The following is a 57,671-nucleotide window of genomic DNA, read 5'->3' as shown; positions in this document are numbered from 1 at the left end:
AACCGCAATTACTTGGCGGCAGCCAGAGCTTCTTCGCGGACGCTCTGCATGGCGCGGGTCCACGGCAGCAGCTGGTCCAGCATGGGGGCCAGGGTGGAGGCGTTCTGCTCGGTCGGCTTGAACTCGGAGAAGTTCTCGAAGTCGGTGAACAGGGAGAACATGACCTGGTTGCGGACATGGGCCAGCTGCAGCTCGGAGGCGATGTTACGCAGGTGCTCGACGGCGCGGGCGCCGCCCATGGAGCCGTAGGAGACGAAGCCGGCGGCCTTGTTGTTCCACTCGACGGAGAGGAAGTCGATGGCGTTCTTCAGCGAGCCGGTGATGGAGTGGTTGTACTCCGGGGTGACGAAGATGTAGCCGTCAAACTCGGTGATCTTGGCGGACCAGGCCTTGGTGTGCTCGTTGGCGTACTGCTGGAAGCCGGCGGGCATGGCCTCGTCCAGTACGGGCAGATTGTAGTCGGCGATGTCGACCAGCTCGAATTCGGCGTCCGTGCGCTGGGAGGCCTGCTCGAGGACCCACTGGGCCACGGAGAGGTTGTTCCGGCCGGGACGAGTGGTTCCGGTGATAATGGCAATCTTGGTCACGTCTGCACACCTTTCAAGTTTTGTTGACACGTCATGCGACTTGTTGACATATCAAGTAAACGAGGCGAAACTTGAAAAGTCAACTTCATACCGGAAGGAGCAACGGTGAACCTAAATACACGCTGGCTGGATGAGCGCGAGGCCCGCATCTGGCGTGCCTTCCGGGATCTGTCGACCGGGCTCAACTCAGCGATGGACCGCCAACTGGAGCAGGAAACCAATCTCTCCGGCGCCGAATACGCGGTGCTGGCCACGCTCTCCGACGCCGCAGTCCGCAATGAAGCGGCCCAGGATAATGCGGACGACGGCGGCGACCCGGTCCTGCGCGCGCGTGACCTGGCCGTGGAACTCGGGTGGGAGCGGAGCCGCCTCTCCCATCTGCTCAAGCGCATGGAAAACCGCGGGCTTGTGGAGCGGCGCAGCTGCGAATCCGATGCCCGCGGGCTCGACATCGCCATGACCGAGGCCGGCCGCAAGGCGATCGAAGAAGCGGCGCCCGGACATGTGGACTTCGTCCGGGAAAATTTCTTCGACCAGCTCACGGCCGCCGAACAGGACGCGGTGTTCACCGCATCCGTGAAGATCCAGGCCTCGCTGCGCGCTGCCGGCCTCTGGGAAAAGCAGGCCTGCTAGTTACTCGAGGATCTCCGAGGCCGCGAGCCACTCCATCTCCAGCAGCTCCTGCTCCGTCACGATGTCCTGCAGCTTCTTGTTCAGCTCGGCCAGGAGTTCGAAATCCACGTCCGCGGCGGACCCGGCCTCGGTCATCTGGTGCTGGATCTTCTCCGCCTGCTGGCTGAGCTTGGTCAGCTGACGCTCGATCCGGGCCAGGTCCTTCTTCGCGGTGCGCTTCTCAGCCTCGGACGCCCCCGTCCCTCCGGCCGAAGCCGGGGTTTCGCTGCCAGGTCGGGGCGCAGGCCCCCCGGCCTCGCGGCCAACCCCTGACTTCGCGCCCGCGAGCGCCGCCTCCCGCAGTTCCAGGTACTGGTCCACACCGCCGGGCAGCCCGCGCAGCTTGCCGTCGCCCAGCAGTGCCATCTGGTGGTCGGTGACCCGTTCCAGCAGGTAGCGGTCGTGCGAGACCACCACCAAAGTGCCGGGCCAGCCGTCCAGTACGTCCTCCACCGCGGCCAGCGTGTCCGTGTCCAGGTCATTGGTGGGCTCGTCCAGCATCAGCACATTTGGCTCGCCGACCAGCAGTCGCAGCAACTGCAGCCTGCGCCGCTCGCCGCCGGAGAGCTCGCGGACCCGCGTCCACTGCCGCTGGTTGGAGAAGCCAAGCTGTTCCACCAGCTGCCCGGCGGAGAGCTCCCGGCCGCCCACGTTGAAAACACGCTTTTCCTGTTCGATGACCTCGATGACGCGCAGGTCAGCGACGTCGTCGATCTCCTTCACATCCTGGGTCAGGACCGCGGTGACCACCGTCTTGCCCCGCTTCAGGCGGCCGGAGGTCGGCTGGATTTCCCCGTTGAGCAGGCGCAGCAGCGTGGTCTTGCCGGCGCCGTTGACGCCCACGATGCCCAGCCGTTCGCCCGGCGCCAGGCGCAGGGTGATGTTGGTGAACAGTGGGTCCTCGCCGGTGGTTTCGGCATCGGCCAGCCGCCGTGCCTGGTCCGAGGCGGCCCCGACCCGCTCCCCGTCTCCGGACGTGAGGCGCGGCGCCGGCACGTAGGTGACGTTTTCCAGGTCCAGTACGTCCTTGCCCAGCCGCGCCGTGGCCATCTTGTTCAGGGCCAGCGTGTCGCGCGGTTCGGGCACGTCCGCGATCAGCTCGTTCGCCGCCTCGATGCGGAACTTCGGCTTGGCAGTCCGGGCAGGGGCGCCGCGGCGCAGCCAGGCCAGTTCCTTCTTGACCAGCTGCTGCCGCTTCTGCTCCACCACCGCGGCCGTCCGGTCGCGTTCGGCGCGCGCCAGTACGTAAGCCGCGTAGCCGCCGTCGAACGGTTCCACCATCCCATCGTGGACCTCCCAGGTCCGGGTGCAGACCTCGTCCAGGAACCAGCGGTCGTGGGTGACCACCACGAAGGCCGCCTCGGTGGGGCGCCAGCGGGTCTTCAGGTGCCGGGCCAGCCAGGCCACACCCTCCACGTCCAGGTGGTTGGTGGGCTCATCCAGCATGATCACGTCGTGGTCCTCGATCAGCAGCTTGGCCAGCGCCACGCGCCGCTTCTGCCCGCCGGAGAGCGAGGACATCTTCGCGTGCCAGTCGACGTCCTCGACCAGGCCCTCCATGATCTCGCGGATCTTCGGGTTGGAGGCCCATTCATAGTCCGCCCGGTCCCCGACGATCGCCTCCCCCACCGGCAGCTCGCCGGCGAGCACGTCCGACTGGTCCAGGTACCCGACGTTCAGGTCCCGGCGGTGGGTAACGCGGCCGGAATCGGGCGTGGAGCGCTGGGCGAGCAGGCGCATGAGCGTGGATTTGCCGTCGCCGTTGCGGCCCACCATGCCGATCCGGTCCCCCTCTTCGATGCCGAGGGTGACGCCGTCCAGGATGGTGCGGGTGCCGAAGGTAATGCTGATGTTTTCAGCACCGAGCAGGTGTGCCAAGGAAAAACCACTTTCTGTTGCTGTGCCGGGCGGGCAAAGCTATTTTATCTAGGCCGAGACCAGGTCTCCCATGATCCGCGCTCCGTGGACCGGCCCGTGGACCTGGATGGCATTGAAGCCCTCCGCCTCCAGCGCGGCGGCCAGGTCCTCCCCGGCGTCCGCGTCGTGGACCAGGAAGGCGATGGTCGGGCCGGAACCGGAGACCAGCCCGGCCAGCGCGCCGTGGCGCTCACCGGCGTTGAGGATCCCGGCCAGCTCCGGGGCCAGTTCCAGCGCCGCGGGCTGCAGGTCGTTGTGGAGCACATCCGCCAGCCGGCCGACGTCGCCCGAGCGCATGGCCGAAAGGATCGCCGGATCCACCTCGCTGGGTTCCGCCGCGAAAATGCCGTCCCGTTCGCGCTGTTCGTCCAGCTTCCCGTATACCGCCGGCGTCGACAGCCCGTACGGGGAGGTGACCAGGACCCAGTTGATTTCGGTTTTGGAGATCGCCGGGGTGAGCCGGTCCCCCACGCCCAGGCCCACGGCCGTGCCGCCGAGCAGCGAGAACGGCACATCGGCGCCCAGTTCCGCCGCCATCGTGGCAAGCTGATCCCGGGAGAAGCCGCAGTTCCACAGCGCGTCGCAGGCCAGCAGGGCCGCGGCCGCATCCGCCGATCCGCCGCCCATCCCGCCGGCCACGGGCACGCGCTTGGTGATGTCCAGGTTCACGCCGGGGGAGGTTCCGCTCGTGCTCGCCAGCAGCGCGGCGGCGCGGGCGGCCAGGTTGTTGCCGTCCAGCGGAATGTCCGCGAGCGGGACGTTGAGCTGGCCCTGGCCGTGGTTGACGGTGACCGTGATGCCTCCGCCGGCGGTCGCCGTGGCGGTGACCTCTTCATACAGCGAAACCGCCAGGTAGACGCTGGCCACGCTGTGGTAGCCGTCCTCCCGCAACGGTCCCACCCGGAGGGACACATTGATTTTCCCGGGAGCCTTGACCCGGACCGACCGTGGTATGGCAGCGTTCATAACCACAAACCTAAAGGACGGTGGGCCTCGGGACGAATTATCATTGCGCGCCGGCCGTCACGCTAAGCCGTCAGCGGCACCTTGTGTTCGGCGATCCGCGCGAACGCCGCCACGTCCAGCACCTCGCCGCGCGCGCTGGGATCCACATTTGCCGCCAGCAGCGCCTTCTCCGCCTCGGCCGGGCTGCCCGCCCAGCCGGCCAGCGCCGCGCGCAGCGTCTTGCGGCGCTGGGCGAACGCTGCGTCAATGACCCGGAAGACCTCCACGCGGCTGGCCCGGGTGACCGGGGGCTCGCGCCGGGTGAAGGCGACCAGGCCGGAGGCGATCTTCGGGGCCGGCCAGAAGACATTCATGCCGATGGTCCCGGCCTTGCGCATCTGCGTGTACCAGGCAGCCTTCACCGACGGGACCCCGTAGGTCCTGGACCCGGGCCCGGCCGCCAGCCGGTCCGCGACCTCCTCCTGCACCATTACCAGCCCGTGCTGCAGGCTGGGAAAATGCTCCAGCAGGTGCAGGACCACGGGCACCGCGACGTTGTACGGCAGGTTCGCCACCAGAGCTGCGGGCTGGTGGGGCAGCTCGGTCACCTTCATCGCATCGGAAAGTACGACGTCGAGGCTCGCCGCCGCGTCCGGCCGCCACTTGGCCACGGTGTCGGGAAGCCGGCCGGCGAGCACGGCGTCGATTTCAACGGCGACAACCCGCTTGGCGACGTCCAGCAGGCCCAGCGTCAGCGACCCCAGGCCGGGGCCGACCTCCAGCACGGTCTCCTCCGGCTGCACGTGCGCGGCGGCGACGATCCGCCGGATGGTGTTGCCATCAATGACGAAGTTCTGCCCCAGCGTTTTGGTGGGCCGCACGTCCAGCTCCGCGGCCAGCCTGCGGATATCTGCCGCGCCCAGCAGCGGAGCGGTGCGGGCCGGCATGCCCTCGGGGAAATCTGAAGCAGTCACCCGGCAATCCTACCCGCGCCGGAACGCCGAGGACGTGGCGTTGCTCCGGTGAAGTGGTTTCGCAACAGCTTCCGCGGAACAGCGCCACGTCCTCGCGGGCAGAGAGCGCAGAGGGGTGGTCAGACCATGGAGTAGCCGCCGTCGATCAGCAGGTTCTCACCGGTGACCATGGCGGCGTTCTCGCCGGCCAGGTACGCGATCATGGCCGCGACCTCCTCCGGCTGGGCGAAGCGTCCGACCGGAATCTGCGCCTTCATGGCCTCGCCCACCTCGCCGGCCCAGGCCTTCTTGCCCAGTGGGGTCTCCACCACGGTCGGCGACACGGCATTGACCGTGACGCCCTGACGCGCCCACTCCATCGCCAGGACCTTGGTCATGCCAACCACCGCAGCCTTACTGGCACAGTAGGCCACGTGCTTATCCAGAGCGATGACGCTCGCCTGGGAGGCCAGGTTGATGATCCGGCCGTAGCCCTTCTCCGTCATGACGCGTCCGGCAGCCTGCGCCATCTTGAAGCTGGCGGTCAGGTTGATGCTCATGGTCGCGTCCCACATCGCATCGGAAATCTCGAGCGCGGATTCGAGCAGCGCCACGCCGGCGGAGTTGACCAGGATGTCGACCGTGCCCGCGGACTTGACGGCCTCGGCAATCACTTCAGCAGCCGCCGTCGGAGCTGCCAGGTCCTTGACGATGCCGTGGTGGCCGTCGCCCGGGAAGGTGGCAACGGCGTCGGACACGGCTTCACTCAGGTCCACGCCGACGACGCGGGCACCGCGGGCGGCCAGGTATTCCGCCACCGCATTGCCGATGCCGTTGGCGGCGCCGGTGACCACGACCACCCGGCCGGCAAACTCCTGCGATACGAGACCGGCAGCGGTCACGCGGCATCGTCCTCGTAGCTGCAGATCGCCTCGACCTTGGCGGCGGAGGCGCTGGTCTCGTCGAAGGTGTAGGTGAGCCATTCCCTGGCCAGGCGGCGGGCCAGTTCCAGGCCGATCACACGCTGGCCCATGCACAGCACCTGGGCGTTGTTGCTGAGCACCGCGCGCTCCACGGAAAAGGAATCGTGCGCGGTGACGGCGCGGATGCCCTTGACCTTGTTCGCGGAGATGGCGACGCCCAGGCCGGTGCCGCAGATCAGCAGGGCGCGGTCCGCCTTGCCGTCGGCCACCATCCGGGCGGCTTCGACGGCGATGTGCGGGTAGGCGGTGTGGCCGTCGGCGTCCACGCCGACGTCGAAGACCTCGGCGACCAGGCCGTTGGCCTCCAGATCGGCCTTGAGGGCTTCCTTGTATTCGTAGCCGGCGTCATCGCAGCCAACGACGATGCGGAACTTCTCGCTCATGGTGTTTCCTTCCGTAAGGGGTGTTTTCAGCGCTGCAGCTGGGGAACGGTGAATTCAAGCTGGCCCAGCCCGGTGACGATCAGGGCCATCGAAGTGGCGCCGGCATCGGGGGTGCCGACGCTCTTTTCGGCCAGCGGCCGGGCACGGCCCAGCTTCGGGCTCAGCGCGGCAGTGGCCGCGGCCTGCTCCTGGGCCACCGCGGCGGCGGCGCGCCAGGCCTCGCCGAACCGGGTGCCGCCGTCGACGCCGGCACGCAGCGTCTCGACGAACGGCAGCAGGGCATCGACCAGGGTCTTGTCCCCGATCGTGGCCCGGCCCAGATCGACGATCGCGCCGGCGAAGGCCTCGGCGGCGGCCGCATAGTCAGCGTCCGTGTACGCCGTCCGGTCATCGCCCAGGGACTGGCCGGCGCCCTCGAGGGCGGCACCCCACAGCACGCCGGAGGTGCCGCCGGCGTATTCGGCCCAGGCTTGGCCGGCCTTCTGCAGCAGCCAGGCGACGCCTGCTTCGCCGGAGGCGGCAGCCGCCTGCGCGGCCTTCACCGCGGCGTCGATGCCCTTGACCATGCCGCGGCCGTGGTCGCCGTCGCCGGCCACCGCGTCGATTTCGCCCAGCTTCTTCTCATTGGCGTGCAGTGTCCGCGCCATGTCCTCCAGGCCGGCCAGCGCAATCCCGGCCAGCGCCCGGGATGCTTCGGAGGACTCCGGTACCGTCTCCTCCTCGGCGGCGGTGGCGGCGTCGTCCTGCGCGGAGGCGCTGATGGCGGCGAGCGGCGCCCGCTGCTTGCGGTAGGCCGGGGTGTAGGCGTCCGCGGTCCAGTAGGTTTCCAGTTCCTCGTCCAGCCACATCAGCGTCAGCGAGGTGCCGCCCATGTCCAGGCTGGTGACCAGCTCGCCCACCTCGACGTCCACCAGCTCCAGGCCGGCCTCACGCAGCTGCCGGGAAACGATGCCCCAGAGCAGGAACAGTTCCTCATACTTGGTGGTGCCCAGCCCGTTGAGGATCGCGGCCACCCGGTTGCCGGCACCGGCGGGGGCGGAGTCCAGCAGCGACTTCACCAGCGTGCCGGCCAGCTCCTCGGCGGAAGGCAGCGGCTCGTCCCGGATCCCGGGCTCGCCGTGGATGCCCAGGCCCAGGCCCAGGTGCCCCTCCGGAACGGTGAACAGCGGCTGGTCCGCGCCCGGCATGGTGCAGCCGGAGAAGGCCACGCCCAGGGTCCGGGTGGCGGCGTTCGCCGCCCGGCCCGCGCGTTCGACGCCGTCCAGGTCCAGTCCCGCCCCGGCGGCGGCGCCCATGACCTTGAAGACGGCGAAGTCGCCGGCGATGCCGCGGCGCTTCTCCTCCTCCGCGGCGGAGGCGATGTCATCGGTGACCACCACGATCCGGGTGTCGATGCCCTCCTTGCGCAGCCGCTCGGCGGCGATACCGAAGTTCATGTTGTCCCCGGCGTAGTTGCCGAAGCTGAGGATCACGCCCTTGCCCTGGTGGGCGGCCTTGGCCACCGAGTACACCTGGGCGGCCGAGGGCGAGGTGAAGATATTGCCGACCACCGCCCCGGTGGCAAAGCCGGTGCCGACCAGCCCGGCGAAGGCCGGGTAATGGCCGGAGCCGCCGCCGATCACGACGGCGACCTGCGGCTCGCCGGAGCGCAGCGCCACGGCGCCGCCCGGGACGCCGCGCAGCCGGTCGGCGTAAAGGTCCAGGAAGCCGGCGAACTGGTCCTCGGCGAACTCCGCGGGGTCATTGAAGATCTTGGTCATTGCAACTGCTCCAGGGCTGGGATTGAGAAGGGTGTTACTTGGTGGCGGGGGCCGCCGCCGCGGTCTCGGCCGCGGCGTGGGCACCGCGGCCTTGGTCGACGTTCAGGCGGGAGACCATGAGGAACGCCGCGGCGTAGAGGACGACGAAGGCCCAGACGACGCCGGCGTTGCCGCCCCACGGCAGGACGACTGCCACGACCGCGGAGCCGAGGAAGGCCGCGCCGCCGGCAGCGGTGGTGTACATGGCCATGGCCGCACCCTTGTGGTCGGGGGCCAGGGCCGGCATGACAGCGCCCATCGGGACGAAGCCGGCCAGCGAAATGCCGAAGAGCATGCCTGCGGCGCAGGAGAGGGCGAAGCCCCAGTCGGAGCCCGGCTCAACCCAGTGCGGGACGTACCACCAGGCCAGCAGGAACAGGGCGGAGGCGACGACGCCGAACCACTTCACGGTGCGGGTCCAGCCCCACTTGTCGCCGATGGCACCGAAGACCGCGTTGAACGCCACGTTGGAGGCGTAGACCAGCACGGTCATGGTCAGCCACTGGCTCTGGGACCAGCCCAGCTCGCCGGCAATGACCCCGGGCAGGATGATGAACATGCCGAATTCCGGCGCAGTGTTGATGATGCGGACCAAAAAGCCCATCAGGACCTTGCGGTTGGTGCCCAGCAGGCGGACGCCGGAGGTCAGGACGCGGGCGGAGGATTCGCCGGCGGGGACCAGGCGGCCCCGGCCGCGGGGTTCCCTGACGCCGAAGCGGGCGATCAGGAAGCCGGCGGCCACCAGCAGCATGGACGCCCACATGGTGTTGGACTCACCGATATGTCCGCCGCCGAAGGCCGGAATGGCGAATACGGCGAAGAGGGAGCCGAGGGTCGGCAGGCCGCCGGTGAACATCACGTAGAACCAGCCGACGGCGGTGCCGTTGCGCTTGCGGGGCACGACGGCATTGATCCAGACCAGGAACGCGAAGGCGAAGAGCGGGTAGCCGAAGCCGCGCAGGAAGTAGGTGATGAAGACGCCGGGAGTGGAACCGGCCTGCAGTGCCAGGAGGAAGAGCACCTCGAAGACCATCCACACACCGAAGCCCAGCGCCATGACCTTGCGGGGACCCCAGAGATCGGACAGCGCGCCGGAAAGGTAGGAGCCGACCAGCACGGACACGCCGTACATGGTGATGATGTTGGCGACGACGGCGGTGGTGCTGCCCAGCGCCTCGGCCATGTGCGGGGAGATGAAGTTGGACTCGACGCCGTTGCCGGTCATGAAAACGAGGACGCCGAGGAAGCCCCAGCGCAGGGAGTGCGGGATGCCGATGCGGTCCAGCCAGGTTTCCTTGGCTTCGACCTGCCGATCGAGGGTTGCAGTCGTCATTGCTTTAAACGCCTTTGTTCGGTCGTGCAGTATGTGGTGCTGGGAGCTCTGTACCGGTCCTGATAGGTACGGTGCCTGCCGCGGCGGGGCCGCCGTCGACGGCCCCGCCGGAAAGCGGCGCGGTTACGCGCCGGGGAGGATGGAGACCTTCACGGACGCGCCGGCGGTGTCGCCGACCATGTCCAGCGCGGCCTGGAAGTCCTTGAGTTCGAACTGGTTGGTGCAGATCTCGTCCAGCGGCAGGATGCCGGACTCGATCATCTTGATGGCGGCCGGCCAGCAGTGCGGGCCCAGGTGCGCGCCGCGCACGTCCAGTTCCTTGTCGTCGCTGATGATGGACCAGTCGACGGAGACGTCGGAGCCGAAGACGGAGTATTCGACGTAGGTGCCCAGCTTGCGCAGCAGGTTCAGGCCCTGGCCGACGGCCGAGGGGTGGCCGGTGCCTTCGAGGTAGACGTCCGCGCCGTAGCCGTCCGTCATGTCCTTGACGAGCTGGACGGCGTCTTCCCTGCCCACATTGATGACGACGTCGGCACCGCACTTGGCGGCCAGCGCCAGCTTGTCGTCGGACATGTCCAGGGCGACGACCTTCAGGGGGCTCTTCGCCTTGGCGCCGGCGATCATGCCCAGGCCGATCGGTCCGCAGCCGGCGACCACGACGACGTCGTTGAACTGGATGTTGGCGCGCTCCACCGCGTGCAGGGAGCAGGACAGCGGCTCGGCGAACGCGGCATGCTGCGGGGCCAGATCCTTGGAGACCTTGTGCGGGAGGGCCTTCTTGGGCACCACCAGGTACTCGGCCATGGCGCCGTTGTAGTTGCGGAAGCCGAACATGTCATGCGGGCCGCACATCCAGTACTGGCCGCGGATGCAGTAGCGGCACTCGCCGCAGGGGACGATCTGCTCGCAGGCCACGCGGTCGCCGACGGCCACACCGTGGTGCGTGAGGGCTTCCTCGTCCGCCTGAACAATCGTTCCAACGAACTCGTGGCCGGGAGTGACTTCCGCCTGGGCCCAGGCCGGACGGTTCTCGTCGCCCCAGAACTTGGGGGCGCCGTGGTAGCACTTGAGGTCGCTGGCACAGACGCCGACGGCCTCCACCTTCATCAGCATCTCGCCCGGGCCGGGAACCGGCACCGGCACTTCCTCAAGCGTGTAGTTCTCCGGGCCGTGGCAGATCACTGCCTGCATGGTGTCGGGAAGGCCGGCAGCGGTTGCGGCTGCCTCGGCGAGGGTGGAAGACACTGGATCCCTCCTTGGATCATGTGAGCTGAGTCAATGCGTCAAGTGTGCGTGAGGGCGTGAACAAATGTCAAGAACAAAATTTCAAGAGACCGCCAAACGTGAAATTTTGTTCACGAGTGACATGGATCTCCGGTAGACTCGTGCCAGATCCAATGACGCACACATCCCAGAAGGGGGCCGAGCGATGAGCGAAGCAGCACTCTTGACCGCGGGCTCCGCCAGCAAATTTCCGCTCGACACGCTCTATGAAGCGGCCCGGATGTACTACCTGGAGGACGCGAACCAGGTCCAGATTGCCGAGGCCATGAAGGTCTCCCGCCCCACAGTCAGCCGGCTGCTGGCGGAGGCCCGCCGCATCGGCATCGTGCGGATCGAGGTCGTCAACCCGGCACAGGCCGGCTCCGGCACGCTGGCCGCCGAGCTCGCGGCAGCCCTCGGGCTCGAGAAGGTCTACCTGGCCGACGGCGACCAGTCCGGCCGGCTCCGGATGGGCCTAGCGCCGCTGGTCACCGCGGCGCTGAATGACATGCAGCTGGCCCCGGGCGACGTGCTGCTGGCATCCTCCGGCCGCACCATCTACGAACTGAGCCAGGCCTCCCTCCCCCGGCTGTCCGGCGTCGTCATCACGCCGACGGTGGGCGGGCAGACCGAGCCGGAACCCTGGTACCAGACCAACGAAATCGCCCGCGCCATGGCCGAGCGTACGGGAGCCCACCCGGCTTTCCTGTGGACCGAGGCGCTGCCGTCGCAGGAAATGTTCGAGCTGCTGCAGCGCGACCCGGCGTTCCAGCGGATCCGGCGGCTGTGGCAGTCCGCCAAGGGCGCCCTGCTGGGTATTGGCGCTCCCCCGACCACCCGCGGCTCGATCTCCCGCTTTATTCCGACGAACGACGATTCGCTGCTGCGGGCCGTGGGAGATATCTGCCTGAACTTCTTCGACATCGACGGCAAGGACGTCCACTTCCCGGGCAGCGAGCGCATGGTCAACACATCCTTGGAGGTGCTGCAGGCGATTCCGTTCACCGTGGGCGTGGCCGTAGGCACCGAGAAGGCCGGCAGCATCCGCGCCGGCGCCAAGGCCGGTTACTTCCGGCGCCTGGTCACCGATGCGCGCACGGCCTCCGCCGTCCTGGAGCAGGCGCAGGCCTAGCCGCTGAGTCAGCGCCGCTGCTGGAGCCGGGCCAGGGTATGCATGTGCTCCCGGTTGTCCGGGTACAGCTGCGTGTAGGTGTCGTACAGTTCGCCGTAGACTTCCGCCCGGGCAGGGTCGGGTTCGACGACGGCGGCCGTCCGGGTCCAGTCCGTCTCCGGCGGCACGGCTCCGGAACCGATCGCGGCCATCAGGGCATCCCCGTAGCTGGCGCCAATGGTCTGCTCGGGCACAATCTGCTCCCGGCCCAGAATGTCGCTGGCGATCTGGGTCCACAACGTCGCCCGGGTACCCCCGCCGACGGCGACGAGGCGCTGGATCGGTTCCCCCGCCGTCGTCAGGAAGTCCACGATCTGCCGGATGCCGAAGCAGATGCCCTCATAGGTAGCCCTGAAGATATGGGCGCGGTTGTGCCGCAGGCTCAGGCCGGTGACCAGGCCGCGGGCATCGGGGTCGAAAATAGGAGTGCGCTCGCCCGCGAAGTAGGGCAGGACCAGCAGGCCGTCGGAACCGGGCGGCACCTGTTCGGCTTCGGCCAGCAGCTGGCCCAGCGGCACGTCGCCGAAGAGCCGCTGCATCCAGGTCACCAGGCTGCCGGTGGTGGACATACCGGCTGCATAGGTCAGCGAGTCCGGCTCGATCCCGGCGGTGGTCCAGAGTTTGGGGTGGGTGCGGGCCTCGCCGAGCACCTGGACAAAGAACATCGTGGACCCGTACATCAGCATCAGGTCCCCGGGCTGGCGCACCCCGGCGCTGAAGGCCTCCGCCCAGGCGTCCACGGTGCCGGCGCAGACGGGAACACCGGCCGGGATGCCGGTGAATTCCGATGCCGCGGCGGTCACGTGGCCGACCACCTCCGCGGACCAGGCCAGCCGGGGCATCGGCAGGTGCTCCGCGACGGCGGCCCAGCGCTCCGGATTCCACGCCCGGCGGTGCAGGTCGTAGAGCGGGTCGCACTGGCTGGCGGTGTGGTGGTCCAGCACGTACTCGCCGGTGAGCTTGGCGACGATATAGGAGCTGAGGCCGAACCAGTACTTGGCCTTGGCGAAGACCTCCGGTTCGTGGTTCCGGATCCAGCGCAGCTTGGGACCGACGGCTTGGGAGGAGAGGGCCTTGCCGCAGTCCTGGAAGATCTGCTCGGCGCCGAATTCCGCGTTCAGGTCATGGATTTCCCGGCCGGCGCGGGTATCGATCCCGTACAGGATGGCCGGGCGCAGCGGGGTGAAGTCGCCGTCCGTCACCACCAGGGAGGGCCCCATGCCGCTGACGCAGACCCCGGCCAGGCCGTGGGTGCTGTGCCGGGCGAAGAGCTGGCCGCACAGGTCCCGGATCTCGGCCCACCAGGTTCCCTCGGCGTCGAATTCCGCCTGGCCCGGCTGGGGCAGCGAGACCTGGTGGCTCACGGACGCGGTATCGATGATGCGGCCGTCGGCCGTGGTCAGGACTGCCTTGCTGCTGCCGGTCCCGATGTCGATCCCCAGGAACATGCTTTCGCTGCTCACGCTGCTGCCCAGCTGCCGTAGGCCCGCTCCGTGTTCGCCGCCAGCTGCAGGCAGAGCTTCTCCAGGTCCGCGTCCAGCACCTCGGCCATGGCCCGCACCGTGTACGGCACCATGTAGCTGGCGTTGGGCCGGCCGCGGTACGGGTGCGGGGTCAGGAACGGCGAGTCCGTCTCCACCATCACCAGCTCCGGGTGCGCCACCGTCAGCGCCTCGCGCAGGTTGGCCGCGTTCTTGAAGGTCATGGTGCCGGCGAAGGACATGTACCAGCCGTGCTCATTGCAGATCCGGGCCAGCCCGGCGTCGCCGGAGAAGCAGTGGAAGACCACCCGCTCCGGCGCCTCCTCCTCGCCCAGGACACGGACGACGTCGTCATGGGCATCCCGGTCGTGGATCTGCAGGGTCAGGTCCAGCCGCTTGGCAATGTCGATGTGGCGCCGGAACGAGTACTGCTGCTGCCCCACCCCGTCGGGCCCGGTGCGGAAATAGTCCAGCCCGGTCTCACCGACGGCGCGCACCCGGGGGTGTGCGGCGAGCGCCTCGATCTCGGCCAGCGCATCCTCGAGCGTGCCGTCCGCGGCCAGCGGCGGAGCATCGTTGGGGTGGATGGCGACGGCCCCGAGCAGCCGCGGATCCAGGTCCAGCGCGGCGACGGTGAAGCGGGAGGATTCGACATCGCAGCCCACCTGCACGGCGCCCCTGACCCCCACGGCCTCCGCCGCGTCCAGCGCATCCCTGACCTCGACCTCCACCAGGCCGTCGCGGAAATCCAGGTGCGTGTGGTTGTCCATCACCGGCACCGGCAGCGGCTCCGGAGCGGGCGGGTATTCGAGGTTGCGGCGCCGGCCGCCCTCGTCCTTCTTGCTGCGCTTGGGCTCCGCGCCGGCGGCTGTGCCCTTGCCGTCCGTGGCCGAGCCGTGCTTGCCCGGGGCGCTGTCCGCGGGCCGGTGCGGGTCCGGTACCGGATGCAGATCCGGTCCGCTCCCACGGGACGCGTCCCCCTGGGACGCGCCGCCGGCGGGAGGTACGACGCCGGTGCTGGCGCCGTCGTACGCTTCGCTGCGGTATGCGGGCGGAGTCTGGCCGGCGACGATCGCGTGGTTGCTGCACATGCTTCCAGCCTATGGCGTGCCCGGCGGGCCGGACGAACCGGAGAAATAAATCGCCCAGGCACTGGCGGAACTGTCCGGCATTGGGAAAAGTTGAAGTAGTAACGTACGGGTCACGACCCGCAGCCTGCCGCCGGACATCCCGGCGGAATGTACTGATTGGGAGCGTGCGCATGGAGGCCCAGAACCGGATGGCATTTTCGGCAGTTCCGGCCGTCGAGGACCGTGCCACCGCGCTGGACAGCGTCCCGGGCGAGCTCTCCTTCGACGAATTCCACCGCGCCAGCGCCGCCATCCTGCAGGCCATCAACACCGTGATCGACGGCAAGGCGGACGCCGCCCGGCTGGCGCTGACGGTGCTGCTGGCGCAGGGCCACCTGCTGCTGGAGGACGTGCCTGGCGTCGGCAAGACCATGCTGGCCAAGACGCTGGCGCGCACCATCGCCTGTTCGGTCAGCCGCATCCAGTTCACCCCGGACCTGCTGCCCTCGGACGTCACCGGCGTCTCCATCTACAACCAGGATTCGCACCACTTTGAATTCCGCCGCGGGCCGGTGTTCGCGAACATCGTGATCGGGGACGAGATCAACCGCGCCTCCGCCAAGACCCAGTCCGCGCTGCTGGAGTGCATGGAGGAGCACCAGGTCACGGTGGACGGCGGGACGTACCCGCTGGCGCAGCCGTTCATGGTGGTGGCCACGCAGAATCCGATCGAGATGGAAGGCACCTACCCCTTGCCGGAGGCCCAGCGGGACCGCTTCATGGCCCGGATTTCCATGGGCTACCCGGATGCCCGCTCGGAGATGGACATGCTGGAGTCCCACCAGTCCGTCTCGCCGCTGGACCGGATCCAGGCCGTCGTCGGCGTTGACGAGGTCCGGGCGATGGTGGCCCAGGTGCGGGACGTCTATGTCTCCCCGGCGGTGAAGGAATACATCGTGGCGATCGGCCGTGCCACCCGGGAGCATCCGCACCTGCGGCTGGGCGCCAGCCCGCGCGCAATGCTGCAGCTGCTGCGCGCTGCCAAGGCCTGCGCCGCGCTGGACGGCCGGGACTTCGTGCTGCCGGACGACATTGCCGCCGTCGCCGAGGCCGTGCTGGCGCACCGGCTCATCCTGGACCGCAAGGCCGCGAGCGCGGGCGAGAACCCGTCCAGCGTGGTGGCCAATGTGCTGTCCCAGGTCCCCGTGGGCCGGCAGTAGCGGCCCCCGCCGGAACACCGGAGCCCACAATGTCGCCGCTGGAGAAACTCCCCGCCCGCATCCTCACCGTCCGCGGATGGGCCTTCATCCTGACCGGGGTGCTGGTGCTGTTCCTGGCGCAGGTGCTCGGCCGGCGGGACCTGCTGTACCTGGCGGTGTTCCTGGCCGCGCTGCCGCTGGTCGCCGCGCTGCTGCTGGTCTGGCTCAAGCCCCGCTTCACCGTGACGCGCCGCTTCCGACCGGCGGCCATCGAAACGGGGTCGACGACGACGGTCCGCCTGGCGCTGACCCCGCTGGGCATCTCCCCCGGCCGGGTGACCATGCGCGAGCAGCTGCCGGCCCGCTTCGGTGACGCGCCTGCCTTCCGCTTCCCGTCCAGCCACCCCACTCGCGGCGGCACCAGCGTGTACGAGTACCGGCTCCGGTCCAACCAGCGCGGGCTCTACAGCATCGGGCCTGTCACGGCGGAATTCACCGATCCCTTCGGCCTGGGCCGGCACGAACACGCCCTGGGCCAGCCGGAGCAGCTGGTGGTCACGCCCGCGCCGGTCGAACTGGCGCCGACCACGCTCACCGGTGCGCGCGGCCTGGACGGCACCAGCGCCACCCGCCGCCAGGCCAACCCCAGCGACGACGACGTGACGACCCGCGAGTACCGGCACGGGGATCCGCTGCGCCGCGTGCACTGGGCCGCCACCGCGCGGGTCGGCTCACTCATGGTCCGCCAGGAGGACTCCGTCACCACCCCGCAGGCCACGATCATCATGGACCAGCGCGAACGCAGCTATACCTCCGCCTTCCAGGCCGTCTTCGGCCAGGAGAACGACGACGGCGGCTCGGCCCTGGTCTCGACGCCCGCCTTCGAGTGGGCGGTCACCGCTGCGGTCTCCGCGGCGGCGCACCTGCTGGAGCGCAGCTACGCGCTGCGTTTCCTGGACGAATACGCGGCCCCGGCGCTGCGCCGGTCCGTCTCCGCCCCGTGGCCGGAGGACGAGGAATTCCACGGCCTGACCGGGCTGCAGAGCCTGGCTGAGGGCCTGGCCGCGCTGGAGCTGGCGCCGGACAAGGGAAAACATGCGCCTGCCTCCGCCGCCCGACCGCACCACCACCGGGGCCGACCGGCACACGAGCCGTTCGGAGACAAGATGGTGGACAAGCTGGCGGCGCACAAACTGCGCGGCCCGCTGATCGCCATCCTCGGCGAGCTCTCCCGCGACGAGGCGAAGACGCTGGCCCTGGCCGCCGAATTCGGCTCGCATGCCTTCGCGATGCTGGTGGTGGAGAACCCGCACGAGGCCCGCCCGGTGTTGGACCTCCTCCGCTCCGGCGGCTGGCGGGCGGTGGCCGTGACGCACCGCGAGCCGCTGGCCGCCGCGTGGGCGCTGTTCGACGCGCCGGTCAGCATGAGCTCCTCGACCGCGAAGACCATCCTATGAGCACGGCCCTGTCCCGCCCGTTCCACGGCCACTGGCTGCTGGCGTCCGCTGTGGGCCTGGCCGTTGCCTTCAGCAGCCTGAGCCTCAACGGAGTCCTGGAAGGCTGGGACTGGCTTGCCGACGTCGTACTGACCATTGCTGCGGTGCTGGCGGCGACGTCCGCCGCCCGCTCCCTGCGCGCGCCCGACTGGCTGGTGCCGGTCGCCGGCCTGCTGGCGCTGGCCGGGATCCTGACCTTCCGGTTCTTCCCCGGCGCCAACCTGCTGGGCTTCATCCCCACCAGCGGAACGCTGGACCTGCTGCCGCTGTACCTGGGGACCGCGCGGGACACGGTGGTCAGCCAGGTGGCGCCCGTGCTGCCGAACGCGGGCATCATGCTGGTCATGTGCGCCGGGATCGGGCTCATCACGGTGCTGATGGAGACCATGGTGGCCACCCTGCAGATGCCCGCAAGCGCGGGGCTGGGGCTGATCGCGGTGCTGGTGACGCCGGCGATCGTCAAGCCGCGGAGCATCGGCATCGGCGGTTTCCTCGCCGCCGCCGTGGGCTACCTGCTCATTCTCGGCGTTGCGCAGTGGCTGCAGTCGCGCGGCCCGGCCGGTGGGCCGGCGGACGGCCCGGCGGGTGGGCCGGCGGACGGCCCGGCGGGTGGCTCAGCGGCCGAAACCAGCGCTGCCCGCAGCCGTGCCTCCGCCATCCAGCTGGCGCGCGGACTGGCTGTCGGGGCAGCCGGCCTGGCCGTGGCCCTGCTGGTGCCGCTGGCCGTCCCCGGCTTCAACTCCGGTCTCTTCCCGCAGGGCGCCCGGCTGAATGTCTGGGGTCCGGCCAGCGGTCTGAATCCGGTCATCACCCTCGGCAATGACCTGCGCAGCCCGGGCACCTTCGGCCGGATGACCTATGCCACGGACGCCGACCGTCCCATCTACCTCCGCTCCACCACGCTCGAGGACTTCTCCGGCCGGCGCTGGGACCCGGACCAGCGGCTGGACACCCGGATCCTCGGCCTGGGCCAGCTGGGCGGCGACGCGCTGCGGGATCTGGAACAGGAGGGCACCACCGCGCTGACCCGCATCAGCACGGGCACCTTCACCAGCCCGTGGCTGCCGGCACCGTACGCACCCACCGTGGTGTTCGGCATCGACGGAGCGTGGAGCTGGGACCCCCTGACCCTGAGCATGCTCTCCGCCGACGGCGGCACCACCGCGGACAAGACGTATTTTGTCCGCTCCGTCATGCCGGACCTGACCCGGGAGGAACTGAGCCAGGTCGGCCCGCTCCGCGGCGGCAGCGTCGACGACCGGTTCCTGCTCCTGCCGGACGAGATGCCCAGCCTGGTCGAGGAAACGGCCGAGACCTTGGTCAGCGGCATCGAGAGCCCGTACGAGCAGGCCATGGCCATCCAGAACTACCTGCGCGGCGTGGACTTCAGCTACTCCGAGGAAGCCCCCGTGGACGGCGGGTACGACGGCAGCGGCATCGAGGTGGTGGGCCGGTTCCTCGAGGAGAAATCCGGATACTGCATCCACTATGCGTCCGCGATGGCGGTGCTGGCCCGGATGGCCAATATCCCCAGCCGGATGGCCATCGGCTACGCGCAGGGCCGGTCCACGGGCGGGGTTGTGATCGGTCCGGGCGGCGAGGAGCTGCGCGAGTTCGAGGTGGATTCCCGGGACGCCCATGCCTGGCCCGAACTTTATTTCCAGGGCATCGGCTGGGTGCCGTTCGAGCCCACCCCGTCGCGCGGAGTGGTGCCCGAGTATGCGCTGAATAACCTGTCCGGCGGCCCTAATCCCAATGCGGACGACGGCCCGCTCAACCCGTCCCAGGCCACGGCTGCGCCCACGCCCGGGTCCGCGCCCGGCGCGCACGAGTCCGGTGCAGACGGGACCGCGGAACGTTCGACCGGCCAGTACGCGCTGCTGACCGCCGGTGCCCTGGTGCTGCTGCTGGCGGTGGTCCTGTCGCCGTGGCTGCTCCGCTCCGCACGGGCACGACGGCGGCGGGCGGCTTTGCTGAACGCCGAACCTGCTGCTGCACCGGAGATGGCGCGGACCGCGTGGGGCGAAGCGACGGATCTGACTGCCGACTTCGGCTACCCGGCGGATCCAGCCGAGACCCCGCGGGCCTTCACCCGGCGGCTGCGGGCCGAGGCGCCGCTGGACGGTCCCGGCGGCGAGGCACTCGAACGCCTGCAGACCGCCTTCGAGCGTGCCGAGTACGCGGCACCGGTGACGGTAGGCACCGGTGCCGCCGCCGTCGGGCAGGCCCCGCTTACGCTTGCCGAGGACGGCGCCAACGGCCACCATCCGCCGGGCCGCAGCCTGGCCGCCGACCTTCAGTCGCTGCGGCGGTCCCTTTCTTCGGCAAGTGGCTGGGGCCAGCGGCTGCGCGCAGTCTTCCTGCCGGCGTCGCTCTGGAGCGGCGGCCAGCGACGGCCGGAGTAAACACCGCACGGTATCGTGGTCAGGTGCCCGCAACTCAAACCAAGACCTCAGTTCCGCCCCGCACCCTGTACCGGACCACCGCGCTGGCGGAGGCCATCACCTGGACGCTCCTGCTCATTGGACTGGTCCTGAAGTACGGCACGCAGACCACCGATGTCGGCGTCCGCATCGCCGGCGGGCTGCACGGCTTCGTCTTCCTCTGCTACGTCGTGGCCACCTGCTTCACCTGGATCAACCAGAAATGGCCCGCCCGGACCGGGCTGCTGGCCGTGGTTTCAGCGGTCATCCCCTACGCGACGATTCCCGTGGAGAAGTCGCTGGACCGCAAGGGCCTGCTGGCAGGTCCCTGGCGGCTGGCTGCCGGCGGCGAGCAACCGCGGGGTGTGCTGGAGCGGGCCCAGGCCTGGGTGCTGCGCAATCCCGTGCTGGCCGTCGTGGTTGTGCTGGTCGGCGTCGCGGCCGTCTTTTCGCTACTGCTTTTCCTGGGTCCGCCCGGCACCTGGTTTGCCTAAGACCTGATTCACCTGGAGCTTCCCCGTTTAGCGTCCGCGCCGAGAAACCCTGATCTCCCCGCCCCCCCAAGCACCGGGAACCACACCCAAACGGGACTCCCGCTGTTCCGGCCCCAATGATTCGAGCATGTGTTCTACTCTGCAGCGGCTTACAGAACAACAAGGCCTGGGATAAACCAGAAAAAGCGGCCGGCTCCGACCGAGCGAGCCGTTTCTGTTCAGGTGAGGCCCGGCTGCCCGGGATGGGACGCCGGGAGACTGTGCGTACTACGCCAGGTCTGCGTACGGGTCGGCGATGCCGATGTACTGGGTGTCCAGGTATTCCTCGATGCCCTCGATGCCGCCCTCGCGGCCCAGGCCGGACTGCTTGACGCCGCCGAACGGTGCGGCGGCGTTGGAGATGACGCCGGCGTTCAGGCCCATCATGCCGGACTCGATCCGCTCGCCCATCCGCAGGCCGCGGTTCAGGTCCTTCGTGAAGACGTAGGAGACCAGGCCGTACTCGGTGTTGTTGGCCAGGGCGACGGCCTCGTCCTCGGTCCTGAACGTCGTGATCGGGGCGACCGGGCCGAAGATCTCCTCCTGCAGGATCGGTGAATCCGGGGCCACGTTCCGCAGGACGGTCGGCTGGTAGAAGTAGCCGGGTCCCTCAACGGGTGCGCCGCCGATGACGGCCTCGGCCCCGGCGGAAATGGCGCTGCTGACCAGCGAGTGGACCTTGTCCCGGCTCTTTGCGTCGATCAGCGGGCCCACCTTGGTGGCATCCTCGGTGCCGCGGCCCACGGTCATCTCCCCCATCTTCTCCGCGAACTTCCGGGAGAACTCCGCGGCGATGGATTCGTGCACAATAAAGCGGTTAGCCGCTGTGCAGGCCTCGCCCATATTCCGCAGCTTGGCCGCCATGGCGCCGGCGACGGCGGCATCCAGGTCGGCGTCCTCGAAGACGACGAACGGCGCATTGCCGCCCAGCTCCATCGAGGTCCGCAGCACCATGTCAGCCGAATCCTTGATGAGCTGGCGACCCACCGGCGTCGAACCCGTGAAGGAGAGCTTGCGCAGGCGGGAGTCCTTGATCAGCGGACCGGTAACCTCGCCGGCCGTAGAGGTCTGGACAACGTTGAGCACGCCGGCAGGCAGTCCGGACTCCTCGAGGACCTTCGCGAACAGCAGGGAGGTCAGCGGGGTGAGGTTGGCAGGCTTAAGCACCATGGTGCAGCCGGCGGCGATGGCCGGGGCGATCTTGCGGGTGGCCATGGCCAGCGGGAAGTTCCACGGGGTGATGAGCAGGCAGGGGCCGACCGGCTTCTTGGTCACCAGCAGGCGGGATTTGCCGTCGGGCGCCACTGCGTAGCGGCCGAACGCGCGGACGGCTTCCTCGGAGAACCAGCGCAGGAATTCGGCGCCGTAGGTGACCTCACCGCGCGCTTCGGGCAGCGGCTTGCCCATCTCCAGGGTCATCAGCAGGGCGAAGTCCTCGGCACGGGCGGTGACCGCCTCAAAGGCGCGGCGCAGGATTTCGCCGCGTTCGCGCGGGGGCGTCTTGGCCCAGTCCGCCTGGGCTGCCGCTGCGGCATCCAGGGCGGCCTTGCCGTCCTCCGGCTGCGCGTCGGCGATGGACAGGAGGACTTCGCCGGTGGCCGGGTCCTCGACGTCGAACATCGCGCCGCCGGCGGCCGGGCGCCACTTGCCGCCGATGAACAGTTCTGTGGGTACTGAGGCGAGCAGTTCGCTTACGCGTGCATCGGAAACGGCCATGGGAGCCTCCTGGTTCAGTGGTTTTCGTCAGAGAAATCCGTTCAGGCCTGTCGCCTGACTGCTCCCAACGTAACCCCGGCCATCAGGGGTGTCCATCACGGAATGCACTATAGCCCGGAAGGGTTGCTGTGCTCCTGCACAGGCATTCTCTCCCGGGTGAAACCGGTCTACCGCGCGGCGAGGACGGCCGCGTAGAGTTCGCGCTTGCTGATCCGGGCGTCCTCGGCCACTGTGGCCACCGCGTCCTTGAGCCGGGCACCGTTGGCCACCAGGTCGTTGACCTCCGCCACGTGGTCCTCCGGCTGCTCGGCCGCCGCTTCTTCGGCACCGGCCACGACGACGGCGATCTCCCCGCGGATCTGGGACGTCTCCGCCCATTCGAGCAGCTCGTGCAGGTTTCCGCGCAGCACTTCCTCATGCAGCTTGGTCAGTTCCCGGCAAACAGCCGCGCGCCGGGCCGGGCCGAAACCCTGGTGCAGTGCGCGGAGCATGGCTTCCAGCCGGTGCGGTGCCTCGAAAAACACCATCGTGCGACGTTCGGTGGCCAACTCGTGCAGCCGGGCGGTGCGCTCGCCGGCCTTGCGCGGCAGGAATCCCTCGAAACAGAACCGGTCCGTCGGCAGGCCGGACAGCGCCAGCGCGGTCAGCACCGCGGACGGTCCGGGTACCGCGGTCACAGTCAGCCCGCCCGCGACCGCAGCCTCCACCAGCCGGAAGCCCGGGTCTGAGATTGCGGGCATGCCGGCGTCGGTCACCATCAGCAGCGTCGCGCCGCCGCGCACCAGCTCCAGCAGCTCGGCAGTGCGGCCGGCCTCATTGTGCTCGTGGTAGCTGATGACCCGACCGGGCGCCGTCAGCTGCAGCGCGTTCAGGAGCTTGTGCAGCCGGCGGGTGTCCTCCGCGGCGATGACGTCCGCCGTCGTCAGCAGTTCGATCAGCCGGGCCGATGCGTCTCCGATGTTCCCGATCGGCGTGGCTGCCAGGACAATCTGCCCGCCGCTGGGCACCGGGGCAGGGGAAACCGAGCCGTCGGAGCGTAAGGCCTCCGTGCCTAAGCTGGCAGAGCGCTGCTGATCATCCACCGTTCAAGCCTACTCCGCCGGCCATCTCATGAAGCGAGGGTTCCGTCACTGGCCGCAGGTACCATGGATCGAGTGAGCCGGACTGCCCTTGAACGCCCGTCGGAGCAGCGCCCTGCCGGGCCGCCTCCGACCGGTCCGCGGCGTCCCTATAAATGGCTGCAGTCCCCGCACGAGGCCTTCACCGAGGCCGCCCTCCGCGCCCGCTTGGTCGGGCCGCCGGTGGATCTGAGGCTCTGGGGCTGGCTGCTGCCGCTGCTGACCGCCGTCATCGGCGGCATCGTCCGCTTTGTGAACCTGGACCATCCGCACCAGCTGGTGTTCGACGAAACGTACTACGTCAAGGACGCCTACTCCTACCTGCAGAGCGGCTACGAGCGGCAGTGGCCGGAGAACGCCAACGATTCGTTCAATGCCGGCAATCCAGACATCCTCCTCGACGAGCCCGAATATGTGGTCCATCCGCCGGTGGGCAAGTGGATGATCGCCTTCGGCATGGCCCTGTTCGGCGCGGAGAGCAGCTTCGGCTGGCGCTTCTCCGCCGCCCTGACGGGCACGCTCTCGATCCTGCTGATCGCGCTGATCGCGCAGAAGCTGTTCACGTCGCCGGCCCTGGGCGCCGCTGCCGGGCTGCTCACCGCCGTCGACGGCCACCATCTGGTGCACTCGCGCACCTCGCTGCTGGACATCTTCCTGATGTTCTGGGTGGTGGCCGCCTTCGGTGCGCTGCTGCTGGACCGCGATGACGGACGACGACGGCTGGCGGCACGGCTGGCAGCCCAGGCCGCTGCCAATCCGGCGGCGGGAACGCCGACGCCGCGCCAGCTGAACTTCGGCCCGTGGCTGGGCCTGCGGCCGTGGCGGCTCGTGGCCGGGATCTGCCTGGGCCTGGCGATGGGGACCAAGTGGTCGGCGCTGGCGTTCGTCGCCGTGTTCGGCCTGATGACGGTGCTCTGGGACATGAATGCGCGGCGGATCGCCGGCATCCGCAACTGGGGCTCCGGCGGCATCCTGCTGGACGGTGTGCTGGCCTTCGTGTGGATGGTGCCGGTCGCGGCGGCCACCTACCTGGCCAGCTGGACCGGCTGGCTGCTGTCCAGCGGTGCGTATAACCGGCAGTGGGCCCGGGACAATCCCTCGGACACCTGGGGCTGGCTGCCGGATTCCCTCCGCTCGCTGGCGGACTACCATCTCAGCGCCTACACCTTCCACAGCGGCCTCAGCTCCGAGCACCCGTACAAGTCCAGCCCGTGGACGTGGCTGTTCATGGGCCGGCCCACCTCCTTCTACTACGAGACCCCGGCGCAGGGTTCGCCGGGCTGCGAGGTGGAACGTTGCTCCGCGGCCATCCTTTCGGTGGGCAATCCGCTGATCTGGTGGACTGCCGCCGCGGCACTGCTGGTGCTGCTGTTCTTCTGGCTGGGTCGCCGGGACTGGCGGGCCGGGGCCATCCTGGCCGGGATCGCCGCCGGCTACCTGCCGTGGTTCATGTATCCGGAGCGCACCACGTTCTTCTTCTACGCGATCACCTTCGAGCCCTTCCTGATCCTGGCGCTGACCTACGGACTGGGACTGGTGCTGGGCAGCCGGGAGGATCCGCGATGGCGGCGCAAGCAGGGCATCCTGCTGGTGGGCATCTTCCTGGCGGCGGCGGTGCTGATGGCCGCATTTTTTGCGCCGGTCTGGCTTGGCGAGACGATCAGTTACAACGAATGGCGGCTGCGCATGTGGATGCCCAGCTGGATTTGACCGCGTGGAGCCGGATCGGCACGGGTGGACGCAGCAGGACCGGCCTAGTAAACAGGACGTAGAACACACAGAAAGCGAGGCCGCGGTGCGGGAATCGTCCACGGATCTACTGATAGACCTGCCCTCCGACACGAACGTCACGGACCTGTTGATCGCGCAGTACCGCAAGGACCCCAACCGCCCGCTCTACGCCGTCAAGCAGGACGGCCGCTGGCTGGATATCACCACCCGCAGCGTGCTCGGCTCGGTACGGGAGCTGGCCAAGGGCCTCATGGCGCAGGGCCTCCGGCCCGGGGACACCGTGGCGGTGATGTCCAAGACCCGCTACGAATGGACACTCGCCGACTTCGCCATCTGGTTCGCCGGCGCCGTGACCGTGCCCATCTACGAAACATCCTCCGCCCACCAGGTCGAATGGATCCTGCAGGACTCGGGCGCCCGCGTGGTGCTGGTGGAGGACGAGTCCAAGGCCGCCGTCGTCCGCGCCGGCGCCGCTGCCGCCGGCATCGAGGTGCAGCTCTGGCACATGAGGTACGACGGCGGCGGGCCGGCTTCCGCCGGAACAGCCGGGGACCTCACCGGCGGGAACTTCACCGCTTTGGCGGCCTCCGGCGCAGGAATCGCCGATGACGACCTGGAGACCGCCCGCAATTCCCGCCGCCTGGCCGACGTCGCCTCGCTGGTCTACACCTCCGGCACCACCGGACGGCCCAAGGGCTGTGAGATCACCCACGCGAACTTCGCGCTGGTGGCGGTGAACGTGACGGAGTTCCTCGCCGAGCTGCTGCTGGCCCCCAACGCACGCAGCCTGATGTTCCTGCCGCTGGCGCACGTGCTGGCCCGCGCCGTCCAGGTCATCTGCATGGCCGCCGGCGTCAAGATGGGCCACACCGCCAATGCGGCCGAACTGCTCGAGGACCTCGGCACCTACCAGCCGACCTTCCTGCTGGCCGTTCCGCGCATCTTCGAAAAAATCTTTGCCGGCGCCCAGCAGAAGGCCCAGGCCGGGGGCAAGGCCAAGCTCTTCGACGCCGCCGTGGACACCGCGGTCAGCTACTCCCGGGCGCTGGATGCCCGCAACCGCGGGACCGGACGCGGACCCGGCCCCATCCTGCAGGCCAAGCGGGCGCTGTTCAACAAGCTGCTCTATCCCAAGCTGCGGGCGGTCTTCGGCGGCGAACTGGACTACGCCGTCTCCGGCGCCAGCGGGCTCAGCCCGCACCTGGCGCACTTCTTCCGCGGCGCCGGTATCAACGTCCTGCAGGGCTACGGCCTCACCGAAACCACGGCCCCCGCTTCGGTGGAGACCCCGAACCTGGTCCATGTGGGCAGCGTCGGCATCCCGGTTCCGGGAACCGCCATCCGGATCGAGGACGACGGCGAGGTGCTGATCAAGGGCATCGGCGTGTTCGCCGGCTACCACAACAATCCTCAGGCCAACGAGACTGCCTTCACCGACGGCTTCTTCCACACCGGGGACCTGGGCGAGCTGGACGAGGACGGTTTCCTGACGATCACCGGCCGCAAGAAGGACCTGCTGGTCACGGCCAGCGGCAAGAATGTCGCGCCGGAGCCGCTCGAAGAGAAGGTGCGCGAGCATCCCCTGGTCAGCCAGGCCGTCGTCGTCGGCGAAGGCCGGCCCTTCGTCTCGGCGCTGGTGACGCTGGACAGCGAGGCGCTGGCTTCCTGGGCCTCCGCGCAGCAGCTGCCGGCCCTCAGCCCGTCAGAGGCGTGCACCGACGCCCGGATCCTCGGCGAGCTGCAGCAGGCCATTGACGGGGCGAATGCCACCGTGTCCCGCGCCGAGCAGATCCGCAAATTCGTGGTGCTGGAGCGGGACTTCACGCTCGAGTCCGGCCATATGACTCCGACGCTCAAGCTCAAGCGCAATGTGGTGCTCGAGGATTTCGCCGCCGACGTGGAGAAGCTCTACGTCAAGTAGCGCTCCCGGGCCGCGCGCTGCGCTTCCATCGAACGGCGGCGGCGCTCCCGGGTGGGCCAGGTGAAGACCAGGGTGGTGACGGCTGTCATCAGCACCAGGGCACCGACGGCGATCCCCGCATCCATCCAGAACTGCGGCGGGAAGAGCCGGATCAGCGTGTCGCTGAAGCGGAAGCTCCACGTGCCTTCGGCGAAGAACACATTGTGCAGGGCGGTGAAGAAGACGTCCCAGGCCAGCAGTGCGACGGCGGCCAGGGCACCGATCAGCACGATCGTCGCTACCGACCCGGCGAAGAGCCCGCGCCGGATGCCGCCCTTGTACTTCCGGGCCAGGTAGACCGCCGCGATGATGCTGAAGACCAGCATCACGGTTGCCGCGACGAAGGACAGGGCCAGGACCCATTTCACGTCCTGCATGTGGCTGACCTCGGTGGGCAGGAACAGGTTGTCACCCTCGGCATTGACCACCTCGCCCAGATAGCGGGGCCCGGCCCAGTTCATGATGTAATCCAGGGCGTAGGAACCGTACGTCATCCGGTCGTCGATGCTGAAGCCGTAGGTGTCCACCGGGAAGCCGGGCCGGTGGTACTCGATCCACAGGAACAGCGGCGTGGTCAGCAGCCGGATGGCCCCGGCGACGAGCATGAACGGGAAGAAGACCGCCAGCAGGGTCTGCAGGATACGGCCGGCCAGCGGCTTGGCGCTGACTGCCTCCTCCCGCTCCGCCACCCGGCGGATGACCTCTTCCTCCGGCGGACGGATCGACAGCTCGGTTGTCTGCGGTGCCGGGTCCGCGCCGGCGCCGGCTGCCCGGCGGGGAGACGGGGCCGCGCGATCGGAGTCGGCTGAAGCGTCCGGGGCGGGCACCGCAGCGGAGGCTGCTACCGGCAGGCTCGCCGTCCCGGTTCCCGTTTCGGTTCCGGTCCCGGCTTCGGCGGTGCGGCCGGCCTCGGGTGTGGTGGTGTCCTCGTAACGCTTCAGGTCGGCCGGCATGGTGCCGGCCTTGCGCATGGGCAGGTTGTGCCGCTGGCGGATGGTGGCGGGGACGGCAGGAGCCGTTTCCGTGGCATCCTCCGTGAGGGCAGCCGGTTCCGGGGCAGCCTGTTCCGGTGCAACGTCCTTCGGCGCCTCCGGTCCCGGGACCTGCGGCTTCGCAGCCCTCGGTTCCAGGAACTCGGGCAGCGGGGCCCCGGCTCCGGACGCGCCGGCCCTGTCCTCGGCAAGCGGGAAGACCGCCGTGACCGGGACGTCGGCGGTCTGCGGTGTCACCGCCGCAGCACCTGCCGCAGCCTCCAGCTGCGCAAGCGCCGGATCATCCGCCGCGCCGGCTACCAGCGTCGCAGCGCTGAGCGGAGCGGTCCGGCCCTGGACCGCGGTCCGGTCCCGGTCGTCCGGCGCCGGTTCCGCCTCCTGGCGTCCCGGTACCTGCCTGGGGGCTTCTTCTTCGCGTGCCACTAATGCCTCTTTCGTGACGGTCGGAACGGACGAGTGCGGGCATGGACCGGCCCGCGCCGGTACTGCTTAGTTCGAGATTACCGGCCGGTGCGGGCCGAAACGTGCTGCCACCCCGTCCGGCGCCGCGATGATTCGAAAGACGCACCAACCAGCGGCACGCCGGTCAGGCCGTACGGATCCGGTCCCCGGCATCGGTGACATTCAGATCGCCGCGGTGACCGGCGTCGTACGCTTTTTTGCCCAGCAGCAACGTGTACACCCAGTACGCCGCGAACACCAGGAAACCGATCGCCAGCCGCAGCCACGCCGGCAGCGGACTCGGCGTCACGAACCCCTCCACCAGGCCGGAAACGAACAGCACCAGCACCAGGCCCAGCGCCACGGTCATCAGCGACCGTCCCTCCTCGGCCAGCGCGGTCAGCCGCGGCCGCGGCCCGGGGGCCACCCACGCCCAGAAGATCCGCAGGCCCGCGGCTGCCGCAATGAAGATCGAGGTCAGCTCCATGAACCCGTGCGGCAGGATGTAAATGAAGAACGTGTCCAGCTCGTCGAACGCCGCCATCAGGCCGCCGGCCATACCCACGCCCTGCGCATTCTGGTACAGCACCACCGGGACCCAAAGCCCGGTGATCCCGAACGCCACGCACTGCACGGCGATCCAGGCGTTGTTGGTCCAGACCGCACCGGCGAAGGAGGCGGCCGGGTTCTCCGAGTAATAGTCCACGAAGTCGGCCTCGACATACTGCCGGATCTGGGCATCGCTGCCCATGGCATTGACGACCTCCGGGGTCCCGGCCACCCAGGCGCCGAACAGCCAGGCGACGCCCACGAACAGCACGCCGATGGCCGCGGTCAACCAGCGCAGCCGGTAGAACGCAGCCGGCAGCGAATGGACGAAGAACACCGCAACGTCCTCCATGAAATTGGAGCGGGCGCCGGTGAACTTGGTCCGCGCCCGCGACAGGCGGGTGGACAACGACGCCGACAGGGCGCCTTCCGGAGCAATGGACCGGATCATCGACAGATGGGTGGAAGTCCGCTGGTAAAGGACGAGCAGTTCGTCCGCTTCCTCGCCGCTCAGCATCGGTTTTGCGGCCAGCTGGTCCAGGCGGTCCCAGTCCGCTTTGTGCACGGCGCTGAAGGCATCGATATCCACGCCTCTAGACTAGTTCACATGAGTTCCATCGTGACCGGCGAGGCCGTGGTCCTGGAGTTGCGCCCGGCAAGCTTTGCGGCGCGTGCCGTCAGCTGCATGATCGACGTGGCCGTCCAGATCGTGCTGGTGGTCGGTTTGGTCTGGGCCTTCGCGGCGGCGCTGGGCGAAGCCATCGATCCTGCCGCCGGGCGGGCGCTGCTGATCGCGCTGCTGGTCATGGTCCTGGTGGCGCTGCCGGTGACGGTGGAAACGCTCACCCGGGGCAAGTCGCTGGGCCGGATGGTCATGGGCCTGCGGATCGTGCGCGACGACGGCGGCGCCATCCGATTCCGGCACGCCTTCATCCGCGCGATAGTGGCGGTCCTGGAGATCTACATCCTCGCCGGATCGCTGGCGTTCATGGTCTCGATCTTCAACGAACGGTCCAAGCGGCTGGGCGATATCCTGGCCGGGACCTATTCCATGCGGGAGCGCGTGGTGGCGCAGCCGCCGCTGCTGGTGCAGGCGCCGCCGGCGCTTAAGCCGTGGGTGCAGCTGGCGGACATTGGACGGCTGCCGGATTCACTGGCGCGGCGCATGTCCCAGTACCTGGCGCAGGCGGGCCGGATGACCCCGCAGTCCCGCGCCGCGCTGGGCGCGGAGCTGGCTACCGAAGCGTCGGCCCACGTGGCACCTCCGCCGCCCTACGGGACGACGCCGGACCAGTTCCTGGCGGCTGTGATTGCGGAGCGGCGGGACCGGGAATTCCGCCGCATGACCGCCCAGCGCGAACGCGGCCAGCACATCAGCGAGCGCCTGCACCGCCTGCCGTTCGGGCAGTAGGCGCGCCGCCTGCCGAGGTGCGGACCGGGCTCAGGCCGCGGGCGGAGCGGCGACCTCCGGCCACGGGATGTTCCAGTCGCCGTAGCCGTCCCAGTGCCACGGGTAGTCGTAGCCGGTGTTGAGGACCTGGACCACATCGCCGGGATCGAAGGTGTCCATGAAGTACTTGGCGCCTTCCGGGGACATGCCGATGCAGCCGTGGGAGACGTTGACCTTGCCCAGCAGCGGCTGCGCGGAGGGCAGCGCCTGGTGGACAAACACGCCGCTGCTGGTCAGCCGGCTGGCGTTGGCCGCGTCGAAGGGCTCGTAGTAGGCCGGATCGCCGGGCTTCAGGCCCAGGCTCTCGGCCCGGAACGGAATGCTCTCATGCTGGCTCATGACCACGTGGTAGCCGATGGTGGAGGGCCATTCCTCGTTGCCCAGGGTGACCGGGAAGGTTCGGGTCAGCTGCCCGTCGATGTACACGTTCATGGTCTTGGTGTTGTTGTCCACCACGGCCAGGCGGGTGTTGTGGATGTTGAAGGCCACGGTCTTGTCGAAATTGCCGATCATGCCGTTGCCGAAGTCCACCCCGAAGAGCTTCATGTCCACGGTCACCGTCTGGTTCGGGGTCCAGAAGGCCTCCGGCCGGTAGCGGGCCATGGTGTCGCTGTGCCAGTACCAGGCGCCGGTCTGCCCGGCGGAGGAGGTCACGGTGATGGCCTGTTCGACGGCGGCCTTGTTGACCACCGGCTCGCTGAAGTTCAGCTCGATCGGCTGGCCGGTGCCGACGCTGGCGCCCTCGTTCGGATACATCGCCGCATCCGCTTCGAACGGGGCGGTCACGGTGTGGAAGGTCTGCGTCTTCTGGACATCCTTGCCGATGCTGTTCTCAACGGTGTAGCGGAACGTGTATTCGGTGTTGAAAGCCAGCCGCCCGGTGGCGGTCCAGACCGTGTCCTGCTCGCTGAGCACGCCGGGCACCTCGTCGCCGCCGGCGGTCGGGGCCAGCTGCACGGACTTGAGCGTGCCATTGGTAATCCGGAGGGTGGGAACCGTAATGGGGTTCACTTCGACGGCGCCATCCGTGGGGGTGGCGCCGAACGTGATCTCCTTGGCCACCGGCTCGGATACTGCCGACGACGTCTCAGTAGTGGGCGCCGGGGCGCCGAAATCGGCCCAGCTGGCAGCGGTGACGACGCCGATGCCGCCGCCAAGGACCAGCACGCCAGCGGCCGCCCACGCGGCGATCTTCCAGCCCTTGCGTTTCCCCTTGGACTCCGTCATGTGCTGCAAACCGCGTATCCCCTTGGCGTGTAAAAGTAAAGGCCTTGGACAATTTTAGTCCACGAAGCCCCCTCCCACTGGGAAGCAGAGGGGCGAGTCACGGACTGCCCGGGACGCCGCGGGCGGCGGTCAGCAGTTCAGCAGCAGCGGCTCAGTACCGGTAGTGGTCCGGCTTGTACGGGCCGGCCACCTCCACGTCCAGGTACTCCGCCTGGGACTTGGTCAGCTCGGTCAGCTCCACGCCCAACGCATCCAGGTGCAGGCGGGCGACCTTCTCATCCAGGATCTTCGGCAGCACGTAGACCTGCTTGGCGTATTCCAGGTTGCCCTCGGCGTCCTGCCTGCCGGCCTTGGTGAACAGCTCGATCTGTGCGATGGTCTGGTTGGCGAAGGAGTTGCTCATCACGAAGGACGGGTGGCCGGTGGCGTTGCCCAGGTTCAGCAGGCGGCCCTCGGAGAGGACGATGACGGAGTGCTCGGGCCGGCCTTCCGCCGCCGGGAACACCCATTCGTGCACCTGCGGCTTGATCTCCACCTTCTTCACGCCCGGGACCCGGGCCAGGCCGGCCATGTCGAGTTCGTTGTCGAAGTGGCCGATGTTGCCCACGATTGCCTTGTCCTTCATGGCCTCCATGTGGCGGGCCATGATGACGTCCTTGTTGCCGGTGGTGGTGATGAAGATATCGCCCTGGTCCAGCACGGATTCCAGCTTCGCCACCTGGTAGCCGTCCATGGCCGCCTGCAGCGCGCAGATCGGGTCGATCTCCGTCACGATCACGCGGGAGCCCTGGCCGCGCAGCGCCTCCGCAGCGCCCTTGCCGACGTCGCCGTAACCGCAGACGACGGCGACCTTGCCGCCCATGAGCACGTCCGTCGCCCGGTTGATGCCGTCCGGCAGCGAGTGGCGGATGCCGTACTTGTTGTCGAACTTGGATTTGGTCACCGAGTCGTTGACGTTGATGGCGGGGAAGAGCAAGGTGCCCTGGTCCGCCAGCTGGTACAGGCGGTGCACGCCGGTGGTCGTCTCCTCGGTGACGCCGAGGATGCCGGAGGCAATGTTGGTCCAGCGCTGCGGGTCCTCCGCCAGGCTCCTGCGCAGCAGGTCCAGGATGATGGTGTATTCGTGCGAGTAGTCCGGATCCCCCTCGGCCGGGTTGGCCGGGACGGCGCCGGCGGCTTCGAACTCGACCCCCTTGTGCACCAGCAGGGTGGCATCGCCGCCGTCGTCCAGGATCATGTTCGGGCCGCCGGAGCCGGCCGGCCAGTTCAGGATCTGGAAGGCGGTCCACCAGTACTCGTCGAGCGTCTCGTTCTTCCAGGCGAACACCGGAACACCGGCCGGCTCCTCCGGCGTGCCGCTGCCGACGACGACGGCGGCCGCCGCCTCATCCTGGGTCGAGAAAATGTTGCAGGAGGCCCAGCGGACCTCGGCGCCCAGCGCCACCAGGGTTTCGATCAGCACGGCAGTCTGCACGGTCATGTGCAAAGAGCCGGCGATGCGCGCCCCCTTCAGCGGCTGCGAGGGGCCGAACTCCCGGCGCAGGGACATCAGGCCGGGCATCTCGTGCTCAGCCAGGCGGATCTGGTGCCGGCCCGCCTCGTGGAGGGAAAGATCGGCTACTTTGAAGTCGAAAGTCATCTGGAAAATCCTCTTGGTGGAGCGGCAGGTTACGTGGAAGCGTCAGGAGGCGCCGGCGTCGTTCCCGGCTTCGCCGGCACCCGGGCTGGCCTGCCCCGGAAGCAGCACCGGGATGTCTTCGTCCAATGCGTAGCGCAGCCGGCGCCCGGAGGCATCCTTGCCGACGGACACCAGTTCATCGCCTTCCTGCACCAGCGCTGTGCCGGTGACCGGGCAGCGCAGGACGGCGAGGATTTTGGCGGAGAGCTTAGTCATAGTCAGTAAGCCTATCGCCTACCGCTGTTCGCGCAGCACACGCAAATGGCTGCGGCGCTGGCCGGCGGCGTCGGCCGGCGGCTCGAGCGGTCCCCGGGCGGCACGCGGAGCAGGGCTCTCCTCCGCTTCCGGCTCGACGGCGGCATCCCGGACCGCATCCGCCAGGGCCAGCAGGTCATCCGGACCCGGACCGGCCGGCTGGGCGGGCAGGGCCAGCCGGACCACTTCCCAGCCGCGCGGAACGGTCAGGCGTTCGGCATGCTCGGCGCACAGGTCATAGGAGTGCGGCTCGGCGTACAGCGCAAGCGGACCCAGGACAGCGGTCGAATCCGCATAGACATACGTCAGGGTCGCCACTGCGGAATGTGGACAAGCTGACCGAGAACAATGACGTAGAGATCCCACGAGAGACGACAATACTCCCGTTTGGGCGCCAATTCCTGTAGCCACACGGGGAAGTAAGGAATGAGTAATCCGGACTTGCACCGGCACCCAATAGGTCTAAAGTCGATATATGCAGGACGGATCGTCGCTCTCAATCCGGTTGACCGGACCCGCCGGGCCGGCGCAGGGAGCATCTGGAGAACAGGCATCCGGCACACGCGGAAGCGGATTCTTCCGGCGCCGCAGGAACCGGCACGGCCGCGGCCTGCGCGGTGAACTGATTCCCGTCACACTGCCCGGCTCCCGGACGCGGACCGAACGCTTCGACGACTGGGTGATGGAATCGGCCGACCGCCTTCAGCAGTTCTGGGGCGAGCGGATCGACGCGCTGCAGTTCATGGTGCAGGAGATCCCCGAGGACCTGGAGAAGCTGGTGGCCACCCGGGGCCCCATCCCCTTGGGGTCCTGCGCGCCGGCGGCGGTGGGCCGGCCGGGCACCATCACCGTCTACCGGCATCCGATCGAGATGGCCGCCCGCGGCTACGTACCGGCCAACGAGCTGGTCCATGACGTCATCGTCGAACAGGCCGCCGAGCTGCTGGGCATGTCCCCCGAAGCGGTGGATCCGGGCTACGGCCGCTCGCAGCTGTAGGTCCCAGGCAGGTTCGGTCAGTACCCCAGGTTCACCGGGACGTTCTGCTGGCCGGACCTGCCGGGGGCAAGCGGCACCGAGGAGATCGCGGCCTTGTCGGGCAGCGTCAGCAGCTGGCTGCCGTAGACCGGATCGCCCGAAGCGCTGATCAGGACAGCGGCAAGATCGCCGCCGGCCAGTTCGCGGGGATTCACCGTCACCGTCGTGCCGCCGGCCACGCTGACCAGCTGCTCGGTCCCCATCCGGCCGTCGGTCCCGATCGGCGTGAGCCGCAGTTCCGCCTGTCCCGCCGGCGCCCCGAAGGCCAGGGCTGAATCCACGTCCACGGGGACGGAGGCAATGTGCTGGTTGCCCAGCCGGCTGCCGGCCCCGGCCACGCCCAGGTCCACCGGCTGGCCCGGCGTGATGCCCCGGCTCATCCGCGCTGATGCGACGATGGACACATCGGCGCTGACCTCGACCGTGTACGTACCCTGGGGAAGCGAATCCAGCGGTATCTCGGTCACAGATCCAGCGGCGGCCGTGACGACGCCCCCTCCGGGCAGCTCCACCGGCCCATCGGGGCCGTAGACCCGCACGTCCAGCACGGCGTCGGAAGCCCCCGGAACGGTGACCTCGAGCGCGGGTGAGGCCGCGGCATAGTCGGCCTGCTGGCTGACCGCGCGGGCCTGGTCCGGGTTCTCGGTCAGGATGCCGGTGATGACCTGGTTCGGGGCCGCGGCTCCGCTCGGCTGCAGGAATTCGACGCCCCCGGACGTCAGCCCCCGCAGCACGCTCTGCTGGATCGTGGCGGTGACCAGGCCGCCGCTGCTGCGCACCCGGACGGACAGGGCCTCCTGGTTGGGAGCCAGTCCGCCCAGCACCATGGCCCGGCTCTCCCCCGGGGCCACCAGCAATCCACGGCTGCCCGGCACCTGGAGCTTGCCGTCCTTGGTGAACAGTTCAAGGTCGACGGTGGCCGGCGACTGCGACGGGTTGCTGAGGTTCAGGACGGCCGTCGAGCCGACGGTCGTGGACGCGCCGGACAGCCAAAGATCGTTGCCCGGCGCCTGGCAGTCGGCACCGGCCAGGCCGCGCAGATCGCCGTCGTCTGCGGTGTAGGCCATGACCGCGTTGGCCGCCGCCTGCTGCATGCCCAGCGGCTCGGCCGTCAGCTTCGTCGGAGCGGTGACCGCCTCGCCGCGCACGACGGCGGCCGTCACATTCGTCAGCCCCTCGTTGTTGCTGGCGGCACTGCCGGCGCCCTCGGCCGACTCGGGCGATCCGGCGGCAATGATGCGCTGCGGTGCCGCCTGGCCGAGCACGGTCAGCGCGCTGGCCGGCAGGGTCCCGGCAGGATTGCTGAGCACGACCGCAGAGGCCAGGGTCCTGGCGGTCTTCGATACCGGGCTGAACTGTGGATCGGTTCCCGCCGCGGCGCTCTGCAGCAGCCGGGCAGGTTCCGGACAGATCCCCACGAACTGCCCGGCGGGAACGGCCGCGGACACCGCGGGCAGCGGCTTGGCCGAGCCCGCAGGCTGGGTTGCGGCGGCTGCGGCGACCACCGCCGCCACGGCACCTACCAGTACGACGCCGGTCCCCGCCAGGCGCGCGGTGCTTGCCAGCCGCGCGGTGCGCGCCCCGGTCCTGCCGGGCTTGGCGGACCGGTCCTGCGGAACGTCCTGCTCAGCCATCAGTTGTCCTCCGCTGTGGTAGCCGTGCTGCTGGTCGCCGAAGCCTGCGCCTCCGCCGGCGTCGCGGCGTCAGGCCGGGCAGACTCGGGCCGGGCAGCCTTCTCACCGCCGGCCGCCTTGCCGCGGCCCTTCCGGTCAACGGACCGGCGCCGGGAGGTCCTGGAGCCGACGGCTTTGGGTGCCGCTGCCCTGCGCGTATCCAGGGCGACCATGCGGCGCCGGGCCGGCATCGGGATAGCCAGCAGCAGGGTCAGTCCGATCACCACCAGCTGGACCACCTGGGTCCACGGCTCCCAGGGATTGCGGTAGCCGATCTCCAGCTGCCCGCCCTCCGCGGGCAGCTCGAATGCCTGCATCCAGCCGGAACCCGATTCCGCCGGCGCCAGCGGTTTCCCGTCGAGGGTCGCCTGCCAGTCCAGATCGGCGCGTTCGGCCAGCACGACCATCCGCCCCGGTGCCCCGGCGGGAATCTGCGCGTCGACATCCCGCGGACCGGAAGCGACCGCCGAAGCCGTAACCCCCTCCGGGTCGACGATCCGCACCCGCGCGGTGAGGGCGTTCCGCTCCTCCGTGCCGTCCGCGGCGGTGGGACCCATGACGCGCCACAGCCAGCCGGCGTCGGTCCTGCCGATCGCGGCGAGGCCGGGCACGGAGTCGATCCGGCTGGCCAGCAGCTCGGCTGCGGTGTCCGATTCCTGCAGCACCAGATAGCCGACACCCAGTTCGCCCAGCAGCGGCCGCGGATCCACGCCCGAGCCCGCAGCGACGACGGCGACCGCCTCGCGCGCGGCCGCGGCGGCGCCGTCGTCCTCGCGGATTTCCTCGGCGCCCAGCGGCCCCATGATGGTGCGGGCGGCGTAGATCGTGGACAGCTGGTCCAGGGTGGTTCCGCCGCTGTGCATGACGGCAGCGGCCAGTTCACCGTTGCCGTCCACACGCAGCACCAGCGCCTTGGTGCGTTCGTCGCTGTAGCCCCGGTCCGTAGCGGTGGCCGGCAGCGTCCGCGCGGCGCTGTCGCGCAGCTGCATATCCGCGCCGAGGAGTGTCGGAGCCCCGTCCGCATTCTCCCCAGCCGGGGCTGCCGTGGTACCGGTCAGCTGGGGTGCCAGCCAGAGCGCCAGGTTGGCCACCGGTCCGGCAGCCAGCACGACGGCGGCAAGCACCGCCGCGACCCGGGGGGCCGTCCGCGGCTTCCCGCCGGACGCTGCCTTCGGGTACAGCAGGCGCTCAGCACCCAGCACTGCCGCGATGAGCATCATGAAGACGAAGGCGGACACCAGCGGACCGGTGAACGGCGTGACCAGCGAACCGGCGCCCACCGCGGTGCCGACGAAGGCGGAACCGGCGCTGAGCAGCAGCGCCAGCAGGCCCATGCCCCAGGCGAACCGGACCAGCAGCCACCGCCGGCCGCGCAGGAACAGCGCCGCCACGGCCAGCAACAGTACGGGGCCGCCCCCGATGAGGGCCGCCGCCAGTGGCCACGGGCCCTGGCCCAGGAACGGGGCCGCGGCCAGGGGCGCCGACCACGGGAAGGACACCGGATAGCCGAGGACCTGCTGCCAGAGCTCGGCCGCCTCGAACGGCAGCGGCACGCCCGGATCCGCCGCCAGGGCACGCAGCCGTCCGCCGGTGGAGACCGCGAACGGGATGAACAGCGCGAGGGCAGGCAGCAAGGACCACCATAATGTCTTGGCCCGGCGCCGCAGCACCAGGGTGAGCACCGCGACGGCGACGACGGCCAGCGGGAACAGCGAGGGTGCCGCGGCCACCGTCATGGCCAGCACCAGGCCGGTCGCGGCGGCCGCGGTCCAGGAGGGAACACCGTTGATGCCAGGCTTCAGGACCAGCTGCTCCTCCGCAGCGGGACCGCCGGCGGTACCTATGGCAACGACCCCCGCGGAGCCGGCCTCCGCCGTCGTCATGATGGGACGGGCGCCGATGGCGGCGCCGACGGAACGCAGCAGGCCCAGCACCACCAGGGGCAGCAGGATGTGCACCAGCAGCGCCCCCAGCCTGCCGCTGCCCAGTGCCACCTGCAGGGCCGGGACGGCGGCCCAGAAGATCGCAGCCCAGAACCGCAGCGCGCGGCGGGTGGTCAGGGCGCCGCCGGCAAGCCAGGCGCTCAGCCCGGCCAGCGGCATCGCCAGGAGGATGAGCCACTGCACGGCGGCGGTGCCGTTGCCGAAACCGAACAGGGACAGCAGCCACAGCACATAGCCGAACGGATCGCCGTGGCCGGGGTAGCCGGAGCCAAGGCCGATCCACCAGGACGTTGCGTTGTGCCAGATTTCCGCCGGGCTGGCCGACAGCGGCAGCAGCCCTCCCCCGGCCAGCGCATCGGCGCCCAGGAAGCGGTTCAGCCCCACCAGCGAGACGGCGCCGAGGATCAGGACGGCGGCGATCGCGCCGACACCCACCCAGGCGCGCGGCGGTGCGGCCAGCGACGCGAAGTCGTCGGCCGCGTCACCGGAGGGAATGTAGGCCTGGGCGTCGGCCCCCGTGCCGTCGCCCACCACGTGGTCGGCGCTGGCCTCCAGCACGGACCGGCGGTGGGCCCAAACGTCGCGGCGCCTGGTGCGCAGTGCGTTGACCTTGCCGCGCGCTACCGCACGGGTCCGCTGCGCCTGCCTGCGGGACCGGGCCAGGTCGATGGGGCGCGCGACGGCGGAGACGCTCGCGGCGAGCTGCCCGGCACCGTAGCCGGGGTCCTTGGCCAGCACACCAACGAAGAAGCGGAAGATGCCGCCGAGGACAGCCCCGACGGCAAGGAGCGGTACCTGCCACAGCGGCGCATGCTTGAGCCGCAGGAAGACCTCGGACGCGCGGTAGCCCATCTGCGTCGCCTGCCCGCCGGGGCGGTCGGTGACATGGCGGAGCACCGCGCGCGGCACCACTACAACCCGGTTGCCGGCCAGCCGGTTCCGCCAGCAGAAGTCGACGTCATCGCCGACGCCGGGCAGCGCCGGATCGAAGCCGCCCAGGGCGTCCCAGACATCCCGGCGCACAAGCATGCCGGCGGAATTGACAGCGAACATGTCGTCGCGTCCGTCATGCTGGCCCTGGTCCAGTTCGTCAAAGTCGATCAGCGTGACGCGCTCGGCCCAGCGGCTGATGGACAGGCCGACATCCACGAGCTTGCGCGGCTGGTCCCACTCCACCTGCTTGCAGCCCGCGACGGTCACGGACGGCGCACGTTCGATCGCGAGCAGCAGTTCTTCGAGGGCGTCGGGTGCCGGAGCGGAATCGTCGTGCAGCAGCCAGAGCCATTCGCGGCTGCGGTCGGCCGTTCCGCCGCCCATGTCGGGCATCTGGGCGACGCCGACACTGGCGGAATTGCCCAGCCCGGCGCGGGGCGCAGCACTGACTACGGGACTGCCAGCGGGAAGCTCCAGTTGCAGGATCGACGCCGATTCATCAGTTGACCCGGCGTCGACTCCAATGTGGAAATCAGCGGGCCGCGTCTGGGCGGCCAGCGCCGCGAGTGTTTCGGGTAGATATTTGGCACCGTTGTGGGCGACCACAATGGCGGTGACGCGAACCTGCTGCAGAATCAGACTGCTCGCTTCCTCAGCCGGCGGCGCTCCCGCTCGGAGAGCCCGCCCCAGATGCCGAACCGCTCGTCATTGGCCAGCGCATATTCGAGGCACTGGGACCGGACGTTGCAGGCGGCACAGACCTTCTTGGCGTCCCTGGTGGAACCGCCCTTTTCGGGGAAAAAGGCTTCGGGATCGGTCTGGGCGCAGAGCGCGTCGGCCTGCCAGCCAAGTTCGCCCTCGTCGGCGAAATCCTGCCCAAGGCCCGGAATGCCGATCCAGACGGCCTGGTCCCGGCGCTGCTCCAGCTCGCGCTCACGGCGCAGAGCTGTGGCCGGCTCACCGTTGCCGGGATCGCCGCCATCGGCCAGGTCCTCAACCTTAAGGCTGTCTTCCCGCACCGGAGCCCCGGCCAGCGCTTCATGAGCAGCCAGGAAAGCGGTTGCCTGATCGTCAAGCGACTGCGCAGTGTCCTGGCTGAAGCGCTCGGCTGCATCCGGGTCCGCCGGATCGACGAACCAGTCGGTGGGGACTCCTCGCGCTCCGTAGCGGGCCGATGCCTGCGCAGCGATGATTGAGCGATCCTCAATTCGCTCAGCGTGCCCCATGGATGCCTCCCGGTTGTCGTCCCAGCCTGGACATGGTTGTCCACTGAAGTCGGATGTAAGGTTCTGTACCAGCGGTACTTGTCAAGCGGCAGCCATCCAGCGGCAACGATCAATCAGCTTGGAATTCCGGCTTGGAATTCTGACCTGGTCTCGTTTGTAGTTGCTGGCGGAAGCCGTCACCTAATTACACGCGTGTAATCTGTTGCGAGTCAAACCGGCATGACATCCTAAACAGTCAGTGCTACAAATCCGGGCCGCGCCACGCGGACAATTTGGCCACGATTTCCGGGCGTGCCGCGGTGCCGAAGGGCGCCGCACGACCTGCGCAGGCGTTCCAGGATTCTCAGGAAATTCCCAGAAAGAAGGAAGTCACGCGATGAAGACGCCCACCACGCCAGCGCAGCTCCTCAAGGCACTGCGGTCGGAACGGCCCACGTCCCCCCGCCTGATCTGGTACGGCCCGGACCACGAGCGTGTGGAGCTGTCCGGCCATGTGCTGGACAACTGGGTGGCCAAAACCGCCAATTACATGGTCGAGGAACTTGACGCCGAAGCCGGCAGCCGGGTGCGGCTCGACCTGCCGCCGCACTGGCGGACCCTGGTGTGGGCGCTGGCCACGTGGCAGACCGGCGGGACGCTGGTGGTGACCAGTGGCGCCGTCGGCGCGGACATCACGGCCACAGCGGCCCCGGAAGCTGCTCCGCCCGCCGGCGGGCTTATTGTGGCGGTGGCCCTGGGCGCGCTGGCGCTGCGGTGGACCGGGGACCTGCCCGCGGGCGTGCTGGACTACGCAGCGGAGGTTAGGGCCTTTGGTGATTATTACGACACTCTGGAGGACGCATCCGGCCTGGACACTGCGCTGGAGTTCAACGGCGGGATGCTCAGCTACGCGGACCTGCTGCCTGAGGGTACCGACGGCAGCGCGGCGGATGCCGGAGGAACGGTCCTCATTCCGGCGGCCCTGCCCCTGGACCGGGTGCTGCGCGAAGCCCTGGGTATCTGGGCGGCCGACGGCTCCGTGGTCCTGGTGCATCCGGACGTCGACGTGACGGATTCGCTGATCAGCAGCGAACGGATTTCCGCCCGGCTCTGAGCCAGCGGTATCGGCGGGCGGGAGCCTCAGGCTTCGGTGGCCGGGGACTTCGCGTCGGCCGGGCGGCCGGCAGCCTGCGCACCGGCGTCGGCATCCTGGTGCTCGAAGATTTCGTGGTCGTGCGCGAACTCCGGCTCCTGGTCCAGTTCATCGGTGAAGACCCAGAACCGGTAGGCAAAGAACCGGAAAATCGTCCCGAGGATCAGTCCGACGACGCTGCCGGCAATGAAGTCGGAGAACGGGTCCTCGAAGCCGAGGATCCAGTGCGAAACGTAGACGCAGGCCGCAGCTATGCCCATGCCAATGCCGTTCATGATGGCAAAGAGCGCGGCCTCCCTGACCACATTGGCCTGGCGGCGGTGGCGGAAGGTCCAGTAGCGGTTGGCCACCCAGGAAAAAATGGTGGCGACGAAAGCCGCGATGATCTTCGCCCGGGTGGGGTGCCCGGTCATCGGGCCGTACAGCAGCCAGAGGTAAATACCGGAGTCAATAACAAACGCCACGCCGCCGACGGTGCCGAACTTGAGCACTTCCCGCCAGAACAGGGAGACGAGGCCCTTGACGCGGTCTGTTACTGAACTGTTCATGACCCTCCACGGTCCGTTGCTGCGCCTTGTGCTGCTGCGCCCCTGTTCCTGCACCGGAAGGGTGCACCCCGGCACTGCCTCCTGCTGGACGCAACGCCGGTCAACGGCCCAGTTTAGCCGCCGCAGCTTGGGGTTTCCCAAGTACGGGCCGCGCGGGGCGGCACAAAAATCAAGGATCAGCGGCTGGTTTCGGTACCCTGATTGAGTGAGTTTTCCCGTAATAGGTGTGGTTGGCGGCGGCCAGCTGGCACGAATGATGGCCCCCGAAGCAGTAGCGCTCGGTTTTGAGCTGCGCGTCCTGGCGGAAGCTGAAGACGTCTCCGCAGTGTCCGCCGTCGCCCAGGCGCCGGTCGGTGACTATAAGGATCTGGACACGCTGCGCGCGTTCGCCCAGGGCCTGGATGTGATGACCTTCGACCACGAACATGTCCCCACCCAGCATCTGCAGACGCTGATTGCCGAGGGGGTGAATGTCCAGCCGCGCCCGGACGCACTGATCCATGCCCAGGACAAGCTGATCATGCGCCACGTCGTGGACCGGCTCGGCCTGCCCAACCCGCAGTGGTCCGCCGTCGAAAGCATCGAGGAACTCGTCGCCTTCGGCGACCGGATCGGCTGGCCGGTGGTGCTGAAGACCCCCCGCGGCGGCTATGACGGCAAGGGCGTGCGGATCATTAACGACGCCGGTGCTGCCGCGGCGGCCACGGACTGGTTCACCGGCACGGCGCTGCTGGCCGAGGAGAAAGTGGACTTCAGCCGCGAACTGTCCGCGCTCGTGGCGCGGACCCCCAGCGGAGAAGCCAAGGCCTGGCCGGTGGTCCACACCATCCAGGTCGACGGCGTCTGCGACGAAGTCATCGCCCCCGCCCAGGCCCTCCCGCCCGAGGTGGCTGCCAAGGCGCAGGAGGCTGCGCTGCGCCTGGCCGAGGACCTGGGAGTCACCGGGGTGATGGCCGCGGAGCTGTTCGAAACCCCCGGCGTCGGCGAAGGCTTCCTGATCAATGAACTGGCGATGCGCCCGCACAACACCGGCCACTGGACGATGGACGGCTGCGTGACCAGCCAGTTCGAGCAGCATCTGCGCGCAGTCCTGGACCTGCCGCTGGGCGCCACGGACTGCCTCGGTGCGGTCACCGTCATGAAGAACTACCTGGGCGGGGCAAACCAGGACCTGTACGCGGCGTTCCCGCAGGCGCTGGCTGCGGAGCCCACGGCGAAGGTGCACTGCTACGCCAAGTCCGTCCGCCCGGGCCGCAAGATCGGCCACGTCAACGCCGTCGGCCAGACCGTCGAGGAACTCGACGAGGTGCGGTTCCGTGCCAACAGAGTGGCCGCGATCATCCGCGACGGCAAGGACACCTACCGGCGCAACACGGAGGTAAACGAATGACCGCCGAAGCCAGCACTGCCAGCCAGCCCCTGGTAGGGGTCGTCATGGGCTCCGATTCAGACTGGCCGGTCATGGAGGCCGCCGCGCAGGCCCTGGAGGAATTCGGCATTCCCTATGAGGCCGACGTCGTTTCCGCCCACCGCATGCCGGCGGACATGATCCGCTACGGCCAGGAAGCCCACCGGCGCGGACTGCGGGTAATCATCGCCGGAGCCGGCGGTGCCGCGCACCTGCCCGGAATGCTGGCCTCGGTGACCCCACTGCCGGTAATCGGCGTGCCGGTGCCGCTGAAGTACCTCGACGGCATGGATTCGCTGCTGTCCATCGTGCAGATGCCCGCAGGCGTTCCGGTGGCCACCGTTTCCGTGGGCGGCGCGCGCAATGCGGGCCTGCTGGCCGTGCGGATGCTCGCGGCCGGCACGGACGAACTCGCCGCCCGGCTGCAGCCTGAACTGGTGGACTTCGCGGCCAATCTGCGGCAGGCGGCAATGGACAAGGGCGCGGCCCTGCGGTCCAAGCTCGCCGGCACGACGAACCAGGACGGTTGATGGCCACTTCGATGCTGACGGACCCGGTCCGTTTTCCCCAGGCCGCCTCCGTTCCGGAGCGGACCAAGCGGGCTTTCACCCTGCTGGCACTGACCTTGCTGGTGCCGGGTTCAGCCCAGACCGTTGCGGGCGACCGCGCACTGGGCAGGCGCGCGCTGCGGATCACCCTCGCCGCCTGGACCGGCGTCATCGCCATGGTCCTGCTGGGCGTCTTCAACCGGAGCATGCTGATCACCCTGGTCACCGACCGGTGGATTTCGCTGGTGCTGATCGTGGTGCTGGCCCTGCTGGCTATTGGCTGGGCCTTCCTGTTCATCAATACCCTGCGGCTGATCCGGCCCGCGCTGCTGGCCCCGGGCATGCGTCCGCTCGTGGCCGGATTGCTGGCCGTCCTGATGCTTGGCACCAGCGGCAGCCTGGGCTACGGTGCCTACCTGCTCAATGTCAGCCGCAATACCTTCGGCTCCATCTTCCAGGCCGGGCCCTCCTTCGACCCGGTGGACGGCCGCTACAACTTCCTGCTGATGGGCGGCGACGCCGGCGAGGACCGGATCGGCCGCCGGCCGGACAGTATTTCGGTGGTCAGCATCGATGCCAAGACCGGCGAGACCACCACCTTCGGCATCCCGCGCAACTTCCAGAACGCACCGTTCCCCGAAGACTCCCCACTGCACGATGTCTACCCCGCCGGTTACAACTGCGGTGATGAATGCATCATCAACAGCCTCTACACCAGGGTCCACGAGGAACATGCGGATCTGTACCCCGGCTCCAAGGATCCCGGTGCGGAGGCCATGATGGATGCGGCCAGCGGTGTCCTCGGCATCGAAGTCCAGGCCTACGCCATCGTCGACATGGGCGGCTTCGAGCAGCTGATCGATGCGATGGGCGGCATCACCATCAATGCCGGCGGCTGGGTCCCGATCAGCGGCGCCACCATCGAAGGCACCGAAGAGCATCTGGCGCCGGAAGGGTGGATCGCCCCGGGCACGCAGAGACTTGATGGTTTCCACGCGCTCTGGTATGCCCGGTCCCGCGAATTCGTGACGGACTATGAGCGTATTGCCCGCCAGCAGTGCGTCCAGCAGGCGATGATCGCCCAGCTGGATCCGGCCACCGTGCTCACCCGTTTCGAGGCCATTGCCAAGGCCGGGGAACAGATCGTGGAGACGAATGTCCCCCAGTCGCAGCTGGGCGGCTTCGTGGACCTGGCGGTCAAGGCCAAGGGCCACGAGACGAAGACCCTGACCATCGGCCCGCCGGACTTCGGCGAACCGCAGGACAACTTCGTCACCTATCCCGACTTCGACCTGATCCATCAGCGGGTGCAGCAGATGCTGGCGCCGTCGGACGGCGGATCCAGCCCGGCCGCGGCAGGCCCCTCAGGCTCCACCGGAACCGGACACGCCGCCCTGGCCGTCAGCGCCGGCCCGCTCCCGCAGCTGGGCCTGCCGCACCTGGGCCTGCCCCGGCTGACCGCACCTGAGCCCGCCGATGACGGCATCACCGAGGAATACCTGCAGTACCTGGCCGAGATCGGCGATACCGCCACTCTGTCCACCCTGGTGGCCAACAACGGCCAGTGCACTCCGGGGTAGGCCGGCCAGGAAATAGCCGGAACAAAACCGCCGGACAGCCAGTCCCGCACCGTGACCAGAGGGGGAACCTGAAGACCATGTACCGTCTCGAGAACGCGCTGAGGCCCTACGCCTGGGGCTCGCTGACTGCCATCGCCGAACTCTTCGGCCGGGAACCCTCCGGTTCACCCGAAGCGGAGCTGTGGATCGGTGCCCACCCCGGCGCGCCGTCGCTGGTCCAGCTCCCCGACGGCAGCACGGCGCCGCTGGACGAGGTCATCGCCCGGGACCCGGAGGCTGCGCTGGGAGCCGAAGCAGTGGCTGCCTTCGGGCCGCAGCTGCCCTTCCTGGCCAAGGTCCTGGCCGCGGGCGGGCCGCTGTCGCTCCAGGTGCATCCCACCCAGGAACAGGCCGCTGCCGGCTTCGCCGCCGAAAACGCAGCCGGTGTGCCGCTGGACGCCCCGTTCCGGAACTACCGCGACGCGAACCACAAGCCGGAGATGCTCCTGGCGCTGAGCCCGTTCGAGGCACTGTGCGGCTTCCGCGAACCCCAGGACGCCGCCGGGCTGTTCCGCCAGGTCGCCGACGCGCTGCAGGCCGTCGGGAAGTCCGCTCCCCTGCTGGAAAAACTGATCGGCGTCCTGGAGGGGCCGGAGCCGGAGTCCGCGCGGCTGAAGACCGCCTTCACTGCCCTGATCGACGGCGGCGCGGACGTCCGCGCGCTCGTCACCGAAGCGGCGGACGCGCTGGAAACCGCGCTGGCCGGGGTACCTGCGGAGGCCGCTTCCGGACGGGAGCTGCGCACCGCCATCGAACTTAATGCAGCCTACCCGGGCGATCCGGGCGTCCTGATCTCCCTGATGCTCAACCGGGCATCGCTGCAGCCGGGCGAGGCCATCTACTTGCCCGCCGGGAATGTGCACGCATACCTGAGCGGGCTGGGCGTGGAGGTCATGGCGTCCTCCGACAACGTGCTGCGCGGCGGCCTCACGCCCAAGCATGTGGATGTGCCGGAGCTGCTCAAGACCATCGAGTTCAAGGCCCTGGGCCTGCCGCAGGTGGAACCGGAACTCACCGGGCTGGACCAGCAGGTCTACCGCCCGCCGTTCCGCGAGTTCCAACTGCAGCGGATCGAACTGGCACCGGGCTCGGAGCCGGTTCCGCTGGTGCAGCAGGGCCCCGCCGTCGTGCTGGCCACGGCCGGCTCCGCCCGGCTCGATTCCCCGCACAACGACCTCATCCTGGCACGCGGCGAGAGCGCCTTTATCCCGGCTGCGGACAGCCCGGTCATCGTCCACCCCGCGGAGGACGGCAGCGGCACCGCCGTCCTGTTCGCGGCCACCGTCGCCGGCACCTGGGCCGGCGGCCAGCCGGAAGGAGCGGAGCGGCACCCATGAGCCAGTCAATCCTGCAGACCCCGGCGTGGGCCGGCTTCCAGCGCGCGCTGGGCAAGACCGTCCTCGAACGCGAGGGCGAGGGCTGGAGCTACCTGGCCATCGTCGAGCGCAGCCCCTTCGGCAGGTCGCTGTACTGCCCCTACGGTCCGGCAGCGGACGACGCCGGTGCTTTCGCCGCCGCGCTGGCCGACCTCACCGCGCAGGCGCGGCGCCACAAGGCGCACTATGTGCGGGTGGAGCCGGTGGCCGTGCCGCTGGGCGCCGAGCCTGAACGGCGGCTGCGCAGTCTGGGCCTGACCCGCGCCCCGCGGGACATCCAGCCGCGGCATACCTGGGTGATCGACCTGCAGCAGGAAGAGAAGGACCTGCTGGGCGCCATGCGCAGCAGCAACCGGAACATCTACCGGAACATCCACAAGAAGGGCGTCACCATCGAAACCTCGGTGGATCCGGCGGACATCGGGATCCTGCTGGGCTTCCTGGGTCAGACCGCCGACCGCTCCGGTTTCACCTCGCACACGGACAGCTACCTGACCACCGCGGCGCGGACCCTGATGCCCGCCGGGGCGGCCAAGCTCTACTACGCGACGCTGGAGGGCACCGGCCCGATCGCCGCAGCGCTCAGCTACGACACCGGTACCTCCCGCGCCTACGCGCACGCGGCCATTGACGAAGGGCACAAGAAGCTCAGCGCCGGCATCCCGCTGCTGGTCCGGATGATCCTCGATGCGCGCGCGGAGGGGAAGCAGAGCTTCGATCTGTGGGGCATTGCCCCGGCCGATGAACCGGACCATGAATGGGCCGGCTTCACCAAGTTCAAGCAGTCCTTCGGCGGCTACGCGGTGGACTACCCGGGCACCTGGGACCTGCCGGTCAGCAAGCCGCAGTACAAGGCGTACCAGCTGGCCCGCGCGGCGCGCGGGAAGCTGCTGCCCGCGGCCAAGGAGGCCCGTGGGAAGGTGGCGCCGATGGTGCGCCCCGTCGTCCAGCAGGTGCGCCGGACGGTGCGCGGCCGCCTCGGCCGGCGCTGACCCGGCTGCCTCGGCCCCACCCCCGACGACGGCGGCCCACACCTTCAAAGGTGCGGGCCGCCGTCGTCATTCATTCCAGTTGGGCTTAGGCCTGGCGGATCCAGCGCTCCCACTTGTTGGCCTGGTGCTCGCCGTCGACGAAGCGGATGGTACCGGACTTGGAACGCATCACGATCGACTGGGTCTTGACCCGGTTCTTGGCGTAGCGCACGCCGCGGAGCAGGTCGCCGTCGGTGATGCCGGTGGCGGCGAAGTAGCAGTTGTCGCTGGTGACCAGGTCGTGGGTGGTCAGCACGCGGTCCAGGTCATGGCCGGCGTCGATCGCCTTCTGCTTTTCCTCATCCGTGGTGGGCCACAGGCGGCCCTGGATTACACCGCCCAGGGTCTTGATGGCGCAGGCGGCAACGATGCCTTCCGGCGTGCCGCCGATGCCCATCAGCGCGTCTACGCCGGTGCCTTCGCGGGCGGCGGCGATGGCGCCGGCCACGTCGCCGTCGAGGATGAACTTGGTGCGGGCACCCGCAGCGCGGATCTCCTCCACCAGCGGGCGGTGGCGGTCGCGCTCCAGGATGCAGACGTTGAGCTGGCTGACCTTCACGCCTTTGGCCTTGGCGATCAGGTGCAGGTTCTGCTTGACCGGCAGGCGCAGGTCGACGACGTCGGCCGCTTCCGGCCCGGTGACCAGCTTCTCCATGTAGAAGACGGCGGAAGGATCGAACATGCTGCCGCGTTCGGCGACGGCCAGCACGGCCAGCGCGTTGTTCATGCCCAGCGCGGTCAGGCGGGTGCCGTCGATCGGGTCGACGGCCACGTCGCACTCGGGGCCGGTGCCGTCCCCGATCCGCTCGCCGTTGTAGAGCATGGGGGCTTCGTCCTTCTCGCCCTCACCGATGACGACGACCCCGTTGAAGCGCACGGTGCCCAGGAAGGAACGCATGGCGTCCACTGCGGCACCATCTGCCTTGTTCTTGTCCCCCAAGCCGATCCATTCGCCGCCGGCGATGGCTGCGGCTTCCGTCACGCGGACGAGTTCAAGGGCAAGGTTGCGGTCCGGTTCGTCTTCACCCACGGCCAGGGAAGCTGAAAGCTGTGAATAGTGCGGCATCTCTGTTGTTTCAGACACGAAAACCTCATCGTTCGAGCGGCAGTTGGATGGGAACCCGACTGGAAATCCAAATGGATTGCGGCGGAACCCGCTGCTTCGATCATAGTCGGAACCGGCCGCAGCTATGGCGGATATGACGCCGGCAGTGGTAATGAGCGAAAATGGTTGGGTGACTGAACAGCAACAAGCACCTGTCAAGCCGGTCCTCAGCGCCGCCGCGGCCAAGCGGGCCAATGCATCGGTGCGGGGAATGATCCTCGCGCTGCTCTGCAGCGTGCTCGTGTTCATTCCGGTGGTCCTGATCAACCCGGCCAACCGCGCGGAAACCTACGACCGGAATATTGACGTTGCCGCCATCTCGCAGCAAGTGGCGGCCAGCGCCGGCTACGCTCCGCTGGCGGTCAGCCTGCCGGAGGGCTGGACGTCGAACTACGCGCGCTGGAATGTCGGTGCGTCCGACGGCGTCCCCAACTGGGAAGTGGGATATATCACTCCTGACACCCAGTTCATCGGACTGACCCAGACCAACATTGCCAATGCCACCTGGATCTCCCAGCGCACCGACCAGGCGCCGGTGACCGGAGTGCGCACCATCGCGGGGGTGGACTTCGAACTGCGGGACCGCCCCGGCTCGGACACCAGCCTGGTGGCACGGATCGATGGATCGACAGTCCTGCTCAAGGGCACCGCCGAACTGGAGGAGTTCGACGTCCTCGGGGCCGCCATCGTCGAGGACCTGCGCGGAAGCTGAGCTCGCAGACAGTAAAGTAAGCAGGGTGACGACTACCCTCACCCCAACACAGGCCTGGCAACGCATGCTCGAGGGCAACGCCCGTTTTGTGGCCGGCCAATCCTCCCACCCCAACCAGGACGCCTCCCGGCGGGCCTCGCTGGTCAATACCCAGCACCCGTTCGCCGTGATTTTCGGCTGCTCCGATTCCCGCCTGGCGGCGGAGATCATTTTCGACGTCGGCCTCGGCGACGTTTTCGTCGTCCGGACTGCGGGGCAGGTGATCGACGATGCCGTCTTGGGTTCCCTGGAGTACAGCGTGGGGATCCTCAAGACTCCACTGATCGTGATCCTGGGCCACGACAGCTGCGGCGCGGTCACCGCAACCATGGACGCGATCAACACCGGCATCATGCCCAAGGGCTTCCTGCGGGATCTGGTCGAGCGCATCACGCCCTCGGTGCTGGCGACCATGCGGGAGGACGTCCATGACGTGAACTCGGCCGTCGTTGAACATGTCCGCCAGACCTCCCAGCGGCTGGTGGACAGTTCCCGGATCATTGCCGATGCCGTCGAGGACGGATCGGTGGCGGTCATCGGCGTGGCGTACCGGCTCAGTGAGGGCAAGGCCGAACTGGTCTCCGGCTTCGGCTCCGTGTGACAGCTACGAGATTGTGAGCTTCCTAACATGACGCCCCTGCGCCGCCCTGCCCACCGCAACAAATTCCCGGGCGGCGCAGAGCGCGGACTAACCTTGGTTCCATGACTGTGACTTCTGAACAAGAGTTCCGCATTGAACATGACACGATGGGCGAAGTTCGCGTCCCCGTGAACGCGCTGTACCGGGCCCAGACCCAGCGCGCCGTGGAGAACTTCCCGATTTCCGGCAAGACCCTGGAGCGCACCCACATCGAGGCCCTGGCGCGCATCAAGAAGGCTGCCGCCACCGCCAACGCCGAACTTGGCGTGCTCGACGGCGAGCTGGCCAAGGCGATCGAAGCCGCGGCCGACAAGGTTGCCGGCGGCGGCTTCGACGAGCACTTCCCGATCGACGTCTTCCAGACCGGTTCCGGCACCTCCTCGAACATGAACACCAACGAGGTCATCGCCGAACTGGCAACCCGCGCGCTGAAGGAATCCGGCAGCGACAAGACGGTCCACCCCAACGACCACGTCAACGCCTCGCAGTCCTCCAACGACGTATTCCCGACCTCTGTGCACGTGGCCGCAACCTCCGCGCTGATCAACGACCTGGTCCCCGCGCTCGAATACCTGGCCGCTTCGCTGGAACGCAAGGCCGAGGAATTCAAGACCATCGTCAAGTCCGGGCGCACCCACCTGATGGATGCCACCCCGGTCACCCTGGGCCAGGAATTCGGCGGCTATGCCGCCCAGGTGCGCTACGGCGTCGAACGCATCCAGGCCTCCCTGCCGCGCGTGGCCGAGGTCCCCCTCGGCGGCACCGCTGTCGGCACCGGCATCAACACCCCGGCCGGCTTCTCCGCCCGCGTGATCGAGCTGCTGGCCGCGGACACCAGCCTGCCGCTGACCGAGGCCCGCAACCACTTCGAGGCCCAGGCCAACCGCGACGGCCTGATCGAGGCTTCCGGCCAGCTGCGCAACATCGCATACTCGATCATGAAGATCAACAACGACCTGCGCTGGATGGGCTCCGGCCCCAACACCGGCCTGGGCGAGATCGCCATCCCCGACCTGCAGCCCGGCTCCTCGATCATGCCCGGCAAGGTCAACCCGGTCATCTGCGAGGCCGCCATCATGGTTGCCGCCCAGGTCATCGGCAATGACACCACCATTGCCCTATCCTCCACCAACGGCGCCTTCGAGCTGAACGTCGGCATCCCCGTGATGGCCGCCAACCTGCTCGAGTCCATCCGCCTGCTGGCCAACACCAGCCGCGTGATGGCGGACAAGATGATCGACGGCCTGACCGCCAACGTGGAGCGCGCCCGCTTCCTGGCCGAGGCGTCCCCGTCCATCGTGACCCCGCTGAACAAGTACATCGGCTACGAGAACGCAGCGAAAATCGCCAAGCACGCGGTGAAGGAAGGCCTGACCATCCGCGAGGCCGTCGTTGCCCTGGGCTACCTGGAGCGCGGCGAGCTGACCGAAGAGCAGCTGGACACTGCCCTGGACGTCCTGTCCATGACCACTCCCCCGCAAAAGTAAGGGCACCCCGCCCCTTCCCCTGGCTCAGCAGCAGGCGCGCTTATCCGCCCGGATTCGCGCACCTGCTGCTGAGCCATTTAAGGCTGAAAGTGGGGTGAGGAAGGCCACGGGCAGGTTATTGCACCTACCTGGATCAGAGTGCCAAAAATTTACTTCGTGACTCAGAGTGCAATTATGGACGACGGCGGCGGGCTGCGGGAGCGCAAGCGCTGCCACGCGCAGGGCCATCCGCGATACCGCACGGGGGCTCACCGCCGAGCACGGCCTGAGAACCACTTCACCATCGAGCAGCTCTGCGAGCGGGTGGGTATCTCCCGCCGCACCTTCTTCAACTACTTCCCCACCAAAGAAGATGCCATCATCGGCCACCAGGACGACGGCAGCTGCTGGCCAGGATCATGGGCCATTCCGCGATCCAGGAGCAGGCCTTCGCCCTGCTCGTGGCTCGGCGTGAGGGCCTGGACCGGCCGACTCCAGAGCCCGGATTGCCACGCTCTTCATGGCCACCATGTCCCGCAAGGCCGGCGACGAATTCTTCAGCCCGGACAACACCCGCAGCTACCGCGACATCCTGAGCGGTTACATCGCAACGGCCAGGGAACTCTTCCAGCATTAGGCTCACCGCCGCCACGCCCATCTGGATCATCTGCCTGCGGCTCTTTGTCTTCGGCGCGGGCCTGGGACTGATCATGCAGGTGGTGGTGCTGGTGGTGCAGAACTCCGGGCCGGTGGACCAGATCGGCACCGCCACCAGCTCCAACAACTACTTCCGCGAAGTCGGTGCGGCCCTCGGCGTGGCAATCTTCGGCGCCATCTTCACCAGCCGGCTGTCCGGATCCCTGACCGAAACCTTCACCCGGTTCGGTGCCGCCCCGAGGCGGCGGCCCAGTCCACGGCCACGCTGGATCCGCAGACCCTGAACCAGCTGCCGGCCGGACTCAAGGACGGGATCGTCCAGGCCTACGCCGATTCGCTGGCGCCGGTGTTCTGGTACCTGGTGCCGTTCCTGGTGATCGCCCTTGTCCTGGCGCTGGCGCTCAAGGAGATCCCGCTCTCCGATGTCGCCGGCATGGTGGCCCGCGGTGAGGGCGATCGGCGGGGAGGAAGCCGAGCGGCTGGAGGCCGAGCGCGCCGGCCGGGCTCCGAAGCCGAGCGGCTCGAAGCCGAGCCCAGCGGCACGTTGAACCCCTAGCCACCCCTGCGCCGAAACCTCACCTTTTGCGGAAAATGGGCCCCCATTCCGCAAAAGGTGAGGTTTCGGCGTGAACGAGGGCGGGCGGGCGTCAGCCGCGTACGAACACCGGGACTCCGGTGGCGTCGATTGCGGCCTTCAGCCGCTGCAGGTGATTCTGGGGCATCGGCGGGAGTTCGTCCAGGCCGAACCAGCCCACGGCGAGGGATTCGTCGTCGTTCACCCGCGCCTCGCCGGAGACAAAGCGGCAACGGAAGGTCATATCCAGGAACTGGGCGCGGTCGCCGTTGGGGAACGCCACCGGCTGTCCGGCGCTCACCGAGGCCAGATGTTCGACGGCGGCAACCACCCCGGTCTCCTCGAGCACCTCGCGCACGGCACCGACCGCCGGCTCCTCCCCCGGGTCCAGGATCCCGGTGATCAGCCCCCAGTTGCCGTTGTCGGCGCGCTGTCCGAGCAGGACGCGCCCGCCGCCGTCGAACACCACCGCGGTGACGCCCGGCAGCCACAGCAGCTCCGTTCCTATTTTTTCGCGCAGGGACACGATGAAGTCAGGTACTGGCATGCCCACCACTCTATTGCGTGCCGCACCGGATCGGCTGGAACTAGACTGGCGGGCAAGTGTATCGATGGCAGTACAGTCAGGAGATCCACATGGCCAAGGAACTAGCCAGCCAGCTCGTTGAACAGCTTCAAGCCGTCGGGGTGAAGCGGATCTACGGCATCGTCGGCGACAGCCTGAACCCGATCGTCGACGCCGTCCGCAAAACCGGCGGTTCCCGGCAGGGCGGAATCGACTGGATCCACGTGCGGCATGAGGAAGGTGCCGCCCTGGCCGCCGCCGCGGACGCCCAGCTGACGGGCGAGCTGGCGGTCTGCGCCGGTTCGTGCGGACCCGGCAACCTGCACCTGATCAACGGTCTCTACGATGCCAACCGCACCGGCGCGCCGGTGCTGGCCATCGCCTCCCACATCCCCAGCCGGCAGATCGGCAGCTCCTACTTCCAGGAGACCCATCCGGACCGGCTCTTCAACGAATGCTCCGTGTATTCGGAAATGATCAGCACCACGGACCAGGCGCCGCGGGTGATGGTCAGCGCCATCCGGTCCGCCGTCGGGCTGCGCGGCGTCAGCGTCGTCACCCTGCCCGGCGACCTGGCAGGGCTGGAGGCGACCGCCAGGACACCGAAATGCATGCCCGTGGTGCCGGCCACCATCACGCCTGCGCCGGAGGCCGTCCGCGCGCTGGCCGACGCCATCAACGCCGCCGCCAAGGTCGCCATCTTCGCGGGCGCCGGCGTCCAGGGCGCCCACGATGAGGTGGTAGCGCTGGCGGAGAAGATCGGCGCTCCGATCGGCCATTCGCTGCGGGGCAAGGACTTCATCCAGTATGACAACCCGTTCGACATCGGGATGACCGGGCTGCTCGGCTACGGGGCGGCCGCGGCCGGCATCGAGGAAGCCGACCTGCTCATCCTGCTGGGCACCGATTTCCCCTATGACCAGTTCCTGCCCGAGGGCACCACCACCGCGCAGGTGGACCGGGCGCCGGAGCATCTGGGCCGCCGGACCGACGTCGACATTGCCGTCCACGGCGACGTCCTGGCAACCCTGCAGGCACTGGAGCCCCTGGTGGAGCGCAAGAAGAGCCGGCGCTTCCTCGACCAGATGCTCAAGAAGCACGACCGCCTGATGAACAAAGCGGTCGGCGCCTACACTCGCAAGGTCGACCGGATCGTGCCCATCCATCCGGAATACGCGGCCTCCGTCCTGGACCAGGTGGCCGCGCTGGACGCCATCTTCACGGCCGATACCGGGATGTGCAATGTCTGGACGGCCCGCTATATCAATCCGCTCGGGACCCGCCGGCTGATCGGCTCCTACCTGCACGGCACCATGGCCAACGCCCTGCCGCACGCCATCGGCGCGCAGTTCGCCTACCCGGACCGCCAGGTCATCTCCGTCTCCGGCGACGGCGGCCTGTCCATGCTGCTGGGGGAACTCCTGACGGCGGCCGCCTACCGGCTGCCGATCAACGTCGTGGTCTTTAATAACTCCACCCTGGGCATGGTCAAGCTGGAGATGCTGGTGGACGGGCTGCAGGACTTCGGTGTGGACGTTCCCGCCACCAACTACGCCGCCGTGGCCCAGGCCATGGGCTTCCATGCCGTCCAGGTCACCGACCCGAAGCAGATCGAAAGCGCCTACCGCCAGGCCTTTGCGCATCCGGGTCCGGCGCTGGTGGAACTCATCACCGATCCGAATGCGCTGTCCATTCCGCCGAAGATCACGGGCGAACAGGTCAAGGGATTTGCCCTGGCCCTGACCCGCGTGGTGCTCAACGGGGGCGCCGGCGAGGTGGTCTCGATGGCCCGCAGCAACCTGCGCAACATTCCCCGCGGTTAGCCGGCTGCGCCGGCGTGGTCAGGGCGGTCGTCACGGCAGCGCCATGGCCGCCGCGGCGCCCAGGATCATGAAGGGTCCGAACGGAATCCTGGACTTCGCCGTCGCACGGCGCGCCAGGATCAGCGCAGCACCCCACAGGCTCCCTAGCAGGAACGCCCCGAAGGTGCCCCACAGCACATGGTCCCATCCCAGATAGCCCAGGTAGAGTCCCAGCAGCGCGGCCAGCTTGACGTCGCCGAACCCCATCCCCTGCGGGTAGATCACCCGCAGCGCGAAGTAACCCACCCAGAGCACGACGGCGGCACCCGCCATGGTGAGCAGCCTCACCCAGTCCTGCCCCGCCGCAGCGGCCAGCCCGAGCACGGCCGCGGCAACACCGTAGGACGGAAAGATGATGCGGTTGGGAAGCAGGTGGCTGCGCATGTCCACCACGCTCAGCCGCACCCCGACCACAGCAAAGTGGAGGCAGGCGCCCAGGACCAGCCAGAAGACCCACGGGTTCTGGGCCCATTGCTGCCCCAGGTGCACGATCATGGATTTCACCGTACTGGACGTCCGCTCTGCACGAATGCCCGGCAGCCTAGAATGTGGATATGGAGGCCCTAGATTCCGGGAAGATCCAGGACATATTCCGTTCGCTGTGCCGGTCCTCTCCGTGGCGCTGGGGAACCCTGCGGTTCGAAGTCACCTGGCAGTCCCCCGAATCCGCCCCGCCGGAGCGTCCGGCCCGCGATGAAACAGACGCCCGGGCAGAAGCTCCCGGACCGTCGAACACCGTGCGGGCGTGGCTTCGCCGGCCGAATGCCCTGCGGGTGGAAACGCTGGACGGACAACTCCTCCACAGCACCACCGGGATCAATGATTCACGCGACGATTTCTACATCAGCGCCAGCCGGAAGTCCTGGTTGCTGCCGCCCCATCTGGTGACCCCGGTCTACAACGACCTGGGGCTGATCCGCCGCCGTCCGGAGGCCGCCTACGGGGAACCAATTTTCGGCACACCGCGGTGGTCGGCGATGCTGGATCCGGTGGAGCTGGCGGGAAACGCGCCGGTGCCGGTCGAGACGCCCTATTCGAACGCCGTCGAAATCGAATCCGTGGAAGAGGTACGCCATGATGGCCGTCGCGCGCTCGAGGCCGTCGTCGCACCCAACGTGCACTACAAGGCGTACTCCCCGGACTACCCGCTGATCGGCCAGGGCCGGACCCTGGTGCGGATCGACTGGCAAACCGCCGTCTGCCTCTACTCCCGCGCACTCGACGGCGAGGCGGCAGGCAGCGGACATTCGATCCGGATCCTCGGGGTGGACGAGTACATGCTGGACGACCTGTTCGTGGAGGTCAGCATGCATTTGACGGATGTCCGCAAGCACATCCCATGGATTGCCTAACCGGGGTCAGGCCGGACACAGCCCGGACCCCGGCATTGGGGGAAATGCCGGGGTCCGGGGTCTTTCACCAGGATGCTCCTGTGGTGGTGTACGGGCCGCCCGTCGGCGGTCCATGGGTTCCATGATTCCCGTACTGACTTGGGAAAATCCTGCGTTGCACAGTCGTTAGGATTTTCCCCGGATTCCCGGGTTTTCCCATGGTGGCGGCCGGAGCATGGACATATGTCGACTCACACGGAAGATGCCCGCGCCGGACGCCGGCCCGGCAACGAAAGCGAACCCGGACACGAACGCCGGCCGGCCCGGCGGACCAAGCGCACCTGGATCCTGGTGCTGGCCTTGCTGGGCATCATCGGCCTGGGATTGGGCTACCTGCTGCTGGCGAACCAGAAGGCGCCCAGCACTCTGCTGGGGGCATCGGCCCAGATCCAAGGCGGCCTGGCCCGGATCAACGGCGTCATTCCAGTGGAGAATGACAACTGGAAGCCGTCGGCGTCCGAACCCGCGCTGACCGGCACTCCGCCGGAAGGCTCGCACCACGTGCGCATCCTGCTGGAAATCATCGCGCTGGATGCCGAGGGCGTGGACTTCAACGCCTCGGACTACAGCATCGACGGGTTGGGCGGCGCTGCCCCGCAGCCCATCTGGGCCTCGCCGCAGCAGCACCACGCTGTACAAGGCGAAAACTTCGAAGCAACGCTCGTCTTTGAACTTCCGAACCAGGACGTCCCGCTGGTCCTCGAAGGCAAGGACGGCACCCGCCTTGCCCTCGGCGTAGGCCACCATACGGGCTGAGAATGCTGGTTTTGGTTGCCGGCCAGGGTACGACGCCGGCAACCGGACTTCCGGTGCCGCCACCCGTCCCAGGGGGGCGGGACCGACCCCGCTCCATCCCCCACCG

General features: G+C 68.6%; 48 protein-coding genes and 1 pseudogene. 23 read left to right on the top strand and 26 right to left on the bottom strand.

What is annotated here, in order from left to right; all coding sequences use genetic code 11:
* Positions 1–8: 8 nt before the first annotated feature.
* Complete coding sequence (locus AC5RWU_RS11240) at positions 9–587, bottom strand: NADPH-dependent FMN reductase (RefSeq protein WP_494030951.1); 579 nt, start codon at positions 585–587, stop codon at positions 9–11.
* 105 nt (positions 588–692) lie between these two features.
* Between AC5RWU_RS11240 and AC5RWU_RS11235 the strand changes: the two genes are divergently transcribed.
* Positions 693–1,220: a MarR family winged helix-turn-helix transcriptional regulator gene (locus AC5RWU_RS11235; RefSeq protein ID WP_494030950.1), complete on the top strand. Its 528-nt coding sequence runs from the start codon at positions 693–695 to the stop codon at positions 1,218–1,220.
* Here AC5RWU_RS11235 and AC5RWU_RS11230 read toward each other — a convergent pair whose 3' ends face one another.
* From AC5RWU_RS11230 to AC5RWU_RS11195, 8 genes are all read right to left on the bottom strand, one after another.
* Complete coding sequence (locus AC5RWU_RS11230; RefSeq protein ID WP_494030949.1) at positions 1,221–3,137, bottom strand: ABC-F family ATP-binding cassette domain-containing protein; 1,917 nt, start codon at positions 3,135–3,137, stop codon at positions 1,221–1,223. It lies immediately after the preceding gene.
* A 48-nt stretch (positions 3,138–3,185) separates the two neighbouring features.
* Positions 3,186–4,142 carry a 4-(cytidine 5'-diphospho)-2-C-methyl-D-erythritol kinase gene (locus AC5RWU_RS11225; protein WP_494030948.1) on the bottom strand — a complete coding sequence of 319 codons (957 nt, stop codon included), beginning with the start codon at positions 4,140–4,142 and terminating at the stop codon, positions 3,186–3,188.
* A gap of 62 nt (positions 4,143–4,204) precedes the next feature.
* Positions 4,205–5,068, bottom strand: coding sequence for a 16S rRNA (adenine(1518)-N(6)/adenine(1519)-N(6))-dimethyltransferase RsmA (gene rsmA / locus AC5RWU_RS11220; RefSeq protein ID WP_494030980.1), 864 nt, complete (start codon positions 5,066–5,068; stop codon positions 4,205–4,207).
* 146 nt (positions 5,069–5,214) lie between these two features.
* Positions 5,215–5,976, bottom strand: a complete 762-nt coding sequence (locus tag AC5RWU_RS11215) for a GolD/DthD family dehydrogenase (protein WP_494030947.1) — start codon at positions 5,974–5,976, stop codon at positions 5,215–5,217.
* On the bottom strand, positions 5,973–6,440 hold the full coding sequence (locus tag AC5RWU_RS11210) for a ribose-5-phosphate isomerase (protein WP_494030946.1): 468 nt from the start codon (positions 6,438–6,440) through the stop codon (positions 5,973–5,975). Before AC5RWU_RS11210 ends, AC5RWU_RS11215 begins: the two co-directional genes overlap by 4 nt.
* Before the next feature lie 26 nt (positions 6,441–6,466).
* Entirely contained in the window at positions 6,467–8,200 is a 1,734-nt protein-coding gene (locus AC5RWU_RS11205) for a dihydroxyacetone kinase family protein (RefSeq protein WP_494030945.1), read from the bottom strand.
* 34 nt (positions 8,201–8,234) lie between these two features.
* A complete protein-coding gene (locus AC5RWU_RS11200) occupies positions 8,235–9,572 on the bottom strand; it encodes an MFS transporter (protein ID WP_494030944.1) in 1,338 nt (445 codons plus the stop codon).
* Between the two features lie 123 nt (positions 9,573–9,695).
* Positions 9,696–10,817 carry an alcohol dehydrogenase catalytic domain-containing protein gene (locus AC5RWU_RS11195; RefSeq protein WP_494030943.1) on the bottom strand — a complete coding sequence of 374 codons (1,122 nt, stop codon included), beginning with the start codon at positions 10,815–10,817 and terminating at the stop codon, positions 9,696–9,698.
* A 184-nt stretch (positions 10,818–11,001) separates the two neighbouring features.
* Between AC5RWU_RS11195 and AC5RWU_RS11190 the strand changes: the two genes are divergently transcribed.
* The gene (locus AC5RWU_RS11190) at positions 11,002–11,967 is read left to right on the top strand and encodes a sugar-binding transcriptional regulator (protein ID WP_494030942.1); all 966 of its coding nucleotides are present in this window, start codon (positions 11,002–11,004) and stop codon (positions 11,965–11,967) included.
* Positions 11,968–11,975: 8 nt separating this feature from the next.
* Here AC5RWU_RS11190 and AC5RWU_RS11185 read toward each other — a convergent pair whose 3' ends face one another.
* Together AC5RWU_RS11185 and AC5RWU_RS11180 are read right to left on the bottom strand one after the other, a co-directional pair.
* Positions 11,976–13,469, bottom strand: a complete 1,494-nt coding sequence (locus tag AC5RWU_RS11185) for an FGGY-family carbohydrate kinase (RefSeq protein ID WP_494030941.1) — start codon at positions 13,467–13,469, stop codon at positions 11,976–11,978.
* Positions 13,466–14,578, bottom strand: a complete 1,113-nt coding sequence (locus tag AC5RWU_RS11180; RefSeq protein ID WP_494030940.1) for a TatD family hydrolase — start codon at positions 14,576–14,578, stop codon at positions 13,466–13,468. Before AC5RWU_RS11180 ends, AC5RWU_RS11185 begins: the two co-directional genes overlap by 4 nt.
* A gap of 188 nt (positions 14,579–14,766) precedes the next feature.
* Here AC5RWU_RS11180 and AC5RWU_RS11175 point away from each other — a divergent pair, with 188 nt between their 5' ends.
* Genes AC5RWU_RS11175 through AC5RWU_RS11160 form a run of 4 tightly spaced genes read left to right on the top strand, consistent with a single transcriptional unit; the run spans position 14,767 to position 20,169 of the window.
* Positions 14,767–15,777: an AAA family ATPase gene (locus AC5RWU_RS11175; protein WP_494030939.1), complete on the top strand. Its 1,011-nt coding sequence runs from the start codon at positions 14,767–14,769 to the stop codon at positions 15,775–15,777.
* A 29-nt stretch (positions 15,778–15,806) separates the two neighbouring features.
* The gene (locus AC5RWU_RS11170; RefSeq protein ID WP_494030938.1) at positions 15,807–17,213 is read left to right on the top strand and encodes a DUF58 domain-containing protein; all 1,407 of its coding nucleotides are present in this window, start codon (positions 15,807–15,809) and stop codon (positions 17,211–17,213) included.
* Positions 17,210–19,657, top strand: coding sequence for a transglutaminase TgpA family protein (locus AC5RWU_RS11165; RefSeq protein WP_494030937.1), 2,448 nt, complete (start codon positions 17,210–17,212; stop codon positions 19,655–19,657). The genes AC5RWU_RS11170 and AC5RWU_RS11165 overlap by 4 nt, the downstream gene beginning before the upstream one ends.
* Positions 19,658–19,680: 23 nt before the next feature.
* Complete coding sequence (locus AC5RWU_RS11160) at positions 19,681–20,169, top strand: DUF3817 domain-containing protein (RefSeq protein ID WP_494030936.1); 489 nt, start codon at positions 19,681–19,683, stop codon at positions 20,167–20,169.
* A 267-nt stretch (positions 20,170–20,436) separates the two neighbouring features.
* Here AC5RWU_RS11160 and AC5RWU_RS11155 read toward each other — a convergent pair whose 3' ends face one another.
* Together AC5RWU_RS11155 and rsmI are read right to left on the bottom strand one after the other, a co-directional pair.
* The gene (locus AC5RWU_RS11155; RefSeq protein ID WP_494030935.1) at positions 20,437–21,924 is read right to left on the bottom strand and encodes an NAD-dependent succinate-semialdehyde dehydrogenase; all 1,488 of its coding nucleotides are present in this window, start codon (positions 21,922–21,924) and stop codon (positions 20,437–20,439) included.
* A 167-nt stretch (positions 21,925–22,091) separates the two neighbouring features.
* Positions 22,092–22,931 (bottom strand): 16S rRNA (cytidine(1402)-2'-O)-methyltransferase, encoded by an 840-nt coding sequence (rsmI, locus tag AC5RWU_RS11150; protein ID WP_494030979.1) that lies wholly within the window; start codon positions 22,929–22,931, stop codon positions 22,092–22,094.
* 138 nt (positions 22,932–23,069) lie between these two features.
* Here rsmI and AC5RWU_RS11145 point away from each other — a divergent pair, with 138 nt between their 5' ends.
* The gene (locus AC5RWU_RS11145; RefSeq protein WP_494030934.1) at positions 23,070–24,752 is read left to right on the top strand and encodes a dolichyl-phosphate-mannose--protein mannosyltransferase; all 1,683 of its coding nucleotides are present in this window, start codon (positions 23,070–23,072) and stop codon (positions 24,750–24,752) included.
* Positions 24,753–24,837: 85 nt separating this feature from the next.
* The gene (locus tag AC5RWU_RS11140; RefSeq protein ID WP_494030933.1) at positions 24,838–26,694 is read left to right on the top strand and encodes an AMP-dependent synthetase/ligase; all 1,857 of its coding nucleotides are present in this window, start codon (positions 24,838–24,840) and stop codon (positions 26,692–26,694) included.
* On the opposite strand, the gene AC5RWU_RS11135 is transcribed toward AC5RWU_RS11140, so the two are convergent.
* Together AC5RWU_RS11135 and AC5RWU_RS11130 are read right to left on the bottom strand one after the other, a co-directional pair.
* Positions 26,682–28,148, bottom strand: a complete 1,467-nt coding sequence (locus AC5RWU_RS11135) for a DUF1461 domain-containing protein (protein ID WP_494030932.1) — start codon at positions 28,146–28,148, stop codon at positions 26,682–26,684. The genes AC5RWU_RS11140 and AC5RWU_RS11135 overlap by 13 nt on opposite strands.
* Before the next feature lie 163 nt (positions 28,149–28,311).
* Positions 28,312–29,304 carry a stage II sporulation protein M gene (locus AC5RWU_RS11130; protein ID WP_494030931.1) on the bottom strand — a complete coding sequence of 331 codons (993 nt, stop codon included), beginning with the start codon at positions 29,302–29,304 and terminating at the stop codon, positions 28,312–28,314.
* 18 nt (positions 29,305–29,322) lie between these two features.
* Between AC5RWU_RS11130 and AC5RWU_RS11125 the strand changes: the two genes are divergently transcribed.
* Positions 29,323–30,126 carry an RDD family protein gene (locus AC5RWU_RS11125; RefSeq protein WP_494030930.1) on the top strand — a complete coding sequence of 268 codons (804 nt, stop codon included), beginning with the start codon at positions 29,323–29,325 and terminating at the stop codon, positions 30,124–30,126.
* Positions 30,127–30,156: 30 nt separating this feature from the next.
* Here AC5RWU_RS11125 and AC5RWU_RS11120 read toward each other — a convergent pair whose 3' ends face one another.
* The 4 genes from AC5RWU_RS11120 to AC5RWU_RS11105 form a co-directional block, all read right to left on the bottom strand.
* Positions 30,157–31,392 (bottom strand): L,D-transpeptidase, encoded by a 1,236-nt coding sequence (locus AC5RWU_RS11120; protein ID WP_494030929.1) that lies wholly within the window; start codon positions 31,390–31,392, stop codon positions 30,157–30,159.
* A gap of 151 nt (positions 31,393–31,543) precedes the next feature.
* Complete coding sequence (gene ahcY, locus AC5RWU_RS11115) at positions 31,544–33,031, bottom strand: adenosylhomocysteinase (RefSeq protein WP_494030928.1); 1,488 nt, start codon at positions 33,029–33,031, stop codon at positions 31,544–31,546.
* A gap of 42 nt (positions 33,032–33,073) precedes the next feature.
* A complete protein-coding gene (locus AC5RWU_RS11110; RefSeq protein WP_494030927.1) occupies positions 33,074–33,286 on the bottom strand; it encodes a Trm112 family protein in 213 nt (70 codons plus the stop codon).
* An 18-nt stretch (positions 33,287–33,304) separates the two neighbouring features.
* Positions 33,305–33,691: a DUF3499 domain-containing protein gene (locus tag AC5RWU_RS11105; RefSeq protein ID WP_494030926.1), complete on the bottom strand. Its 387-nt coding sequence runs from the start codon at positions 33,689–33,691 to the stop codon at positions 33,305–33,307.
* A 109-nt stretch (positions 33,692–33,800) separates the two neighbouring features.
* On the opposite strand from AC5RWU_RS11105, the gene AC5RWU_RS11100 reads away from it, so the two are divergent.
* Entirely contained in the window at positions 33,801–34,322 is a 522-nt protein-coding gene (locus tag AC5RWU_RS11100) for a metallopeptidase family protein (protein ID WP_494030925.1), read from the top strand.
* A 17-nt stretch (positions 34,323–34,339) separates the two neighbouring features.
* Here AC5RWU_RS11100 and AC5RWU_RS11095 read toward each other — a convergent pair whose 3' ends face one another.
* From AC5RWU_RS11095 to AC5RWU_RS11085, 3 genes are read right to left on the bottom strand one after another with little or no spacing between them, the layout of a single operon-like run.
* Positions 34,340–35,995 (bottom strand): DUF5719 family protein, encoded by a 1,656-nt coding sequence (locus AC5RWU_RS11095; RefSeq protein WP_494030924.1) that lies wholly within the window; start codon positions 35,993–35,995, stop codon positions 34,340–34,342.
* Positions 35,995–39,543, bottom strand: a complete 3,549-nt coding sequence (locus tag AC5RWU_RS11090; RefSeq protein ID WP_494030978.1) for a glycosyltransferase — start codon at positions 39,541–39,543, stop codon at positions 35,995–35,997. Before AC5RWU_RS11090 ends, AC5RWU_RS11095 begins: the two co-directional genes overlap by 1 nt.
* Before the next feature lie 2 nt (positions 39,544–39,545).
* On the bottom strand, positions 39,546–40,136 hold the full coding sequence (locus tag AC5RWU_RS11085) for a WhiB family transcriptional regulator (RefSeq protein WP_494030923.1): 591 nt from the start codon (positions 40,134–40,136) through the stop codon (positions 39,546–39,548).
* A gap of 376 nt (positions 40,137–40,512) precedes the next feature.
* Between AC5RWU_RS11085 and AC5RWU_RS11080 the strand changes: the two genes are divergently transcribed.
* Positions 40,513–41,229 (top strand): TIGR03089 family protein, encoded by a 717-nt coding sequence (locus AC5RWU_RS11080; RefSeq protein WP_494030922.1) that lies wholly within the window; start codon positions 40,513–40,515, stop codon positions 41,227–41,229.
* 26 nt (positions 41,230–41,255) lie between these two features.
* Here the strand turns inward: AC5RWU_RS11080 and AC5RWU_RS11075 are convergent, their stop codons facing one another.
* Positions 41,256–41,816: a GtrA family protein gene (locus tag AC5RWU_RS11075; protein ID WP_494030921.1), complete on the bottom strand. Its 561-nt coding sequence runs from the start codon at positions 41,814–41,816 to the stop codon at positions 41,256–41,258.
* 205 nt (positions 41,817–42,021) lie between these two features.
* Here AC5RWU_RS11075 and AC5RWU_RS11070 point away from each other — a divergent pair, with 205 nt between their 5' ends.
* From AC5RWU_RS11070 to AC5RWU_RS11050, 5 genes are all read left to right on the top strand, one after another.
* On the top strand, positions 42,022–43,206 hold the full coding sequence (locus tag AC5RWU_RS11070) for a 5-(carboxyamino)imidazole ribonucleotide synthase (RefSeq protein WP_494030920.1): 1,185 nt from the start codon (positions 42,022–42,024) through the stop codon (positions 43,204–43,206).
* Entirely contained in the window at positions 43,203–43,754 is a 552-nt protein-coding gene (gene purE / locus AC5RWU_RS11065) for a 5-(carboxyamino)imidazole ribonucleotide mutase (RefSeq protein WP_494030919.1), read from the top strand. The genes AC5RWU_RS11070 and purE overlap by 4 nt, the downstream gene beginning before the upstream one ends.
* On the top strand, positions 43,754–45,352 hold the full coding sequence (locus AC5RWU_RS11060) for an LCP family protein (protein WP_494030918.1): 1,599 nt from the start codon (positions 43,754–43,756) through the stop codon (positions 45,350–45,352). The genes purE and AC5RWU_RS11060 overlap by 1 nt, the downstream gene beginning before the upstream one ends.
* A 77-nt stretch (positions 45,353–45,429) precedes the next feature.
* The gene (gene manA / locus AC5RWU_RS11055; protein ID WP_494030917.1) at positions 45,430–46,728 is read left to right on the top strand and encodes a mannose-6-phosphate isomerase, class I; all 1,299 of its coding nucleotides are present in this window, start codon (positions 45,430–45,432) and stop codon (positions 46,726–46,728) included.
* Complete coding sequence (locus AC5RWU_RS11050; protein WP_494030916.1) at positions 46,725–47,759, top strand: lipid II:glycine glycyltransferase FemX; 1,035 nt, start codon at positions 46,725–46,727, stop codon at positions 47,757–47,759. The genes manA and AC5RWU_RS11050 overlap by 4 nt, the downstream gene beginning before the upstream one ends.
* Before the next feature lie 85 nt (positions 47,760–47,844).
* Here the strand turns inward: AC5RWU_RS11050 and glpX are convergent, their stop codons facing one another.
* Positions 47,845–48,864 (bottom strand): class II fructose-bisphosphatase, encoded by a 1,020-nt coding sequence (glpX, locus tag AC5RWU_RS11045; RefSeq protein ID WP_494030977.1) that lies wholly within the window; start codon positions 48,862–48,864, stop codon positions 47,845–47,847.
* 169 nt (positions 48,865–49,033) lie between these two features.
* On the opposite strand from glpX, the gene AC5RWU_RS11040 reads away from it, so the two are divergent.
* The 4 genes and pseudogenes from AC5RWU_RS11040 to AC5RWU_RS11025 all read left to right on the top strand — a co-directional run.
* Entirely contained in the window at positions 49,034–49,615 is a 582-nt protein-coding gene (locus tag AC5RWU_RS11040; protein ID WP_494030915.1) for a DUF4245 domain-containing protein, read from the top strand.
* Positions 49,616–49,640: 25 nt separating this feature from the next.
* A complete protein-coding gene (locus AC5RWU_RS11035; RefSeq protein WP_494030914.1) occupies positions 49,641–50,255 on the top strand; it encodes a carbonic anhydrase in 615 nt (204 codons plus the stop codon).
* Between the two features lie 107 nt (positions 50,256–50,362).
* The gene (locus AC5RWU_RS11030) at positions 50,363–51,781 is read left to right on the top strand and encodes a class II fumarate hydratase (protein ID WP_494030976.1); all 1,419 of its coding nucleotides are present in this window, start codon (positions 50,363–50,365) and stop codon (positions 51,779–51,781) included.
* Between the two features lie 617 nt (positions 51,782–52,398).
* Positions 52,399–52,965: pseudogene (locus AC5RWU_RS11025) on the top strand (MFS transporter); the annotation flags it as partial.
* Positions 52,966–53,064: 99 nt separating this feature from the next.
* Here the strand turns inward: AC5RWU_RS11025 and AC5RWU_RS11020 are convergent.
* On the bottom strand, positions 53,065–53,538 hold the full coding sequence (locus tag AC5RWU_RS11020; RefSeq protein ID WP_494030913.1) for an NUDIX hydrolase: 474 nt from the start codon (positions 53,536–53,538) through the stop codon (positions 53,065–53,067).
* Between the two features lie 89 nt (positions 53,539–53,627).
* On the opposite strand from AC5RWU_RS11020, the gene AC5RWU_RS11015 reads away from it, so the two are divergent.
* Complete coding sequence (locus AC5RWU_RS11015) at positions 53,628–55,379, top strand: pyruvate dehydrogenase (RefSeq protein WP_494030912.1); 1,752 nt, start codon at positions 53,628–53,630, stop codon at positions 55,377–55,379.
* Between the two features lie 30 nt (positions 55,380–55,409).
* Here the strand turns inward: AC5RWU_RS11015 and AC5RWU_RS11010 are convergent, their stop codons facing one another.
* A complete protein-coding gene (locus AC5RWU_RS11010) occupies positions 55,410–55,913 on the bottom strand; it encodes a prepilin peptidase (protein WP_494030911.1) in 504 nt (167 codons plus the stop codon).
* A gap of 59 nt (positions 55,914–55,972) precedes the next feature.
* On the opposite strand from AC5RWU_RS11010, the gene AC5RWU_RS11005 reads away from it, so the two are divergent.
* Positions 55,973–56,770, top strand: a complete 798-nt coding sequence (locus AC5RWU_RS11005; RefSeq protein ID WP_494030910.1) for a hypothetical protein — start codon at positions 55,973–55,975, stop codon at positions 56,768–56,770.
* Between the two features lie 222 nt (positions 56,771–56,992).
* Positions 56,993–57,565 (top strand): hypothetical protein, encoded by a 573-nt coding sequence (locus tag AC5RWU_RS11000; protein ID WP_494030909.1) that lies wholly within the window; start codon positions 56,993–56,995, stop codon positions 57,563–57,565.
* Positions 57,566–57,671: the final 106 nt, after the last annotated feature.

Source organism: Arthrobacter sp. B0427-1-12, from assembly GCF_059092905.1.
The sequence above is the reverse complement of the archived record's forward strand: the minus strand, read 5'-3'. Positions and strand labels throughout refer to the sequence as shown.

Coding starts and splice junctions, on each gene's coding strand:
- AC5RWU_RS11225 (WP_494030948.1), bottom strand. CDS start 4,142: ATGAACGCTGCCATACCACGGTCGGTCCGGGTCAAGGCTCCCGGGAAA.
- rsmA (WP_494030980.1), bottom strand. CDS start 5,068: ATGCCGGCCCGCACCGCTCCGCTGCTGGGCGCGGCAGATATCCGCAGG.
- AC5RWU_RS11210 (WP_494030946.1), bottom strand. CDS start 6,440: ATGAGCGAGAAGTTCCGCATCGTCGTTGGCTGCGATGACGCCGGCTAC.
- AC5RWU_RS11205 (WP_494030945.1), bottom strand. CDS start 8,200: ATGACCAAGATCTTCAATGACCCCGCGGAGTTCGCCGAGGACCAGTTC.
- AC5RWU_RS11200 (WP_494030944.1), bottom strand. CDS start 9,572: ATGACGACTGCAACCCTCGATCGGCAGGTCGAAGCCAAGGAAACCTGG.
- AC5RWU_RS11190 (WP_494030942.1), top strand. CDS start 11,002: ATGAGCGAAGCAGCACTCTTGACCGCGGGCTCCGCCAGCAAATTTCCG.
- AC5RWU_RS11180 (WP_494030940.1), bottom strand. CDS start 14,578: ATGTGCAGCAACCACGCGATCGTCGCCGGCCAGACTCCGCCCGCATAC.
- AC5RWU_RS11175 (WP_494030939.1), top strand. CDS start 14,767: ATGGCATTTTCGGCAGTTCCGGCCGTCGAGGACCGTGCCACCGCGCTG.
- AC5RWU_RS11170 (WP_494030938.1), top strand. CDS start 15,807: ATGTCGCCGCTGGAGAAACTCCCCGCCCGCATCCTCACCGTCCGCGGA.
- AC5RWU_RS11165 (WP_494030937.1), top strand. CDS start 17,210: ATGAGCACGGCCCTGTCCCGCCCGTTCCACGGCCACTGGCTGCTGGCG.
- AC5RWU_RS11155 (WP_494030935.1), bottom strand. CDS start 21,924: ATGGCCGTTTCCGATGCACGCGTAAGCGAACTGCTCGCCTCAGTACCC.
- AC5RWU_RS11145 (WP_494030934.1), top strand. CDS start 23,070: ATGGATCGAGTGAGCCGGACTGCCCTTGAACGCCCGTCGGAGCAGCGC.
- AC5RWU_RS11125 (WP_494030930.1), top strand. CDS start 29,323: ATGAGTTCCATCGTGACCGGCGAGGCCGTGGTCCTGGAGTTGCGCCCG.
- AC5RWU_RS11120 (WP_494030929.1), bottom strand. CDS start 31,392: ATGACGGAGTCCAAGGGGAAACGCAAGGGCTGGAAGATCGCCGCGTGG.
- ahcY (WP_494030928.1), bottom strand. CDS start 33,031: ATGACTTTCGACTTCAAAGTAGCCGATCTTTCCCTCCACGAGGCGGGC.
- AC5RWU_RS11110 (WP_494030927.1), bottom strand. CDS start 33,286: ATGACTAAGCTCTCCGCCAAAATCCTCGCCGTCCTGCGCTGCCCGGTC.
- AC5RWU_RS11100 (WP_494030925.1), top strand. CDS start 33,801: ATGCAGGACGGATCGTCGCTCTCAATCCGGTTGACCGGACCCGCCGGG.
- AC5RWU_RS11095 (WP_494030924.1), bottom strand. CDS start 35,995: ATGGCTGAGCAGGACGTTCCGCAGGACCGGTCCGCCAAGCCCGGCAGG.
- AC5RWU_RS11085 (WP_494030923.1), bottom strand. CDS start 40,136: ATGGGGCACGCTGAGCGAATTGAGGATCGCTCAATCATCGCTGCGCAG.
- AC5RWU_RS11080 (WP_494030922.1), top strand. CDS start 40,513: ATGAAGACGCCCACCACGCCAGCGCAGCTCCTCAAGGCACTGCGGTCG.
- AC5RWU_RS11075 (WP_494030921.1), bottom strand. CDS start 41,816: ATGAACAGTTCAGTAACAGACCGCGTCAAGGGCCTCGTCTCCCTGTTC.
- purE (WP_494030919.1), top strand. CDS start 43,203: ATGACCGCCGAAGCCAGCACTGCCAGCCAGCCCCTGGTAGGGGTCGTC.
- AC5RWU_RS11060 (WP_494030918.1), top strand. CDS start 43,754: ATGGCCACTTCGATGCTGACGGACCCGGTCCGTTTTCCCCAGGCCGCC.
- manA (WP_494030917.1), top strand. CDS start 45,430: ATGTACCGTCTCGAGAACGCGCTGAGGCCCTACGCCTGGGGCTCGCTG.
- AC5RWU_RS11050 (WP_494030916.1), top strand. CDS start 46,725: ATGAGCCAGTCAATCCTGCAGACCCCGGCGTGGGCCGGCTTCCAGCGC.
- glpX (WP_494030977.1), bottom strand. CDS start 48,864: ATGCCGCACTATTCACAGCTTTCAGCTTCCCTGGCCGTGGGTGAAGAC.
- AC5RWU_RS11020 (WP_494030913.1), bottom strand. CDS start 53,538: ATGCCAGTACCTGACTTCATCGTGTCCCTGCGCGAAAAAATAGGAACG.
- AC5RWU_RS11015 (WP_494030912.1), top strand. CDS start 53,628: ATGGCCAAGGAACTAGCCAGCCAGCTCGTTGAACAGCTTCAAGCCGTC.
- AC5RWU_RS11010 (WP_494030911.1), bottom strand. CDS start 55,913: ATGATCGTGCACCTGGGGCAGCAATGGGCCCAGAACCCGTGGGTCTTC.
- AC5RWU_RS11005 (WP_494030910.1), top strand. CDS start 55,973: ATGGAGGCCCTAGATTCCGGGAAGATCCAGGACATATTCCGTTCGCTG.
- AC5RWU_RS11000 (WP_494030909.1), top strand. CDS start 56,993: ATGTCGACTCACACGGAAGATGCCCGCGCCGGACGCCGGCCCGGCAAC.